This is a genomic window from Nocardia albiluteola, from assembly GCF_018860155.1.
Classification (GTDB): Bacteria; Actinomycetota; Actinomycetes; order Mycobacteriales; family Mycobacteriaceae; genus Nocardia; species Nocardia albiluteola.
The window spans coordinates 223,339-279,543 of sequence record NZ_JAHKNI010000008.1; the positions used below are offsets into that span (position 1 = coordinate 223,339).

General features: G+C 67.9%; 54 protein-coding genes and 3 pseudogenes (2 of these 57 cut by a window edge). 26 read left to right on the forward strand and 31 right to left on the reverse strand.

What is annotated here, in order from left to right:
* The 4 genes in view from KO481_RS24420 to KO481_RS24435 are tightly spaced (at most 14 nt apart) and all read right to left on the reverse strand, a layout consistent with a single transcriptional unit that may run on beyond the window.
* Positions 1-544: the 5' portion of a GTP-binding protein gene (locus KO481_RS24420; protein ID WP_215920010.1), read on the reverse strand. It extends 29 nt beyond the left edge of the window; only the first 544 of its 573 coding nucleotides appear in the window; it begins with the start codon at positions 542-544; its stop codon lies beyond the left edge, outside the window.
* A gap of 14 nt (positions 545-558) precedes the next feature.
* Positions 559-933: a DUF742 domain-containing protein gene (locus KO481_RS24425; RefSeq protein ID WP_215920011.1), complete on the reverse strand. Its 375-nt coding sequence runs from the start codon at positions 931-933 to the stop codon at positions 559-561.
* On the reverse strand, positions 930-1,355 hold the full coding sequence (locus KO481_RS24430; protein ID WP_215920012.1) for a roadblock/LC7 domain-containing protein: 426 nt from the start codon (positions 1,353-1,355) through the stop codon (positions 930-932). Before KO481_RS24430 ends, KO481_RS24425 begins: the two co-directional genes overlap by 4 nt.
* Positions 1,333-3,894, reverse strand: coding sequence for a sensor histidine kinase (locus KO481_RS24435; RefSeq protein WP_215920013.1), 2,562 nt, complete (start codon positions 3,892-3,894; stop codon positions 1,333-1,335). The genes KO481_RS24430 and KO481_RS24435 overlap by 23 nt, the downstream gene beginning before the upstream one ends.
* 416 nt (positions 3,895-4,310) lie before the next feature.
* Here KO481_RS24435 and KO481_RS24440 point away from each other — a divergent pair, with 416 nt between their 5' ends.
* Positions 4,311-5,864, forward strand: coding sequence for a succinic semialdehyde dehydrogenase (locus tag KO481_RS24440; RefSeq protein WP_215920014.1), 1,554 nt, complete (start codon positions 4,311-4,313; stop codon positions 5,862-5,864).
* Between the two features lie 63 nt (positions 5,865-5,927).
* On the opposite strand, the gene KO481_RS24445 is transcribed toward KO481_RS24440, so the two are convergent.
* The 4 genes from KO481_RS24445 to KO481_RS24460 form a co-directional block, all read right to left on the reverse strand.
* Positions 5,928-6,125: a hypothetical protein gene (locus KO481_RS24445; RefSeq protein ID WP_215920015.1), complete on the reverse strand. Its 198-nt coding sequence runs from the start codon at positions 6,123-6,125 to the stop codon at positions 5,928-5,930.
* A gap of 4 nt (positions 6,126-6,129) precedes the next feature.
* The gene (locus KO481_RS24450; protein WP_215920016.1) at positions 6,130-6,558 is read right to left on the reverse strand and encodes a DUF779 domain-containing protein; all 429 of its coding nucleotides are present in this window, start codon (positions 6,556-6,558) and stop codon (positions 6,130-6,132) included.
* Positions 6,558-8,078 carry an acetaldehyde dehydrogenase ExaC gene (exaC, locus tag KO481_RS24455; protein WP_308166782.1) on the reverse strand — a complete coding sequence of 507 codons (1,521 nt, stop codon included), beginning with the start codon at positions 8,076-8,078 and terminating at the stop codon, positions 6,558-6,560. The genes KO481_RS24450 and exaC overlap by 1 nt, the downstream gene beginning before the upstream one ends.
* Before the next feature lie 143 nt (positions 8,079-8,221).
* Positions 8,222-9,481 carry a transcriptional regulator gene (locus KO481_RS24460; protein ID WP_245401427.1) on the reverse strand — a complete coding sequence of 420 codons (1,260 nt, stop codon included), beginning with the start codon at positions 9,479-9,481 and terminating at the stop codon, positions 8,222-8,224.
* A gap of 62 nt (positions 9,482-9,543) precedes the next feature.
* Here KO481_RS24460 and KO481_RS24465 point away from each other — a divergent pair, with 62 nt between their 5' ends.
* Positions 9,544-10,419, forward strand: a complete 876-nt coding sequence (locus KO481_RS24465; protein WP_215920018.1) for a TIGR03621 family F420-dependent LLM class oxidoreductase — start codon at positions 9,544-9,546, stop codon at positions 10,417-10,419.
* A 24-nt stretch (positions 10,420-10,443) separates the two neighbouring features.
* Here the strand turns inward: KO481_RS24465 and KO481_RS24470 are convergent, their stop codons facing one another.
* Positions 10,444-10,764 carry a hypothetical protein gene (locus KO481_RS24470; RefSeq protein ID WP_215920020.1) on the reverse strand — a complete coding sequence of 107 codons (321 nt, stop codon included), beginning with the start codon at positions 10,762-10,764 and terminating at the stop codon, positions 10,444-10,446.
* Positions 10,765-10,899: 135 nt separating this feature from the next.
* Here KO481_RS24470 and KO481_RS24475 point away from each other — a divergent pair, with 135 nt between their 5' ends.
* Positions 10,900-11,040 (forward strand): hypothetical protein, encoded by a 141-nt coding sequence (locus KO481_RS24475; protein WP_245401428.1) that lies wholly within the window; start codon positions 10,900-10,902, stop codon positions 11,038-11,040.
* Positions 11,041-11,127: 87 nt separating this feature from the next.
* Here the strand turns inward: KO481_RS24475 and KO481_RS24480 are convergent, their stop codons facing one another.
* From KO481_RS24480 to KO481_RS24490, 3 genes are all read right to left on the reverse strand, one after another.
* Positions 11,128-12,021 (reverse strand): helix-turn-helix transcriptional regulator, encoded by an 894-nt coding sequence (locus KO481_RS24480; RefSeq protein WP_215920022.1) that lies wholly within the window; start codon positions 12,019-12,021, stop codon positions 11,128-11,130.
* Positions 12,022-12,149: 128 nt separating this feature from the next.
* Positions 12,150-12,953 (reverse strand): SDR family oxidoreductase, encoded by an 804-nt coding sequence (locus KO481_RS24485; protein ID WP_215920024.1) that lies wholly within the window; start codon positions 12,951-12,953, stop codon positions 12,150-12,152.
* Between the two features lie 343 nt (positions 12,954-13,296).
* Positions 13,297-13,827, reverse strand: coding sequence for a Tn3 family transposase (locus KO481_RS24490; RefSeq protein WP_308166765.1), 531 nt, complete (start codon positions 13,825-13,827; stop codon positions 13,297-13,299).
* On the opposite strand from KO481_RS24490, the gene KO481_RS24495 reads away from it, so the two are divergent.
* Positions 13,826-14,857 (forward strand): aldo/keto reductase, encoded by a 1,032-nt coding sequence (locus tag KO481_RS24495; RefSeq protein ID WP_215920026.1) that lies wholly within the window; start codon positions 13,826-13,828, stop codon positions 14,855-14,857. The genes KO481_RS24490 and KO481_RS24495 overlap by 2 nt on opposite strands.
* 477 nt (positions 14,858-15,334) lie before the next feature.
* Positions 15,335-16,078: a M50 family metallopeptidase gene (locus tag KO481_RS24500; protein WP_308166766.1), complete on the forward strand. Its 744-nt coding sequence runs from the start codon at positions 15,335-15,337 to the stop codon at positions 16,076-16,078.
* Positions 16,079-16,163: 85 nt separating this feature from the next.
* On the opposite strand, the gene KO481_RS24505 is transcribed toward KO481_RS24500, so the two are convergent.
* Positions 16,164-16,973, reverse strand: coding sequence for a tetratricopeptide repeat protein (locus tag KO481_RS24505; RefSeq protein ID WP_215920027.1), 810 nt, complete (start codon positions 16,971-16,973; stop codon positions 16,164-16,166).
* A 426-nt stretch (positions 16,974-17,399) separates the two neighbouring features.
* Here KO481_RS24505 and KO481_RS24510 point away from each other — a divergent pair, with 426 nt between their 5' ends.
* Positions 17,400-18,914, forward strand: a complete 1,515-nt coding sequence (locus KO481_RS24510) for an FAD-dependent monooxygenase (protein ID WP_215920028.1) — start codon at positions 17,400-17,402, stop codon at positions 18,912-18,914.
* Positions 18,915-18,932: 18 nt separating this feature from the next.
* Here the strand turns inward: KO481_RS24510 and KO481_RS24515 are convergent, their stop codons facing one another.
* Together KO481_RS24515 and KO481_RS24520 are read right to left on the reverse strand one after the other, a co-directional pair.
* Positions 18,933-19,268, reverse strand: coding sequence for a hypothetical protein (locus tag KO481_RS24515; RefSeq protein ID WP_215920030.1), 336 nt, complete (start codon positions 19,266-19,268; stop codon positions 18,933-18,935).
* Positions 19,261-19,473 (reverse strand): hypothetical protein, encoded by a 213-nt coding sequence (locus KO481_RS24520; protein ID WP_215920032.1) that lies wholly within the window; start codon positions 19,471-19,473, stop codon positions 19,261-19,263. The genes KO481_RS24515 and KO481_RS24520 overlap by 8 nt, the downstream gene beginning before the upstream one ends.
* 204 nt (positions 19,474-19,677) lie before the next feature.
* Between KO481_RS24520 and KO481_RS24525 the strand changes: the two genes are divergently transcribed.
* Complete coding sequence (locus KO481_RS24525; protein WP_215920034.1) at positions 19,678-20,229, forward strand: carboxymuconolactone decarboxylase family protein; 552 nt, start codon at positions 19,678-19,680, stop codon at positions 20,227-20,229.
* Between the two features lie 48 nt (positions 20,230-20,277).
* A complete protein-coding gene (locus tag KO481_RS24530; RefSeq protein ID WP_215920036.1) occupies positions 20,278-20,799 on the forward strand; it encodes a hypothetical protein in 522 nt (173 codons plus the stop codon).
* A gap of 177 nt (positions 20,800-20,976) precedes the next feature.
* Here KO481_RS24530 and KO481_RS24535 read toward each other — a convergent pair whose 3' ends face one another.
* Together KO481_RS24535 and KO481_RS24540 are read right to left on the reverse strand one after the other, a co-directional pair.
* Positions 20,977-21,363 carry a hypothetical protein gene (locus KO481_RS24535; RefSeq protein ID WP_215920038.1) on the reverse strand — a complete coding sequence of 129 codons (387 nt, stop codon included), beginning with the start codon at positions 21,361-21,363 and terminating at the stop codon, positions 20,977-20,979.
* Between the two features lie 41 nt (positions 21,364-21,404).
* Positions 21,405-22,379: a helix-turn-helix transcriptional regulator gene (locus KO481_RS24540; RefSeq protein ID WP_215920040.1), complete on the reverse strand. Its 975-nt coding sequence runs from the start codon at positions 22,377-22,379 to the stop codon at positions 21,405-21,407.
* A gap of 73 nt (positions 22,380-22,452) precedes the next feature.
* Between KO481_RS24540 and KO481_RS24545 the strand changes: the two genes are divergently transcribed.
* Positions 22,453-23,016 carry a DinB family protein gene (locus tag KO481_RS24545; RefSeq protein ID WP_215920393.1) on the forward strand — a complete coding sequence of 188 codons (564 nt, stop codon included), beginning with the start codon at positions 22,453-22,455 and terminating at the stop codon, positions 23,014-23,016.
* Complete coding sequence (locus tag KO481_RS24550) at positions 23,013-23,474, forward strand: VOC family protein (RefSeq protein WP_215920042.1); 462 nt, start codon at positions 23,013-23,015, stop codon at positions 23,472-23,474. The genes KO481_RS24545 and KO481_RS24550 overlap by 4 nt, the downstream gene beginning before the upstream one ends.
* 126 nt (positions 23,475-23,600) lie before the next feature.
* Here the strand turns inward: KO481_RS24550 and katG are convergent, their stop codons facing one another.
* The 3 genes from katG to KO481_RS24565 all read right to left on the reverse strand — a co-directional run bounded on the left by katG (position 23,601) and on the right by KO481_RS24565 (position 27,042).
* Positions 23,601-25,811, reverse strand: a complete 2,211-nt coding sequence (gene katG, locus KO481_RS24555; RefSeq protein ID WP_215920044.1) for a catalase/peroxidase HPI — start codon at positions 25,809-25,811, stop codon at positions 23,601-23,603.
* A gap of 36 nt (positions 25,812-25,847) precedes the next feature.
* Positions 25,848-26,294, reverse strand: coding sequence for a Fur family transcriptional regulator (locus KO481_RS24560; RefSeq protein WP_215920046.1), 447 nt, complete (start codon positions 26,292-26,294; stop codon positions 25,848-25,850).
* Between the two features lie 148 nt (positions 26,295-26,442).
* Positions 26,443-27,042 carry a TetR/AcrR family transcriptional regulator gene (locus tag KO481_RS24565; protein ID WP_215920048.1) on the reverse strand — a complete coding sequence of 200 codons (600 nt, stop codon included), beginning with the start codon at positions 27,040-27,042 and terminating at the stop codon, positions 26,443-26,445.
* Between the two features lie 112 nt (positions 27,043-27,154).
* On the opposite strand from KO481_RS24565, the gene KO481_RS24570 reads away from it, so the two are divergent.
* Together KO481_RS24570 and KO481_RS24575 are read left to right on the forward strand one after the other, a co-directional pair.
* Positions 27,155-27,967, forward strand: a complete 813-nt coding sequence (locus tag KO481_RS24570) for an SDR family oxidoreductase (protein WP_215920050.1) — start codon at positions 27,155-27,157, stop codon at positions 27,965-27,967.
* Positions 27,964-29,046, forward strand: a complete 1,083-nt coding sequence (locus tag KO481_RS24575) for an NAD(P)H-dependent amine dehydrogenase family protein (protein ID WP_215920052.1) — start codon at positions 27,964-27,966, stop codon at positions 29,044-29,046. The genes KO481_RS24570 and KO481_RS24575 overlap by 4 nt, the downstream gene beginning before the upstream one ends.
* Before the next feature lie 139 nt (positions 29,047-29,185).
* Here KO481_RS24575 and KO481_RS24580 read toward each other — a convergent pair whose 3' ends face one another.
* On the reverse strand, positions 29,186-29,638 hold the full coding sequence (locus KO481_RS24580) for an Ig-like domain-containing protein (protein ID WP_215920054.1): 453 nt from the start codon (positions 29,636-29,638) through the stop codon (positions 29,186-29,188).
* Positions 29,639-29,909: 271 nt separating this feature from the next.
* Between KO481_RS24580 and KO481_RS24585 the strand changes: the two are divergent.
* Positions 29,910-30,173 (forward strand): annotated as a pseudogene (locus KO481_RS24585) (Tn3 family transposase); the annotation flags it as partial.
* Between the two features lie 176 nt (positions 30,174-30,349).
* Here the strand turns inward: KO481_RS24585 and KO481_RS24590 are convergent.
* Both KO481_RS24590 and KO481_RS24595 read right to left on the reverse strand, forming a co-directional pair.
* The gene (locus KO481_RS24590) at positions 30,350-30,964 is read right to left on the reverse strand and encodes a TetR/AcrR family transcriptional regulator (RefSeq protein WP_215920056.1); all 615 of its coding nucleotides are present in this window, start codon (positions 30,962-30,964) and stop codon (positions 30,350-30,352) included.
* On the reverse strand, positions 30,961-31,851 hold the full coding sequence (locus tag KO481_RS24595) for an SDR family NAD(P)-dependent oxidoreductase (RefSeq protein WP_308166767.1): 891 nt from the start codon (positions 31,849-31,851) through the stop codon (positions 30,961-30,963). The genes KO481_RS24590 and KO481_RS24595 overlap by 4 nt, the downstream gene beginning before the upstream one ends.
* A gap of 463 nt (positions 31,852-32,314) precedes the next feature.
* Between KO481_RS24595 and KO481_RS43280 the strand changes: the two genes are divergently transcribed.
* Together KO481_RS43280 and KO481_RS43285 are read left to right on the forward strand one after the other, a co-directional pair.
* Positions 32,315-32,479, forward strand: a complete 165-nt coding sequence (locus KO481_RS43280; RefSeq protein WP_245401431.1) for a site-specific integrase — start codon at positions 32,315-32,317, stop codon at positions 32,477-32,479.
* Between the two features lie 63 nt (positions 32,480-32,542).
* The gene (locus KO481_RS43285) at positions 32,543-32,833 is read left to right on the forward strand and encodes a site-specific integrase (protein ID WP_245401432.1); all 291 of its coding nucleotides are present in this window, start codon (positions 32,543-32,545) and stop codon (positions 32,831-32,833) included.
* A gap of 6 nt (positions 32,834-32,839) precedes the next feature.
* On the opposite strand, the gene KO481_RS24605 is transcribed toward KO481_RS43285, so the two are convergent.
* Positions 32,840-33,787 (reverse strand): DMT family transporter, encoded by a 948-nt coding sequence (locus KO481_RS24605; protein WP_215920060.1) that lies wholly within the window; start codon positions 33,785-33,787, stop codon positions 32,840-32,842.
* Between the two features lie 165 nt (positions 33,788-33,952).
* Between KO481_RS24605 and KO481_RS24610 the strand changes: the two genes are divergently transcribed.
* Together KO481_RS24610 and KO481_RS44415 are read left to right on the forward strand one after the other, a co-directional pair.
* Positions 33,953-34,888, forward strand: coding sequence for a LysR family transcriptional regulator (locus KO481_RS24610; RefSeq protein ID WP_215920061.1), 936 nt, complete (start codon positions 33,953-33,955; stop codon positions 34,886-34,888).
* Positions 34,813-35,007: pseudogene (locus tag KO481_RS44415) on the forward strand (Tn3 family transposase); the annotation flags it as partial. The gene KO481_RS24610 and the pseudogene KO481_RS44415, both read left to right, overlap by 76 nt.
* A 16-nt stretch (positions 35,008-35,023) precedes the next feature.
* On the opposite strand, the gene KO481_RS24615 reads toward KO481_RS44415, so the two are convergent.
* Positions 35,024-35,473, reverse strand: a complete 450-nt coding sequence (locus tag KO481_RS24615; protein WP_245401433.1) for a MarR family winged helix-turn-helix transcriptional regulator — start codon at positions 35,471-35,473, stop codon at positions 35,024-35,026.
* Between the two features lie 64 nt (positions 35,474-35,537).
* Here KO481_RS24615 and KO481_RS24620 point away from each other — a divergent pair, with 64 nt between their 5' ends.
* From KO481_RS24620 to KO481_RS24650, 7 genes are all read left to right on the forward strand, one after another.
* Positions 35,538-36,206: an FMN-dependent NADH-azoreductase gene (locus KO481_RS24620; protein ID WP_215920063.1), complete on the forward strand. Its 669-nt coding sequence runs from the start codon at positions 35,538-35,540 to the stop codon at positions 36,204-36,206.
* A gap of 68 nt (positions 36,207-36,274) precedes the next feature.
* Complete coding sequence (locus KO481_RS24625; protein WP_215920064.1) at positions 36,275-37,063, forward strand: SDR family NAD(P)-dependent oxidoreductase; 789 nt, start codon at positions 36,275-36,277, stop codon at positions 37,061-37,063.
* An 814-nt stretch (positions 37,064-37,877) separates the two neighbouring features.
* The gene (locus KO481_RS24630) at positions 37,878-38,984 is read left to right on the forward strand and encodes a hypothetical protein (RefSeq protein WP_215920065.1); all 1,107 of its coding nucleotides are present in this window, start codon (positions 37,878-37,880) and stop codon (positions 38,982-38,984) included.
* 584 nt (positions 38,985-39,568) lie between these two features.
* Positions 39,569-41,062 carry an NAD(P)/FAD-dependent oxidoreductase gene (locus KO481_RS24635; protein ID WP_215920066.1) on the forward strand — a complete coding sequence of 498 codons (1,494 nt, stop codon included), beginning with the start codon at positions 39,569-39,571 and terminating at the stop codon, positions 41,060-41,062.
* A 50-nt stretch (positions 41,063-41,112) separates the two neighbouring features.
* Positions 41,113-41,802 (forward strand): hypothetical protein, encoded by a 690-nt coding sequence (locus tag KO481_RS24640; RefSeq protein ID WP_215920067.1) that lies wholly within the window; start codon positions 41,113-41,115, stop codon positions 41,800-41,802.
* The gene (locus tag KO481_RS24645) at positions 41,799-43,091 is read left to right on the forward strand and encodes a cation:proton antiporter (protein ID WP_215920069.1); all 1,293 of its coding nucleotides are present in this window, start codon (positions 41,799-41,801) and stop codon (positions 43,089-43,091) included. The genes KO481_RS24640 and KO481_RS24645 overlap by 4 nt, the downstream gene beginning before the upstream one ends.
* A 578-nt stretch (positions 43,092-43,669) precedes the next feature.
* Positions 43,670-44,881, forward strand: a complete 1,212-nt coding sequence (locus KO481_RS24650; protein ID WP_245401434.1) for a cytochrome P450 family protein — start codon at positions 43,670-43,672, stop codon at positions 44,879-44,881.
* 645 nt (positions 44,882-45,526) lie between these two features.
* On the opposite strand, the pseudogene KO481_RS43290 reads toward KO481_RS24650, so the two are convergent.
* From KO481_RS43290 to KO481_RS24670, 5 genes and pseudogenes are all read right to left on the reverse strand, one after another.
* A pseudogene (locus KO481_RS43290) lies at positions 45,527-45,712 on the reverse strand (hypothetical protein); the annotation flags it as partial.
* 231 nt (positions 45,713-45,943) lie between these two features.
* A complete protein-coding gene (locus KO481_RS24655) occupies positions 45,944-47,821 on the reverse strand; it encodes an acyl-CoA dehydrogenase family protein (RefSeq protein ID WP_215920073.1) in 1,878 nt (625 codons plus the stop codon).
* A 142-nt stretch (positions 47,822-47,963) separates the two neighbouring features.
* Positions 47,964-49,244: a cytochrome P450 family protein gene (locus KO481_RS24660; protein ID WP_308166768.1), complete on the reverse strand. Its 1,281-nt coding sequence runs from the start codon at positions 49,242-49,244 to the stop codon at positions 47,964-47,966.
* A 15-nt stretch (positions 49,245-49,259) separates the two neighbouring features.
* Positions 49,260-50,441 carry a cytochrome P450 family protein gene (locus tag KO481_RS24665; protein WP_215920074.1) on the reverse strand — a complete coding sequence of 394 codons (1,182 nt, stop codon included), beginning with the start codon at positions 50,439-50,441 and terminating at the stop codon, positions 49,260-49,262.
* Positions 50,442-51,365: 924 nt separating this feature from the next.
* A complete protein-coding gene (locus KO481_RS24670) occupies positions 51,366-52,751 on the reverse strand; it encodes an MFS transporter (RefSeq protein WP_372452115.1) in 1,386 nt (461 codons plus the stop codon).
* A gap of 450 nt (positions 52,752-53,201) precedes the next feature.
* On the opposite strand from KO481_RS24670, the gene KO481_RS24675 reads away from it, so the two are divergent.
* A complete protein-coding gene (locus tag KO481_RS24675) occupies positions 53,202-55,070 on the forward strand; it encodes an APC family permease (protein WP_245401500.1) in 1,869 nt (622 codons plus the stop codon).
* 54 nt (positions 55,071-55,124) lie between these two features.
* Here the strand turns inward: KO481_RS24675 and KO481_RS24680 are convergent, their stop codons facing one another.
* Positions 55,125-55,964 carry a patatin-like phospholipase family protein gene (locus KO481_RS24680; RefSeq protein ID WP_215920076.1) on the reverse strand — a complete coding sequence of 280 codons (840 nt, stop codon included), beginning with the start codon at positions 55,962-55,964 and terminating at the stop codon, positions 55,125-55,127.
* A gap of 100 nt (positions 55,965-56,064) precedes the next feature.
* On the opposite strand from KO481_RS24680, the gene KO481_RS24685 reads away from it, so the two are divergent.
* A protein-coding gene (locus tag KO481_RS24685; RefSeq protein ID WP_215920077.1) for an SRPBCC family protein crosses the window boundary here: on the forward strand, positions 56,065-56,205 show its beginning. 294 nt of this gene lie beyond the right edge of the window; the window shows 141 of its 435 coding nt (coding positions 1-141); it begins with the start codon at positions 56,065-56,067; its stop codon lies beyond the right edge, outside the window.

The window sequence follows — 56,205 nt, forward strand, 5'->3', positions numbered from 1 at the left end:
TCAGGTGTTCCACCAGGGTCATCAGTACCGTCTTGCACGAGCCGCGGTCGCGGGCGTCGCACAGCACTACCGGTTGGCGCCCGTCCAGGTCGAGGGCCTCGCGGACCTCGTCGGGGGTGTAGACGGGGGCGCCGTCGAAGCAGTTGACCGCGACGGCGAAGGACAGCCCGCGCCGCTCGAAGTAGTCGATGGCGGCGAAGGAGTTCTCGAGCCGCCGGGTGTCGGCGATGACGACCGCGCCGAGGGCGCCGCGCGCCAATTCGTCCCACAGGAACCAGAATCGGTCCTGGCCGGGGGTGCCGAACAGGTACAGCACCAGGCTCGGGTCGATGGTGATGCGCCCGAAATCCAGTGCGACGGTGGTGGTTTTCTTGTCCTCCACGCCCGACAGATCGTCGACGCCGGTGGACAGTTCGGTGATGAGTTCCTCGGTGCGCAGGGGCGCGACCTCGCTGATGGAGGCGACCATGGTGGTCTTGCCGACGCCGAAGCCACCGGCGACGAGGATCTTGACCGACGCGGCGAGCCCCGCCGCGGACGACATTTCAGGCACGTTGCTCAGAGCTTTCGGATTCCGGCCAGGACGGCGCGCAGGACGGTCAGGTCGCCGGGCCCGGCGTCTGTTGGGGCGGGCGCCCGGAAAATCAAGTGCCCCTCGCTGATTAGATCACCGACGAGGATTTTCGCTACGGCCAGAGGCAGTTTCAGCAGGGCCGAGACCTCGGCCACCGACATCGGCTTGCGGCACAGCTCGATGATTTCCGCGTATTCCGGCTCCGCCCGCCGCATGGCCGGCGCCCGGTCGGCGGTCACCACCAGGGTGAGCATGTCCAGTTCGTGTCCCGCCCCGATGGTGCGGCCACGCGTGACGGCGTAGGGGCGGACCAGCGGGCCCGCCGCGTCGTCGTACCACGACTGACCGTTTTGCGTCATGACGATCGATACTCCATGTGTTCGGCCATGCCCTGTCGCGCGGTGGTGGACAGGTAACTGCCCACGCGCTGCACGGTCAGGTTCATCTCGTACGCGACCATACCCAAATTCGCGTTCTCGTTGGCCTGCAGGGCGATGCACGCGTTGCTGCCGGCGGCGGTGACGAACAGGATCGCGCGGTCCAGTTCGATCACCGCCTGGCGGACGCCGCCGCCGTCGAACCGGCTGCCAGCGCTGCGGGCCAGGCCGTACAGGGTGGAGGACATGGCCGCGAAGTGTTCGGAGTCTTCGCGGTTCATTGTGGTGGACCGGCCCAGCACCAGGCCGTCGGTGGAGTGCACGACGGCGTAGCGCACTCCGGCCAGGCGTTCGACGAGGTCGTCGAGCAGCCAGTTCAGGTCACCTGCGTGGGAAGTAGTCACCTTCGCCTTCCTGTTCGTCCCATGGGTTGCCGCCGGGCCGGGCGTTGCCGGTGTCCGGTGGGGCCTGACGCCCCTGACGGGTTCCGTTCTCGATGGCGGAGAAGAGATCTCGCGCCTGCTCCGCGGACCGGGTGGTGGGTGTGGCAGCGGGAGTCGAGGGCCGCTCGGGCGAGGTGCTCAGCTCCGGGGCCAGGCTGGCCTGGCGGCGCCGGCGCGGTAGCGGCGGGCGGGCGTCGCCGGGGGTGTGCGTGGTCTCCGGGCGCGGGGTGTCGGCGCGCCGCGGGGTCACCCCGCGGCGCAGCTCGGCGAGGTGAGCCGAATCGGTTGCGCGCGCGGAGGTGTCGGCGCGAGGGGTCTCGTCGGAGCGCTGGTACTCCTCGCGGTGCGGCGGCGCGTCGAAGCGGGTGGCCTCGTCGAGGTAGGAGCGTTCGTCGCGAGGCGACGGTGTATCGAACGCCGCGAAGTCGTCCTCGGGCCGCTCGTCGACCGCGGGCCGGGACGCGATGGCGACCGCGGACGATGCGGCGAGTTCGCCTGCGACCGACGGCATCTCGCCGGTCACCGATGCCGTGGGGATGCGCCGCACGGGCATCCGGTCGGAGAGGTGGTCCGCGACCGAGGCGTCGGTGGTGATCAGCGCGGTGGGGATCAGCACGATCGCGCGGATGCCGCCGTAGTCGGAGTCGGCCAGCCGCACGGTGATTGCGTGCCGGCGGCCCAGCTGCGCGACCACGAACAGGCCCAGCCGGGAGTCCGCGGTCAGTGCGGCGAGGCCGAAATCCGGTGGGTTGCGCAGCATCTCGTTGTGCCGCTCGAGGTCCTCGGGGGACAGGCCCATGCCCTGGTCGGAGATCTCCACGACCACGCCCTTGCCCACTCGGTTGGCGGTGACGTCCACCCGCGACTGCGGAGGGGAGAAGGAGGTGGCGTTGTCGACCAGTTCGGCGAGCAGGTGGATGACGTCGGCGACCGCGTCGCCGGAGACGAATATCTGCGGTATGCGGGCGGTGTGAACGCGGGCGTAGTCCAGGGTCTCACCGACCGCGCTGCGCACCAGCTCCACCAGCGGCACCGGGCGCCGCCACTGCCGTCCGGGGCGGCCACCGCCCAGGATGATCAGGTTCTCGGCATTGCGGCGCTCGCGGGTGGCCAGGTGGTCCAGCCGGAAGAAGGTGTCCAGCAGCGCGGGATCCTCCTGTTTGGACTCGACCTCGTCGAGCAGTTCGAGCTGGCGGTGGACGACCAGCTGGCTGCGGTGCGCGATGTTCAGGAACACCGCGCGCACGCCCTCGCGGGTCTTGGCCTCGGTGATGGCCGCGGTGACCGCGGCGGTGTGCGCCCGGTTGAACGCGTTGGCGACCGAGCCGATCTCGTCGCGCCCGAAATCCAGTCGGGCGGCCTCGGTTTCGGGGTCGACCGGTTCGCCCTCGCGCAGCCGGCGCATCGTTTCGGGCAGCCTGACCTCGGCCAGGGCGAGGGTTTCGGTCCGCAGTCGTTGCAGGCGCCCGATCATCCGGTTGGCCAGCCACAGCGCGACCAGGAAGGCCAGGATCGCGATGACCAGGGCGCTGCCGCCGGCGACCAGGGCGTTGTGGATGGTGGCCGCGGCGGTGTCGGTGGCCATGCGCTCGTTGACCCCACTCTGGGCGATCCATTGTTCGAGCAGGGCCTGGGAGACCTGCTCGGTCGCGGCGAGCCAGTCCTGCTTGCTCATCGGAAACTGTGGGGGACCGAGGGTTTCGGCGGTCTTCTTGGTCGGCGGGGTGGTCAGCACGGCCTGCTGCATGGCCGCGGTCTGCTGCCAGGCCGAGGTGGAGATCAGCGCGGTGAGCTGGGTGCCGACATTGCCGCCCAGGGCTTCGGCCAGCGGCAGGATCGCGGCCTGGTAGTAGCCGGAGTAGTTGCGCAGTTCGGTGGCGAGCGCGGGCGAGAGCGGGGTGCCGTCGAGCGTCGAGGCGGTCAGGGCGCTGGCGCGGGAGTACGCCTCGAGCGCGGACAGCAGCTGGTTGGCGTAGGCCAGTCCGGTGGCGACCTGGGCGTCGGGGGCGTTGCGCTGGACGATGGCGGTGCCCTGGGAGGCGCCGTCGAGGATCCGGTTATAGATCGCGTAGACCGCGTCGACCGGCAGGATGCCGGCGTCGATGCCATCGCGCAGGGCGGGCAGTTGCTGCTTGAGGGTGTCGATTCCGGCGGTGACGCCGGCCATCTTGCCCGAGCTGGCCTTGTCGAGCTGGGCGTCGACGGTGACCAGGCTGTCGATGGAGGTGTTGAAGTTGGTGCGGGCGGTGGCCAGGGCCTGCGATTGTGACCGGTCCCCGCCCAGGCGCCATAGCGACAGCAGCCGTTCCTGCTGGACGGCGTCCACCAGGCCCTTGGCGGGGCCGAGGCTGCTCTGCAGCGTGTTGGCCCACTGCTGTTGCTGTCGTCCCTGGTTTACCAGATATCCCGCCACGCCCACACCGATCACGAGCAACGTCAGGCTCGGAATGAGTGCAACTGCCAGAATGCGGGCTCGGACACCCAGCCTCGCGCTCAACATCGGCATAACGTAACCAATTCTAGTCGATTTAGCGATTCGGGACGGCCAGCGGAACCGGAATTTGACAACCGAACGCCGAATATGCTTGCACCCCTTGCAAGTTTGCCACCTCACCGCATTTCGGCGGGCAATGCGCACTGCCCAGGTAATAGTGTTTACCGAGCCGAGTTGCTAGGTAGCGGGCGCGGTTTCGTTTTCGTGATCGGCGCCGCAGAATTCGATGATGCCGATGCGCGGCGTCGCGGATGCGCACGCGTGGATCGTCCTGCGATCCAACCGGACCGCCGCACGCGGCGGTCACGATACCGGCTCCCGTGGCGGAGCTGATGTGCCCTCTTGCGACGAACGAGGTCGCCGCGGCCCCCGCGCGGTAGATTGTGTGTATCGCGCGGTTACTCACAAGTAGGAGGTCTGCTATGCCTGTACCGGAACCCGCCCTATTCGAGCGTCTGCGGGGATTCGCCGCGGTCGATTCCGCATCCGAGGGTACGTCGCGCACGATCACCGAGGTATTCACCGGGAATCCGCTGGGCGAGGTGCCGGTGGGCGCTGCCGAGGACGTCACCGCGGCGTTCGCCCGGGCGCGGGAGGCGCAGCGGGGGTGGGCGGGCCGGTCCGCGGGTGAGCGCGCGGCGGTGCTGGAGCGCTTCCGCGCGCTGGTGGTGCGCCACCGTAAGCAGCTGATGGACGTGATCCAGGCCGAGACCGGAAAGGCTCGCTGGGCCGCGCAGGAAGAGATCATGGGCCTGATGTTCGCGGCCCGGTACTTCTCCCGGGTCGCGCCGAAACTATTGGCCCCGCATGCGGTTCCGGGTGCGTTCCCGCTGCTGAACAAGGCGCAGGTACGTGCGGTGCCCAAGGGTGTGGTCGGGGTGATCGCGCCGTGGAACTATCCGATGCTGCTCTCGATCGGGGATGCGTTGCCGGCCTTGGCCGCCGGGAACGCGGTGGTGATCAAGCCCGACAGCCAGACGCCGTATTCGTCGCTGGCATGTGCGGAGCTGCTGCTGCGCGCGGGCGTGCCGCGCAATGTGCTGCAGGTGGTGCCCGGGCCCGGCGCGGTGGTGGGCACCGAGATCGTGCGCGAGTGCGACTATCTGATGTTCACCGGCTCCTCGGCGACCGGGCGCACCCTGGCCCGGCAGTGCGGGGACCGGCTGATCGGGTTCTCCGCGGAGCTGGGCGGGAAGAATCCGATGATCGTGGCGCGCGGGGCGAATCTGGAGCGGGCCGCGCGGGCGGCGGTGCGGGCGTGTTTCTCCAACGCCGGGCAGCTGTGCATCTCGATCGAGCGGCTGTATGTGGAACGGGCGGTGGCACAGGAGTTCACCGAGAAGTTCACCGCGGCGGCGCGCGCGGCGAAACTCGGTGCGGCCTACGACTTCTCGGCCGATATCGGCAGCCTGATCTCCGCCGCGCAGCTCGAGACGGTGTCCAAGCATGTGGCCGATGCGGTGTCCAAGGGTGCCACGGTGCTCGCGGGCGGCAGTGCGCGACCGGATCTGGGCCCGCTGTTCTTCGAGCCGACGGTGCTGTCGGGGGTCACCGACGAGATGGAGTGCGGCCGCGAGGAAACCTTCGGCCCGCTGGTGTCGATCTACCCGGTGGACACCGTCGAGGAGGCGATCGCGCGCGCCAACGACACCGAATACGGCCTCAATGCCAGTGTGTGGGCCCAGAGCCCGGCCGAGGGGCAGCGCATCGCCGAACAGCTGCACGCGGGCACCGTGTGCATCGATGAGGGCTACGCCCCGGCGTGGGGGACCACCGCGGCCCCGATGGGCGGCATGGGCATCTCGGGCGTGGGCCGCCGCCACGGTCCGGACGGGCTGCTGAAGTTCACCGAGCCGCAGTCGGTGGTACTGACCAGGTGGATGAATCTTGATGCGCCCCTGGGGCTTTCGCAGTCGCGCTGGCAGCCGATGCTGATGACGCTGGCGCGCGCGATCCGGTTCCTGCCCGGCCGCTGAGCCCGCGGAGCAGGGTGCCGCGACAAATGCCCTGCCGCTGTCGCGGCGTCCTTGCTACCGCACCTACGGCCAGGGCGTCCTGGAGGTCGCCGAGACGCTGCGCTCGGCGCTGGCCTGCGCCGCGGGCCACGCCAACGGCCGCATGCTCGGGCGCGGGTGATCTCGCGGGGACGGGACCGTCGCTGCCGCGCCGCCGAATCCGGCGGCGGCGCGGCAGCGCGGGGCGGTGTCCGGCTCGGAGTGGACGGCCGCGCCGGGCACTGCCTCAATCTGGTTCCGTGGCAATCGGTTCGGCGCCGGTGCGCGGCGGGCTGGCTGCGAGCGAGTCGACCTCGCTGTCGGTGAGCAGCCGGGAGCGGATCAGGAAACGCACGCCCTCGGGCGCCTCCAGGGAGAATCCGCTGCCCCGGCCCGGCACCACGTCCACGGTGAGGTGGGTGTGGCGCCAATACTCGAACTGGTCCGCGCTCATCCAGAACGGGGTACGCCCGGGCAGCTCGCCCAGCAGCACGTCCGCGGCGCCGACCCGGAATTCCCCGCGCGGGTAGCACATCGGGGAGCTGCCGTCGCAGCAGCCGCCGGACTGATGGAACATCACCGGACCGTGCCGGCGGACCAGGCCGCTCAGCATCGCGGCCGCCGCGTCGGTGATGCCGACGCGGCTGACCGGTTCCGGCGAATCGTCCCGGGGCATCAGAAGAATCCGAGCTTGTCCGGTGAGTAGCTGACCAGCAGGTTCTTGGTCTGCTGATAGTGGTCCAGCATCATCTTGTGGTTTTCCCGGCCGATGCCGGATTTCTTGTATCCGCCGAACGCGGCGTGCGCGGGATAGGCGTGGTAGCAGTTGGTCCACACCCGCCCGGCCTGCAACGCCCGCCCGATCCGGTACGCGGTGTTCATATCGCGTGACCACACGCCCGCGCCGAGCCCGTACAGGGTGTCGTTGGCGATGCCGATCGCCTCGTCCACGGTGTCGAATCGGGTCACCGATACCACCGGCCCGAAGATCTCCTCCTGGAAGATCCGCATGTCGTTGGTGCCCTCGAAGATGGTGGGCTCGATGTAGTACCCGCCGGGGTAGCCCTCGACCTTGCGTGTCTCACCGCCGGTGAGCACCGTGGCACCCTCGCGGCGGCCGATGTCGATGTAGGACAGGATCTTCTCGTACTGGTCGTTGCTGGCCTGCGCGCCGATCATGGTGCTGCTGTCCAGGGGGTTGCCGCCGGTGATGTTGCGGGTGCGTTCGATGCAGCGCTCGAGGAACCGGTCGTAGATCGAGGCGTGGACCAGCGCCCGCGACGGGCAGGTGCACACCTCGCCCTGGTTCAGGGCGAACATCACGAAGCCCTCGATCGCCTTGTCCAGGAACGCATCGTCGTTTGCCATCACGTCGGGCAGGAAGATGTTGGGGCTCTTGCCGCCCAGTTCCAGGGTGACCGGGATGATGTTCTCGCTCGCATACTGCATGATCAGCCGGCCGGTGGTGGTCTCCCCGGTGAAGGCGACCTTGGCCACGCGCGAGCTGGCGGCCAGGGGCTTGCCGGCCTCGACGCCGAATCCGTTGACCACGTTGACCACTCCCGGCGGCAGCAGGTCCGCGATCAGCTCGATCACCAGCAGCAGCGAGGCGGGGGTCTGCTCGGCGGGCTTGATGATCACGCAGTTGCCCGCGGCCAGGGCGGGTGCGAGTTTCCAGGCGGCCATGAGGATGGGGAAGTTCCAGGGAATGATCTGCCCGACCACCCCGAGCGGCTCGTGGAAGTGGTAGGCGACGGTATCGGCGTCGACCTCGGAGATCCCACCCTCCTGCGCGCGCACCGCGCCGGCGAAATACCGGAAGTGATCGACCGTCAGCGGCAGGTCCGCGGCCAGGGTCTCGCGGACGGGTTTGCCGTTCTCCCAGGTTTCCGCGACGGCCAGGCGTTCCAGGTCGCCCTCGATGCGGTCGGCGATCCGGTTGAGCAGCGCGGCGCGCTGCGCGACCGGGGTGGCGCCCCAGGCGGGGGCCGCGGCGTGGGCGGCGTCCAGGGCCAGCTCGATGTCGGCGGCGGTGGATCGGGCGACCTCGCAGAAGGTTTCGCCGTCGATGGGGGAGGGATTCTCGAAATAGCGTCCCTCGACCGGCGCGGTCCAGTCGCCGCCGATGAAGTTGTCGTAGCGGCGGGCGAATTCGACGATGCTGCCGTTGGTTCCGGGCTTGGCGTAGATCATGATGCTCGCTTCTGGTGCGACGGCGGCGCGGGCGGGCCCTCACTGTTGTGTTGCGCACGCAACCCGGCGCCCGTGCCGCGGAGTGATCCGGACGGGCGTCAGTGTGGATCGGCGGGGTTGGCGCAAGGTTGGCGCGGACCGCGCGCTCAGCTGTGCAGTGCGGCGTGCAGGCGCGCGGCCACGGCGGGTCTGCGCTGATCGCCCGGCGCGAGCAGGCGCAACGCGTGTTCGTGTACCGCGACGTCGTCGGCGCAGCGGGTGCCGTATTGCACTGCGTGCGTGGGCGATCCGCTGGCCAGCACCGCGGTGCGCAGGCTCACCGCCAGGTATTCGCGCCACTGCACGATGCCGGGGGTGTCCGAGCCGGGCAGCAGCGGGCCGCTATACAGCCGCAGCGCGGTGCTCAGGTCCCCGGCGGCGATGGCGTCGAGCAGTTCCAGCGCGTCGCAGTCGATGGGGCGCGAGAGCATGTAGCGGCGGCTGGTGATCTCCCCGCCGGTGGCGTGGCGCAGGTGGGAGACATCGGATTTGAGAGTGCCCGGCGCGACCGGGCGGTCGCCGTAGACCGCGGCGTGCAGGGCCTGGGGGGTGTATCCGGCGGGCTCGAGGGCCAGCAGGGTCAGGATCTCGAGCTGGCGGGGCTTGAGCCGCACCGTCGTGCCCGCCCGGTGCAGGGTCGCGGCGCCCAGGCATTCCAGGCGGATGTCCGCCGCACCGGTGGGCAGGTCGGCGGGCAGCTGGGACTGTATCGCCGCGGCCAGTGCCCGCACGGTGGACATGGCCAGCGGATGCGAGCGCTCCCAGCTGCTGGACAGGTCGATGACCCCGAGGCGGCGGCCGTCGGGGGCGTTGATCGGCGCGCTGTAGCACACCCAGCTGTGCAGGGCGGCGATGAGATGCTCGGCGGAGAACACGGTGCTGGGCTGTCCGGTGCACAGCGCCAGGGACATCGCGTTGGTGCCCATGTGCTGCTCGTCCCAGCGGCCGCCGGGGGCGAAGTTGAGTTGTTCGGCGCGCCGGCGCAGTACCCGTCCGCCGGAGACCCACAGGATGGTGCCGCGCTCGTCGGTGACGCAGGCGGCGAATCCGGAATCATCGGTGATGCTGTGCAATTCGTCGGCCAGCGCGGTGACCGGGCCGCGCAGCGGGGAGCGCGCCCAGCGCGAGCCGATCTCCTCGTCGTCGGCGGGCGCGGCGCGGCGTGCCGGGTCGACGGTGTTCAGGGAGCGCTGCCAGGATTCGATGACCTCCTCGCGCAGCCGCGAGCTCTCGGGCGGGGTGGCCCGGGCATGCGGGCTCGCCCAGCGGGCCCACTCCTGTTCCAGTGCGGCGCGCTGCTGGGAAAGCGTGTGTGCGAGTGGCATGGCACCAGCCTCGTCGTCCGGGAAGTCCCTGCGCTCTCTCATGATTGCGCACCCGGCCCGGCGGCGGAGGAATTCGCCGGGCATCGGACCGGTTGTCTGGAGTTATGTCCCTTCCCTTTCGTTTCGGCGTCAACATGCTCACCGTCGAGTCCAAGGCGGCCTGGATAGAAAAGTGCCGCAAGGCAGAGGATCTGGGCTTCGATGTGATCAGCGTGCCCGACCATCTGGGCCTGCCGGCGCCGTTCCCGGCGATGATGCTCGCGGCCCAGGTCACCGAGCGCGCCCACGTCAACTCGTTCGTGCTCAACGTGCCCTTCTACAACCCGGTGTTGCTCGCGCGTGAGGCGATCACGCTCGATGCGCTCACCGACGGACGGGTCGAGCTGGGCCTGGGCGCGGGATATGTGAAGGCCGAATTCGACAGCGCGGGTATCGCATTCCCCGGTGCGGGCCGGCGCGTGGATCAGGTCGCGGAATTCGCGGCCACGCTGCGCAGTGCGAGCGCCGATCCGCAGTACCAGCCGCAACCGGCCCGCCCGGGTGGCCCACGCCTGCTCATCGCGGGCTGGGGCGACCGGCTCCTGCGGGTGGCTGCCGAACACGCGGATATCGTGGCGTTCACCGGCGGCAGCGCTGCGGACAGTGGCCTGCTCACCGCGGCCACGCCGCAGGAACTCGACAAGCGGGTCGCGTACGTGCGTGGGCTGCTCGGGGACCGGGCCGCGAGCACCGAATTCAACATTCTGCTGCAGGCGGTCGCGGGGCCGGGCGAACGGGATGTGCTGCGGGCGCGGCTCATCACGACCGTGCCCGAGGGCGGGCAGCAGGACATCGAGGAGCTGCCGACGGTGCTGGCGGGTACGCCCGAGCAGATGGCCGATCAGCTGCGCGAGCGCCGTGAACGGTTCGGAATCAGCTACTTCACGACCCTCGAGCCGAGCATGGACGCGCTGGCGAAGGCGATCGAGCTGGTGCGCTGAGCAGGTCCGGTATCCGGGCGGCCCCTACTGGTTCAGGAAGATGCCGGCGATGTTGGCGTTCTTGATGGTCGTGGCGGAGTTGCGCTGATTGCTGCACAGGAAGTTCACCGCGATGATGGTGGCGTCGACCTGAGTGCCGGCGGGGTCGTGGTTGTTGCCGGTCTGCTGTTGGATGAATTTGGTGATCGTCAGGCGCTGGGTGTCCTGGTCCTGCTTGACGTAGTCGCTGCAGGCGGTTTCCCCGCCCTTGTTCAGGTAGGTCTTGACCTCGGTGCATCCGGTCAGCAGCGGTGCGGCGGCGGCCAGGACGGCGAGACCGGCGGCGGCCCATCGCAGGCGCTTCATCGGATCTTCCTCTCCTCGGCTCCCCGGATGTTCCGGGAAGGTTCGCCCGTCAGCCTAGAGGTTCGCCCGGCGCTGGGGACTGCTCGTCGGTGGTTCGGCAGGATCGGGCAGAGTGCTTCGCGCGCAGGACGGTTCGTGACAGCGGGCTCGACCGCGGGTGTCCTGTCGGGGCATACCTCGGTGCGCAGCCTGGTGAAGTACGCACGGGTGTCCGACGACGGGTTGCGGCGGTATCAGGCCGACAGCGACCCGGCCGCGAGGCGGCGGGGTCGCTGATCGAGAGCCGGTTTTCGGTGGGAGCGTTCAGCGGCAGATTGTTGCCCCACGTCATGGTCCGCTGACTAGTACGGCTGAAGGGGTGGACTATCCGTTGTGTGCTTCGAGCTCGGTCGCCAGCGTCTGTTGGGTGGCCGCCCACGACGCCAGGAGCGCTAAATTGTCAGCGGTCGGCGTGCCCGCGGGTGCGGTGTAGACGGTGAGGTGCAGGCCGGGTTCGGCGGGCAGTTCCAGGGACTCGACGTCCAAGTCGAGCTGGCCCACGATCGGATGGTGCACCCGCTTGCGTCCGGACCGGTGCAGCCGCACGTCCCGAGATGCCCACCGCTGCCGGAATAACTCACTGCACGTTGACAGTTCGCCGACTAGGGCGATCAGCTCCTCGTCGTGCGGATTGCGGCCGGCTTCCATGCGTAGCTTCGCGGCCACATCGCAGGCGATTTGGTCGTAGTCGACGAAGAAATCTTTGGCCGCCTCGGGAGCTAGATAGACGAACCGCGCTGTGTTCGCGGGCCGTCGCGGGTCGGCCAGCACCGGTGAAAACAGCGCGCGGGCGAGTTGATTCATGGCGAGCACGTCATAACGTCCGTTACAGATCCAGGCCGGCGCATCGGAGATGGCATCGAGCACCTGCTGCAGCGTCGAGCGCACCGTCACGGCAGGCCTGCGCCGGCGTGGACCGCTGGGCGCCTCGGATCGGCGCGCGAGGTGGAACAGGTGGTCGCGCTCGGCCTCGTCGAGTTGCAAGGCAGAGGCCAACGCGTCGAGCACACCATCGGAGGCACCGGCGAGGCTGCCGCGCTCCATACGCACGTAGTAGTCGACCGATACCCCCGCCAGCAGCGCCACCTCCTCGCGACGCAGACCTTTGACCCGACGATTGCCGCCGTAAGCGGGCAGGCCCGCTTGCTCGGGTGCGATGCGGGCGCGACGCGAGCTGAGAAACTCCCGGATATCGGTGCGTAGATCCATCGTGGCCATCCCCTCACCGTAAGCCCGTCCCGCAGTCCGAGGGAGGCACTGCGGGTACCCCGGCGACTGCGTTGAGACCCGATTCGGAGGTGTTTCACGGGGGCTCGTCGGCCGCTGGCAAAGCCTCGCGCCGACGCCTAGGTACCTGATGCGGTCGTGGCGGTGCCGCCGTCGACCGGGATGATGGCGCCCGTCAGGTAAGACCCGGCCCGGCTAGCGAGGAACACGGCGACACCTGCCATGTCGTCGTCGCGGCCGAGCCGGCGCAGAGGGGCCTTCGCCGCGATCGTGTCACCGATGGCATCGAGCGTGGACGCCATCATCTGCGACGGGAACACTCCTGGGGCTACCGCGTTTACCGTGACGTGCTGTGGGCCCAGTTCCCTGGCAAGCACCCTGGTGAGTTGATGGAGTGCCGCTTTGCTGCTGGCGTACGAGTAGTTGGGCGACTCGGCGACGTGGATGGCGGCGATACTGCCGATGTTGATGATCCGCGCGGGAGCATCGGCGGTGCCCGCCCTGCGAAGTGCGGGCAGCAGCGCCTGCACCAGCCAGAACGGCGACTTGAGGTTGAGGTCGATCACTGCGTCCCAGGCCTCGTCCGGGAACGTCTCCAGCGGCTCGCGCCACATCGCTCCCGCGTTGTTGACGAGGATGTCCAGGCGTTCCGAGTCGACCTTGACAAGATCAGCGAGCCGCTGACACTCGTCGTGCCTGGACAGGTCGGCGGGGAATGCTTGAACGTCGCCGAATTCGGACAGCAGATGCTGTGCCTCCGCGCACGTGTCCGCATTGCGTGAGCTGATAATGACGCGGGCGCCCGCCTGCAGAAGGCCGCGCGCGATCATCATCCCAATGCCCCTGGTGCCGCCAGTGACAAGTGCGTATTTCCCACTCAGATCGAAAAGGTCTGCGTGAGTGGTGAACTGGTTGTCCGCCATTGGTCTTCGTCCGTTCTATCGTGGAAGCATGTGCTGACACGGTCGCGCGTCCGGTGCAGCTGAATTGAACTGATGGGGGTAAAGCTGCAATGCGTGTCCATGAAGTGTTGCCGGCGCTTTCGTTGGTGTAGCTGGGAGCCGACTCAACCAGGTTGACAGGCGTTTTGGACGTCTGGGAGACCCTGGTGAAACAGGTACTGTGAGAGCCACCCTTGCCTGGTGCGCTGACTCACGCTGCCACAATCATTCCTGCACAGTCACTTTCGTGATTGCTTTGATCTGTGTTGCGACCCGGCATCGTCCGGGCATCCGCAAGGGTTTGATCGCGTGGTCCGGTGCCCGGTCACCAGCGGCATTGCCCTGGGCACCGGCAGCCGGGGCTCACTCGTCGGCGGGGGGTGTCGGGATCAAGCAGCGGCCGGTGTGTTCCGCCGAGGTCGGGTAGGTAGAAGCTGTAGTGTCCGTCGATGCCGATATGGCTCCGCACGAACGGCGAGAGCCGGGCTACGTCCGCGTCGTCGACCGGGTAGCCCTGGGCGCGCAGTTCGGTCAGGGCCCGGTCCATGTAGACGGTGTTCCACAGCACCACGCAGTTCAAGGTGCGGGTCATCTCGCCCTTGCGGCCGTGGAAGATTCGCCGCGCGAGGTTGTGACGCCCCTCGGTGAGGTTGGCCTGGGCCTTGATCTCACGACGGTAGGGTTCGTCGTCGGCCAGGCGTAGCACGTGCAGCGATTTGAAGATCCGCCCGAAGTGGGCGACCGCGTGCCCCAGCGAGGTCGGTTGCCCGTCCCGGGAGATCATGCGGGTGACCTCGTGGGCGCTCCGTGACTTTTCTCCCGGATGCTCCTCAACCCCCACTAAGTTCATCATCATGGAGTACACGAAGCTGGGTTCCACCGGTTTGATCGTTTCGCGGATGGCATTCGGCGCGATGACATTCACCTCCGGCAATGCCGATATGGCCGCGGTCGCGAAGGTCGGCGCGGAGGTGGCCGATCAGCTGGTGGGCCGCTCGCTGGACGCGGGCATCAATTTCTTCGACACCGCCGACGGGTACGCCGGGGGTGAGTCGGAGGTGCTGCTGGGGCGGGCGCTGGGTGCGCGCCGCGACGAGGTCGTGCTGGCGACGAAGGTCGGGTTCCGCACCGGGGCGCCGCTGGTGCGCTCGGGTCTGTCGCGGCGGCACATCCTGTGGTCGATCGAGCAGAGCCTGAAGCGGCTGGGCACGGATTGGATCGATGCGTACATCGTGCACCGGGAGGATCCGCTGACCCCGCTGGAGGAGACGCTGGCGGCGCTGGACGAGGTGGTGCGCGCGGGCAAGGTGCGGTATCTGGGATTCTCGAACTGGTCGGCGTGGAAGGTAGCCGCGGCGCTGGAGATCCAGCGCGCCAACGGGTTCGCGCCGTTCACCCACGGTCAGATGTACTACTCGCTGGTCGGGCGCGACGTCGAGCGCGATGTGATTCCGATGATGCGCCGGTACGGTCTGGGCATGACCGTGTGGAGCCCGCTGGCCAGCGGATTCCTCTCGGGTAAGTACACCCGCGAGAATCTCACCGACCCGGACAATCGCCTGTCGGGTTTCGATCTGCTGCCGCACGACAAGGAGCAGGGTTTCGCGCTGATCGAGCGGATGCGCGTGATCGCGGACAAGCATTCGGCCACCGTTGCCCAGGTCGCGCTGGCGTGGCTGCTGGCCCAGCCCGCGGTGACCAGTGTGCTGCTGGGCGCGAGCAAGCTGCATCAGCTCGAGGACAATCTCGGTGCGGCGCAGGTGAAGCTGACCGCGGAGGAGATCGCGGAACTGGCCGAGGGGATGCCGCCCGCGCCGGTCTACCCGAACTGGTTCATCGATAATCTGCGCGACGAGCCGACCTCGGGGGTCGCCCGCCGCGACTGAGCCACCGCGCTCACCCGTGCCCCGGAATCGGCTGGTATCGCCGGTGTGGGGGCCGCGGAACCGGCCGCGGCCTCCACACGCGCGGTGTCGGCTCGGGATGCCTTGCGATGCCGTCGTTCTCGTACCCCGCGATCAGGGCGAGGAGTGTGCGCACTGATACCCGGCGTCGCTCACCGGCTCCTGCGATAGCACGATCACCCTCGATCGGTGGGCGAAGGCGGGCCGGCGGCGATCTGCCGCCGGAACCCCTCACCGGCGCTCGAATTCGGATGACCGTGAGCCCACGCCCGGCGAGAACACTCTGCATTTTCACCACTGTGGAGTCCTGCGACCACGACCGCCGCCTGCAGCACCGGACCACGAGACGTGCGGCGAACATGCCCGTCTTCCCGAGTGTGGTTCCCGGGTGGGGTGTCGTCTGCGACCGGGGCGATGGTGTGGTCTGCGCGAGGGCGGTGGTGCGGATACCCTACGGCGGTGAGTTCGTCGTGGTTCGCAGGTGCCGGGTCGTTGTCGTCGGTGGGTGATCGGCTGGGGCTGGTGTCGGCGCATCCGCCGCTGTGGGTGGTGCTGGCCACCGCGGCGGCGGCGCTGGCGGTGGTGTTGTATACGCCGGTGTGGCGGGTGTTGCGCACGGGGGTGACGATCGCGCACGAGGGCGGGCACGCGCTGGTGGCGGTGCTGACCGGGCGCAGCCTGCGGGGGGTGCGGTTGCACTCGGATACCTCGGGAGTCACCGTCTCGCGCGGGAAACCGTATGGGCCGGGCATGATTTTGACGACGATGGCCGGGTATCCGGCCCCGTCGCTGCTGGGGCTGGGGTGTGCGGCGCTGCTGGGGGTGGGGCGGCTGACGTTGATGCTGTGGTTGTTCGTTGCGGCGCTGGTGGTGCTGCTGTTGTTGATCCGGAATCTGTTCGGGCTACTGGCCGTGGTGGTCGCGGGTGGGCTGGTGTTCGCGGTCTCGTGGTACGGAAATGTGGTGGTGCAGGGCGTGTTCGGGTACGCGGTGGCGTGGTTTCTGCTGTTCGGTGGGTTGCGGGCGGTGGTCGAGTTGCAGCGGGTGCATGTGCGTGGGGACGGGTCGGATGCCGATCAGCTCTCGCGGCTGACGCATCTGCCCGCGCTGCTGTGGGTGCTGGTGTTCGGGGGCGCGTCGCTGGCCTCGACGGTGGTCGGTGGCGGACTGCTGGTGGGGCACTGGACCTTCGCGGCGCCCTGAGTCGCTCGGCTTCCGAGTGGTCGGGCCGCGCACCCCACGTCGGCCCCGCGCATGCGGCGCCTGTCCGTATTCGGCCCGGGTGCGTTCAGGTTGGCGTCATGCCGCTCGCGACTGCGCGCCATCGCCTGGCCTCGCTCGCATTCCCCGTGCGGTCCAGCACTTCTGCCAGCCCGGCCATCGCGCGGATGTCGCCGTGGTCGGCCGCGGCGCGCCACCAGTGTTCGGCCTCGGTCAGTTCGCCGCGCCGGAAGCGCACCACCCCGAGGTCGTAGGCGGCGCCCAGGTGCCCGAAGTCCGCGGCCTGGGTCCACAGCGCGCAGGCCTGATCGGTGTCGCCGCGGCCGTGCATGGCCACGCCGAGGTCGTAGAGCGCGCCGCGGTAGCGGGATCGGTCGTCCTCGAGGGTGCGTACGCCGATCCGGACGACGAGTTCGGTGAAATCGGGGGCGCCGATGCCCGTGCTGCACCGCAGTGTCGGCCGTGCGGGGCCGGGGGCGCGGTCGATGAGGACGCCGTAGTTTCCGATCCAGGACACGGTCAGGCCGTCGGCGGGCATCCAGACCGGGGTGAGGGTGAATGCGGCCTCGGGTCCGGCCCCGCGCAGTTCGATGTCGACCCCGCCGGTCATCGCGTCGGTCCACACGTCGACCCCGCGGAGGCGCCGCCCGTTCAGGGCGACGTGGCCGCTGAGCACCGAGACGCCGATGCCGAGCCCGATGACTCCGGCCGGCGGCGCGGACCGTTGCAGCGTCAGGGTCAGCACGACCGGGTCGGCGCCGAGTGGTTCGCAGTACATGGGATGTACTCGCTGGCCGTGCCATTCGATCGAGTCCGCGCTGCCGTACCGCTCGGCCAGCGTGGTGTCCTGCTCGTCATACGGGTACGGCCCGGTCATCGTGCCGCCGCCTTTCGCCGGAGCTTGCTGCGGGGTGGTGTGCCGATACCGTAGTCCTCGGGCGTGCGCGAAAGTCCGTGAGCCCCGGCAAGTTTGCTGGATCGCGGTGTCCAGCAAACATCGGATCCCGTTGCGGGGCTATGTTTTGCGTTAATTGCACGTTTACATCGATAGCCGACGGGATGCCCGGCACCGTTTCGTGTGGTCGGTGAAAATTGTTCGGGCCGAACAGTTCTCGATGTATGCGGTATGCGCCTGATCGAGGTCCGGGTGCCGTCGCGGGCGCCGCTCGCCCGGAATGCCCCGGTTGCCGGACGAATTCCGTTGGGGTCTCGCAATAGCCGGCAGAGGGGCCATGCCGCCGGACCGCGGCCGCGTAAGCCGGATGCAAGGCCTATGCAATCGCGGCCGGGCAGCCTGGGATCCATGACCGAGACATTCGATGTGGTGGTGGTCGGCGCCGGGCCGGTCGGGCTGATGCTGGCGTGCGAGCTGAGGCTGGCCGGGGTGGAGGTGCTGGTGGTCGAGCGGCTGACCGAGCCGGACCCGACCATCAAAGCTGGAGCGATCAATGTGCCCACCGCGCAGGCGTTCTACCGTCGTGGCCTGCTGCCGCAGCTGGTGCAGCGGCACCGGGCCGCGGTGGCCGGGTTGGCCGGGCCGGTGCCCCCGAATCTGTCCCCGCGCGAGCGGGGTCCGGTTCCGGGCGGGCATTTCGCCGGGATCTGGCTGGATCTGGCCGATATCGACCTGACCGATCCCGCGTTCGCGGAGCTGGGCCCGCTCGAGGAGGCCATGCTGATCCCACAGCAGGGGATCGAGGAGATCCTGACCGCGCGGGCCGCGGAGCTGGGTGTGCGGATCCGGCGCGGCGCGGAGCTGACCGGGTTCACCGACGACGCGGACTGCGTGACGATCTGGCTGGGGGACACCGTGATTCGCGCGGGCTGGCTAGTGGGCTGCGACGGCGGCCGCAGCACGGTGCGCAAGCTGGCCGGATTCGAATTCCCGGGCGTGGATCCCCTGATCACCGGGCATCAGGCGCTGGTGGAGATGTCGGGTGCGCAGGACCTGCCGCGCGGCTGGCACAGCACCGAGACCGGCGTCTTCGCCCACGGTCCCCATCCCGGGCGGATCCTGACCGTGCAGCTCGACGGTCCGCCCGCGGACCGCGACGCCCCGGTCACCGCCGCGGAACTGCAGCGGGCGGTGCGCGCGGTGTCGGGTGTGCCGGTGCGGATCACCGCGGTGCGTTCGGCGACCCGGTTCACCGACAACACCCGGCAGGCGCGCGAGTATCGCCGGGGGCGGGTGCTGCTGGCCGGGGACGCCGCGCACGTGCATTCGCCGTTCGGCGGTCAGGGCCTGAATCTGGGGATCGGGGATGCGGTGAATCTGGGCTGGAAGCTGGCGGCGGTGGTGGCGGGCCGCGCGGGCGCGGAGCTGCTCGATACCTATACCGCCGAACGGCATCCGATCGGGGCGTGGGTGCTGGAATGGACTCGCGCCCAGGTGGCGATCATGCGCCTGGATACGCACAGCCGCGCCATGCGGGCGGTCACCGAGGAACTGCTGGCCACTCGCGACGGTGCGACCACGGTGTTCAAGCGGATCTCGGGCGTGCTGCACCGCTACGACCTGGGCCCGGGCCACCGGCTGGTGGGCGGGTCGGCCCCGGACATCGTCCTGGCCGACGGCACCTGCCTGGGCGAGCACGGACGCGACGGGCGTGGGTTGCTGCTGGATCTGACCGATTCACCGGACCTGCGCGCCATCGCTGAGCCGTGGGCCGACCGGGTGTGCGTGGTGACCGCGAAATCCGCCGAGCCCCGCGCGCTTTCGTCGATGTTGGTCCGCCCGGACGGCATCGTCGCCTGGGCCGCGGACGAGGGCATCGACGGTCTCGGGGACGCCATGGCCCGGTGGTTCGGCGGTTTGTGACCGGGGCCGAGGCGACGCTCAGGATGCCTTGCGCTGCCCGTCGTTCTCGTGTTGCGCGATCACGGCGAGCAGTTCGCGCACCCATGCCGGTCTCTGCGCACTGGTCCCGGCGGTCGCGATGTCGCGTTCGATCAGCGAGCGGATATAGGCCGACTGCGACATGCCGAGATTGGCGGCGCGGTGTTTACACGCCTGATCGAGGTCACGGGTCAGCTTCACCGACCGGGGGATGAGAACCGGCTCGGCGGTCGGGCCTGTCTCGATCGGTGGCTCGATCGGCTCATCGGTGAACTCGAGGCGTTCGGTCATCGCCGCCACCTCGGCAGGGCTCATGTTCAAGAACGGATCAGTCATTGCGGGTCGCCTCCCACTTCTCGAAATCTGTGGCCTGATCGGCGGTGAGATAGGCGGCGGTGAATACCTCGATGTCGTGGCCGACGCGTCGAGCGAAGACGGACAGCGGGAGACCGTCCTCGGCGCGGCCCCAGACCACCAGGGACGTGAGCCCGGTCGCCGGGTCGACGGCGGTCCGTACCCACACCGACCGTTTTCCCTTCATCCATGCATCCACCAAGTCGAATACGTCGTCCGCGTCAACTCCTGTTCGCGCCAGCATCTGCGCAAGCGCCCAATACCACTCGATCCCCACCTCCTCAGACTACCGCGGAGACTACCCGATGCGGGAACTACGACAGAATGTAGTCGTTGCGCGGTAGGGTGATCTTGCACTTCGCATCGCCGAATTCAGTGGGGAGCAAGAGTTATGCGCGCAGTCACGCGGATCTGGCATTACATTCGGGCGTTCGCGCGGGCCCGGCGCAACCGGACCGATCTGGCCGGTTGGCTGGTGCGCAGGCCGTGGATCCTGGCCGCGGTGGGGTTCTACGAGACCGCGCTGCTGCTGAGCAATCGCCTGGATCCCCGGCTCAAGGAGCTGGCCGAGCTGAAGGCCGCGAGCCTGGTGGGGTGCGAGTTCTGTCTCGATATCGGTTCGGCGCTGGCGCATTCGAGCGGCCTGAACGAGCGCCAGCTCACCGATCTGCCGCGGTTTCGGACCAGCGACGCCTATACCGAGCAGGAGCGGCTGGTGCTGGCCCTGACCGAGGCGATGACGGTGACCCCGGCGTCGCTGGACCTCGAGGAGCTGCGCACCCAGCTGCTGGCCACCCTGTCCAAGGCCCAGTTCGCCGAGCTGGCGGCCGCGATCGCCTGGGAGAATCAGCGCGCCCGGGTCAATCAGGCGCTGGGCGTGCGCCCGGCGGGGATGGCCGAGGGCATGACCTGCGCGCTGCCGCAGCGATCGGCCGAGCAGTGAGCCGGCGCTGGTAGCGTCGGGCGGGATGGTTCACGGAAGGGGCGTGGAATGGCAGTCGGTGCATCATTGCGGATCATGCGCCTGCGCAACCTGATCGAGCATCCCGCCACCGGCCCGGGCGAGCGCGCCGCGGCCCAGCGCATGCTCGAGCGCATCCTGGACAAGAGCGACCGGGCGCGGCACGAGCATCCCGGCCGCAGCTACGGCGCCCGCCACGGCCGCGCCGGTCGGCACGCGAGCCTCGAGCAGATCGCCGAGATGATCGGCCAGGACATCGCCCTCGAGCGCATCCTGCTCGACCCGGGCGCCCCGGACGAGCTGGCCGTGCACAGCCCGCTGCGCCAGGCGCCCGCGGACCTGACCTACACCGTCGAGGCCGCCGCGGGCAGCATCGTGGTCACGATCGGGAACATCCCGGCGGACTGGGAACCGGACACCGTCGATCCCGCCCTGCAATCACTCGCCGAGGCCCTGGCCCGAATCATGAACGCCTACAACCACGACGGCGCCGACACCGGCCGCCGCTTCTTCGGCAAGGTCCGCGCGGGGGGCACGACCCTGATCTGGTAGCGGCCAGCACGGTCCGCGTCGAGTTTCCCCGGAATCGGATGCCCCCGCGCTACATTCGCGGAGCGATGTCCAATTGTTCCCAGGCGATGACGTCGGCGGATCCCTCGGTGGCCGTGAGGCACTGGGACAGTTCGCATGCGCCGGCGGCGGACTCGGACGGGTCTGCGCTGGCGACGGTCACGAGGACCGGGCGGTGGCCAGCCACCGCCAGCGCGGGATCTCGGCGACGGTGGTGATCACCACCAGGACGCACACCGCCGCGAGGGCCCAGCGGGGCAGCACCAGGTACACACCCCATACCGCGCCTGCCAGTTGCAGGATCATGAACGCGATGGTCACGAATCCGGGCACGGGGCGGGACACCTGCTTCTTGTCGCCCGGGGTGGCGAACAGGGCGGGCAGCCCGATCAGGACCAGCAGCGCCACCACCGACCAGATCGGGGAGTAGGACGCCAGGCCCCAGGGCAGGGTCACCCAGGCGATCAGTTCGGTGATTACCCGCAGTACGGCCGGAATGCGGCCCCGGTCGGTGAGATTCGGCGAGGTCGCCGCGCGTTCGGACATGCGCCGAGCTTCCCATGTGGTGTACGCCTGCGCATGCGCTGCTACTTCTCATGGGCAGGAGCGCCACCGGCTGCCAGCAGGCGTTGTGCCAGGATGTGGGCGCGCGCGGCCAGTTCGGGCGGGTCCAGGACCTCGAATTCGTGGCCCAGTAGTGCCACGTGCATCAGCACGTAGTCGAGATTGTCTGCGCCGCTGCGTATTTCGCATCGGTCGTGCGCGCGTGGCAGGACTACCGCGGCGGCCGCGGGTATCCGGGTGCGCACGGTGTCGGCCGGGGCGTGCACCAGGAATCGCGCCCGGTGCGGGTAGACGCGGCTGGCGACGCCTTCCTGGACGTATTGGGCCGCGTCGGGGGCGGGGCGGGCGCGGAAGTGCCAGGTGCGGGCGGCGACCCGGGTCATGCGGTCGACGCGGAAGGTGCGCCAGTCGTCGCGGTCGAGGTCGAAGGCCAGCAGGTACCAGCGCCGGTCGGAGGCCACGAGGCGGTAGGGCTCGACCCGGCGCCGCCCGAGCGAGCCCGCCGACGGGTAGTCGAATCCGGTCTCGACCTCGTCGCGGCAGGCTCGGGCCAGGGTCATCAGTGCCTCGGGGTCCACCGGTTCGCGGTCGGTGCCGAAGGATTCCACCGATCCGGCCAGTGCTCGCACCTCGTGCCGAAGTCGTTGTGGCAGTACGCGATCGAGTTTGGTCAGCGCGCGCAGCGCGGCGTCGTCGGGGACCGCGCGCCCGGCGCCGACCAGCAGCGCGACCGCGGTGGCGATCGCTTCCCGGTCGTCCAGCAGCAGGGGCGGCAGCTCCTGTCCGGCGCCGAGCCGGTAGCCGCCGCCGGTGCCCTGGCAGGCGTGTACCGGATAGCCCAGCGCGCGCAGCCGCTCGACGTCGCGCCGCACCGTGCGCGTGGTGACCGCGAGCCGGTCGGCGAGCTCGGGGCCGGTCCACATCGGACGCTGCTGCAACAGCCCCAGCAGGGTCAGCACCCGCTCGGTGGTGTCCCGTTCCCGTCGGCCCGCGTCCATGGGTTCAGCGTGCCAGAGATAGCGGACCGATCCTGTCCGCATGGCGTGCGAGAGTGGCGCCATGGATACCGAACTGGACTGGAACCGGGAGCTGTGCGAGCAGTGGGAGCTCCACTGGAACGATCAGGTGCGCGACCGGCTGGCGGGGCTGACCGACGAGGAGTACTTCTGGTCTCCGGTGCCGCAACCGTGGACTGTGAGCCCGCGCGGGGCCTCGACCGCGCCCATTCAGGCCGGAAGCGGCGAGTTCACCATCGATTTCGCTTTCCCGCAGCCGGATCCGGCGCCCTTCACCACGATCGCCTGGCGTCTGGGGCACGTCATCGTCGGCGTGCTGGCCATGCGTAACGCGACGCATTTCGGCGCGCCCGCCGCGTCGTACGAGACCTGGAATTACGCGGGTACCGCGGCGCAGGCGCTCGAGCAGCTCGACACCCAGCTCGAGCTGTGGTTGCGCGGGGTGCGGGCCCTGGGCCGGGAGGGGCTGGCGGTCCCGCTCGGTGCGACGGAGCCGGCCTTTGCCGACGCACCGATGGCGAGTCTTGTGCTGAACATTCATCGCGAGCTGATCCACCATCTGTCCGAGGTCGCCCTGCTGCGCGATCTGTACCTGCACACCCACGGGGCAGCCCGATGACCCGCCACATCCAGATCACCTTCGACGCCCACGACCCGCGCGCATTGTCGATTTTCTGGCGCGAGGCGCTGGGCTACGTCCACCCCGGCCCACCCGGGGTGGACCTGCCCGCCGGCGCGGACCCGCTGGCGGCCTGGGACGAGTTCCTGGCGGGTCTGGGTGTTCCGCCCGAGGCCCGCAACACCCGCTCGGCGATCGAGGATCCCGGCGGGGCGGGCCTGCGCGTGTTCTTCCAGCAGGTTCCCGAGGACAAGGTCGCCAAGAACCGCGTCCACCTCGACGTCCGTGCGGCACCGGGCCTACGGGGCGCCGAACGGATGGCCGCGCTCGAGGCCGAATGCGACCGCCTGGTCGCGCTCGGCGCAACACGGGTCCGCCGCGAGGATCCCCAACCGCCGATGAGCGCGGGTCACATCGTGATGACCGACCCCGAGGGCAACGAGTTCTGCCTGGACTGACAACTCCGCCCGGCCCGGCGACATGAAATCGGTTGCAGCGGCATCGAACTCGGTTGCAGTGCCGGTCGGCCGAAACGACGGTGCCCCCGAACCTGTGCGGTTCGGGGCACCGCTCTACTGCAGCGCTCAGACCAGGTCGAAGCGGTCCAGATCCATCACCTTGACCCACGCGGCGACGAAGTCCTTGACGAACTTCTGCTTCGAGTCGTCCTCGGCGTAGACCTCGGCCAGGGCACGCAGCTGGGAGTTCGAGCCGAACACCAGATCCACGCGGGTGCCGGTCCACTTCAGCTCGCCGGTGGCGCGGTCCTTGCCCAGGTAGGTGCCGTCATCGGCGGGCGCGGGCTCCCACTGGGTGCCCATGTCGAGCAGGTTCACGAAGAAGTCCGTGCTCAGGGTGCCCGGGTTCGCGGTGAACACGCCGTGCGCGGTCTGCTTGTGGTTCGCGCCCAGCACCCGCAGGCCACCGACCAGCACGGTCAGCTCGGGCGCGGACAGGGTCAGCAGGTTCGCCCGGTCGACCAGCTGGTACTCCGCCGGCAGGCGCGAGCCCTTGCCCTGGTAGTTGCGGAACCCGTCCGCGGCGGGCTCAAGCGCGGAGAAGGACTCCACGTCGGTCTGCTCCTGGGTGGCATCGCCACGGCCCGCGTGGAAGGGCACCTCGACCGCGAAACCCGCATCCTGGGCGGCCTTTTCGACCGCCGCGGAACCCGCGAGCACCACCAGGTCGGCGAAGGAGATCTGCTTGCCGCCGGCCGCCGAGGCGTTGAACGCGTCGCGGATGCCCTCGAGCACCCGGACCACCTGCGCGAGCTCGTCGGGCTCGTTGACCTCCCAGCCGGCCTGCGGCTGCAGCCGGATCCGGCCGCCGTTCGCGCCGCCGCGCTTGTCGCTGCCGCGGAACGAGGAGGCTGCGGCCCATGCGGTCGACACCAGCTGCGCCACGGTCAGACCCGACTCGAGCACCTTGGCCTTGAGCGCGGCCACATCCGCGGCGTCGACCAGCGCGTGGTCCACGGCCGCGATCGGGTCCTGCCACAGCAGCGTCTCGGCGGGCACCTCGGCGCCCAGGTACCGGACCTTCGGGCCCATGTCACGGTGGGTGAGCTTGTACCAGGCCTTGGCGAACTCGTCCGCGAGTTCCTGCGGGTTGTTCAGCCAGCGGCTGGTGATCTCCTTGTAGATCGGATCCTCGCGCAGCGACAGGTCGGTGGTCAGCATCGTCGGCGCGTGGGTCACGCCCGCGACGTGCGCGTCCGCGACGGTGCCCGCGCCGGCGCCGTCCTTGGGCTTCCACTGCCAGGCGCCGGCGGGGGACTTCTCGAGCTCCCACTCGTAGCCGTACAGGATCTCGAGGAACGTGTTGTCCCACTTGGTGGGTGTGGTGGTCCAGATGCCCTCGAGGCCCGAGGTGATCGCGTCCTTGCCGACGCCGGTGCCCTGGGGGTTCTTCCAGCCCAGGCCCTGCTCCTCGAGCGGGGCGGCCTCGGGCTCGGGGCCGACCAGCTCGGCATTGCCGTTGCCGTGGGTCTTGCCGAAGGTGTGCCCGCCCACGATCAGCGCGGCGGTCTCGACATCGTTCATCGCCATCCGGCGGAAGGTCTCACGGATGTCGACCGCGGCCTTCATCGGATCCGGGTTGCCGTTGGGGCCCTCGGGGTTGACGTAGATCAGACCCATCTGCACCGCCGCGAGGGGGTTCTCGAGGTCGCGCTGGCCGCTGTACCGCTCGTCGCCGAGCCAGGTCTGCTCGGGACCCCAGTACACGTCCTCCTCGGGCTCCCACTGGTCCACGCGCCCGCCGCCGAAACCGAACGTCTCGAAGCCCATGTCCTCGAGCGCGACGTTACCGGCGTACACGATCAGGTCCGCCCAGGACAGGTTCTTGCCGTACTTCTTCTTCACCGGCCACAGCAGCCGGCGCGCCTTGTCCAGGCTGGCGTTGTCGGGCCAGCTGTTCAGCGGGGCGAAACGCTGCATGCCCGCACCGGCTCCACCGCGGCCGTCGTTGATGCGGTAGGTGCCCGCCGCGTGCCAGGCCATCCGGATGAAGAACGGGCCGTAGTGGCCGAAGTCGGCGGGCCACCAGTCCTGCGAGGTGGTCATGACCTCGACGATGTCCTGCTTCACCGCGGCCAGATCCAGGGTCTTGAACGCGGCGGCGTAGTCGAACCCCTCGTCCATGGGGTTGGCCACGGCCGGGTTCTTCTGCAGGATCCGCAGGTTGATCTGGTTGGGCCACCAGTCTTGATTGCTGCCGCCCTGCACGGGGTACTTCAGGCGACCGTGCGCCACGGGGCAACCGCCTACGGCCGCGTTGGACTCTGCATCAGACACGGTGTTTCCTTTCGGGAGTGGGGGTTTGGGGCTGAACTAGAGGGGAGAGGAGGCGTTGCGCTGCGCCGCGGCGCAGTCGGGGCACAGGCCCCAGTACACGACCTCGGCCTCGTCGAGGACGAAGCCGTTGTCGTCCGAGGCGGTCAGGCAGGGTGCGTCGCCGACGGCGCAGTCGACATCGGCGATGACGCCGCAGGAGCGGCACACCACGTGGTGGTGGTTGTCGCCCACGCGGGTCTCGTAGCGGGCGACCGAGCCCATGGGCTGGATGCGCCGGAGCAGCCCCGCGCTGGTCAGTGCCCGCAGCACGTCGTACACGGCCTGATGGGAGACCGTGCCGAGGGTTTCGCGGACCCGGCCCAGGATGGAGTCGGTATCGGAGTGGGGGCGTTCGTGTACCGCGGTCAGGACCGCGATCCGCGGCGCTGTGACACGCAGCGACGCACCGCGCAGCATGCGCTCGAACTCCGCAGTGGTGGACACGCTCAAGATTATGACTCATTCAAGTCTTGACCGGAACCCCGCGGCGGGAATTTCGTGCGTTCCTACGACACCCCTGATCACACGCCCCCCGCGGACAAGATCAGCATGCCCGCTCCCGGCCGAACCCGCGGTGGATTCGGTCAACTCTTCACTCCCCGGACACCGGCTCCGCCTCGGGAGGTCGCCGCCCGGCAATCCCGTACAGCAGCAGATCTTCCAGCGCCGCGGCGAAACCGTCCACGTCCTGCACATCGCGAATGCACATCGCGAACAGGGCCGCACCGGCGATGGTGTCCAGCACGACATTGGCGTCCATACCCGGACGCTCGCCGTCGCCACCCAGATATCCGGCCAGCTCCCGGCGGGTGGGGGAGTCCAGGCGCGCGGACAGCTTGTCGTAGAGCGTGGCGTCCCCGCGCATCTCGGTCATCAGTCCCGGCATCGCCTCGCGCGCCGGCGCCGACCCGAACAGCTGGATGGTGCCGCGGATGATCTGTCCGATCTCGGCCAGCAGATCCGGCGCGATCCGGTCCGAGCCCACGTCCGGGAACACGGCCTTGGCGATCAGATGCGCCTTGGAGGGCCAGCGGCGGTAGATCGCCGGACGGCTGACCCCCGCCCGCGCGGCGATCGCATCGATCGACGTGGCGGCATACCCCTTCTCCACCAGCAGATCTCGCGCGGCCTCGAGCACCGCGCGATCCACCGCCGGATCGCGATGCGGGCCCAGCCGATGGCGTTCGGTCACGGTACTTCCGTCCTTCTCGGCGCATCCTTGTCAGCACACTGCAGAGTCGTTACAGTCTGTCACAACAGAAAGTCGTTACATAATGTAACTGCTGGGGATTCGAGGAGACACCGTGCCAACCCCACCCGCGCACACCTACCAGCCCGTCCCACTGCTACAGAACAAGGTCCTGGTCATCTCCGGCGTCGGCCCCGGACTCGGACACTCCCTGAGCATCGAAGCCGCCCGCATGGGCGCCGACCTCGTCCTGGCCAGCCGTACCGAGAAGAAACTCGAAAAACTCGCCGACGAAGTGCGCGCCCTGGGCCGCAAGGCCCTGGTCGCACCCACCGACATCACCGAGGAAACCCAGCGCCGCAGCCTGCTCGACCGCACCCTGGCCGAGTACGGGCGCGTCGACTGCCTGATCAACAACGCCTTCGCCATCCCCCCGATGAACCCCATCACCCAGATCGAACTCGACCACCTGCGCACGGCCAACGAAACCAATGTCTTTGCGCCCCTGCGCCTTTCGGCCCTGTTCGCCGACGCCCTCGAGGCCACGCGCGGATCGATCATCATGCTCAACTCGTGCGTGTCCTACAGCTCCCAACCCGAATACTCCGGCTACAAACTCTCCAAGGGCGCCCTGCAACACCTGGCCCAATCCCTGGCCACCGAACTCGGCCCCCGCGGCATCCGCGTCAACAGCATCGCCCCCTCCTACGTCTACGAAGACATCAACAAGGCCTACTTCGACTGGCTCGCCTCCCAGGCCGGAGTAACCCACGAGGACATCTACCGCCAAAAAGCCGCACCCACAGACCTGCAACGCCTCGCCGGCCCCGAGGAAGTCGCCCGCGCCACCCTGTTCCTGGCCAGCGACCTCGCCACGGCCGTGACCGGCCAGATGCTCACCGTCGACTGCGGAGAATTCCACCGATGACCCCGATCACGAAGAAACGAATCGTCCTGTGGGGCACCGGAGTCGTCGGCTCCATGGTCCTGGCCGAAATCCTCGACCACCCCCGCTTCGAACTCGCCGGAGTCGGCGTCAGCAACACCGCCAAGGTCGGCACCGACGCCGGAGACCTCTGCGGAAGACCGAAAACCGGTGTCCTGGCCACGAATTCGATCGACGAGCTGATCGCACTACGCCCTGACGCGGTGGTGCACTACGGACCCACCGCCCAATTCGCCGACGAGAACATCCGCGTCATCGGCACATTCCTGCGTGCGGGCATCGACGTGTGCTCCACCGCCATGACCCCCTGGGTCTACCCGGCCATGGACAAACTCCCCGCCCCCTGGCGCGACCCCATCACCGAGGCCTGCGCCGCCGGCGGTGCCTCCTGCTTCACCACCGGCATCGACCCCGGATTCGCCAACGACCTGTTCCCCCTGACCCTCATGGGCCTGTGCGGCCGAGTCGACACCGTCCGCGCCTCGGAACTGCTCGACTACACCGACTACGAAGGCGACTACGAATTCGAGATGGGCATCGGCCACCCACCCGAATTCCAGGCCCTCCTCGAACACCCCGACCTGCTCATCATGGCCTGGGGCCCAACGGTTCCCATGATCGCCGCCGCGGCCGGCATCGACCTGGACGACATCACCACCACCTGGGACAAATGGGTCACCCCCGAGGACCGGCCCTCGGCCAAGGGCACCGTCGCCGCCGGCACCGTCGCCGCCATCCGCTTCACCATCAACGGCGTCCACCACGGCCGCGAAGTCATCACCCTCGAACACGTCAACCGCATCGGCCTCGACGCCGCACCCGACTGGCCCGCGGGCACCCGCGACGACGTCTACCGCGTCGACATCACCGGCTCACCCTCGATCTCCCAGGAAACATCCTTCCGATTCACCGACGGCTCCGGCCGCACCCCCGCCGTCGCGGGCTGCCTGGCCACCGGCATGCGCGCCCTCAACGCCGTCCCCGCCGTCAACGACCTGCCGCCGGGCTGGGTCACCGCCCTGGACCTGCCGTTGATCCCGGGAGCGGGCACCATTCGCTGAGGCATCATCCTTCGGAGAGCCGCGTTTCGCGGTGCCCACAATCGCGCCCATCGCTCATCACTGTTGCTGTGGCACAACGACTCTCGCTGCCGCCGTCGGCGCCATCGGGCCGCGGCACCGCGACCGGGGAGAGGCAGGACTAGATACAGAATCCACCGATATTGATGCCCGGAGTCACCTGCACCGGCGAGACGCCCGCATTCGGCAGGAACTGCAGCTGCGGATCCACATAGGCGGCGGTAATCGCGTTCTGGCCGGACTTGGCCGGCGTCCACGACAAGCTCGCGACCCCGTTCGACACCGGAGCCGAACCCAGGATCAGATGACTCGCGGTCGGATCGACATCCAGGAACTCCACCATGCCCTCCGGCACCGCCGCACCATTGGACTTGACCGTCGCGGTAATCGTGACCGGGCAGCCCGTGCCGAGGATATCCGCCGAACCCGTCGCCGAACCCGTCAGCGCCACCGCCACCGTCGTGGGCGCCAAGGCCGAGGCGTCCGGCGCCACCACCATCGGGACCGCCAACCCCGCAGCCAGCGCGGACGCGGCAACAAGGCCCCGAGTAGACGTGCGTCCGGATTCGATCATTGGTTCCGCCTTCGATGGTCTTCGAGTCTTGTCAGCGGCCATTCTGTACGAAAACCCCGAGATGCGCACAGGGACGCCGCATTTCATACCTGCACCGAACTATCGGTAATGCGAGTTCAACACCGTCCGCGTCTGCTCGTACGCACCGGACCGCTCCGCGAAACGCAGAAACTCCACACCCTTCACGATCACCTCGTCCGCATCCGGATCGTCCCCAGCAGATTCGTCGCGACCGTCGCCTCGGCCGTCGCCACATGCCCGGGGTCCAACACGCGAAGCGCACTATGTGCTCGATGAGATCCTCGGCAACGCAACGGATCTGCCGATCTCGGAGCATGCGACCGATACGCACGGCGTGACGCTGGTCAATTTTGGCCTGTTCGATCTGCTGGGGCTGCAGCTCTCACCGCGGATCCGGGACCTGGGCCGGATCACGCTGTACCAGCCGGGCCCGCGCGCCGATATCGAGTCCCGGTTCCCGTGCGCGGGGCCGTTGTTCACGCGGAAGGTGAACCTGGAGCTGATCGCCGAGAACATCAACTTCAGCGGCGCCATCGAGGTCGACATCGACGCCGAGCTGGCCGCGCTCGGGCCGACCGGCTACCGACCGCTGCGCATGCGCGACACCCTGTTCTGAGATGGATGGCAAGGTCACCCGAGACTGCTCGGTATCCCGACGCGGGTGTGGGTCGCTCGCGCCGGGTGTTGTCGTCACGGCGCCGCGCGGGTGAGTTCCTTTCGTCCTGCGATGAGTGCGCGCACCGTGGCGGCGGCCTGGTCCGCAGCACGGTCGCAGGCGTGTTCGTCTGTTCCGAAGGCGTTGTCGAGCAACAATAATGCGTGACCGTGTGCGGTGGCCGCGATCGCCGAGGCAATGCGGTCGGCGTGCTCGGGGTCGAGTTCGGTGGCGGGGGCGGTGAACGCCGCATGGATCGGTTGTGCGGCGATGTCGATCTCACCGTGCCGGGTTTTGTCCAGCCCGGACCCGGTCAGAGCGGAGAACAGCGGCCGGTGTTCCGACGCGAAACGCACATAGACGTGTGCGGCGGTGGCCAGGCGATCGGTCGCGGACTGGTGGGACGCGATGTCGGCAAGACGGCGGGACAGCAGCCCGGCGGCGTGGACCGCCACCGCGGCGAGCAATGCGTCCCGGTCGTGGAAGTGTCGGTAGGGTGCCGAAGCCGCGACGCCGAGACGGCGACTCGCCTCAGCCATCGTGAAAGCCTGCGTGCCCTGTTCGGCCAGCAGCTCGACAGCGGTGTCGATCAGGGCAGTGCGGAGATCCCCGTGATGGTATCGGCCTCCGCGCGTGGCTCGGCCGTTCACGCCGGTTCCGGGAAGGGGACAAGCCTGCGCATGACCGCGTCCCAGCCGCGGTCGCCGAGTATCCGACGGGCCAGGGGCGCGATCCGAGCCTGCGCGCCGATCCGGTACCGCGCCTTCGGGTGTCGTGCAGTGACGGCTTTCACGATGACTTCGGCCACATCGCCGGCGGCGAGCACGCCACGGGCGCGATCATGGTGTGCCCGCGCGGTCATCGCGGCGACGCTGTTCTTGTAGGCCTCGTAGATACCGGTCCCGGTTTCGGCAGGGGAGTGACGAGCGCTGTTGGCCAGGAATTCGGTGCGTACCGAGCCCGGCTCGATCAGCACTACCCGCACGCCGAAGGGCGTGACCTCCGGTCGCATGGCATCGCAGAGCGCTTCGAGCGCGTATTTGGTCATCGCATACGGACACCCGGTCGGCGGAGTCACCAGACCCGCTGCCGAACCGATGTTCACGATCGTGCCCGCACGCTGGGCGCGCATGCCCGGCAGCACCAGCTGGCACATCCCTATCAGCCCGAAGACGTTGGTTTCGAAGGTTTCCCGGACCATCGCCAGGCGCACCTCTTCGACCGGCCCGCCGCCCCCGTGACCGGCATTGTTGACCAGCACACCCACCGCGCCGTGCTCGGCTTCGACCTGCCGCACCGCGTCACGACGCGACTGCTCGTCGGTCACATCCAGTTCCAGCACTCGACATCCCGCCTGTTCCAGCTCTCGCACATCAGCCAGCCGGCGCGCCGAAGCCCACGTCGGAAACCCGGCTCCGGCGAACGCCAGCGCCGTGGCCCGCCCGAGCCCGGACGAACAGCCTGTCACCAATACAGCGCGTGAGGGCGTCTGCACCGCCCCAATGTGATGAGTATTCACAATGTGAAGACTAATCACATTTATTGGTGTCGGCAACCGCCGATCGGCTTCTGCTCGGGCCGGCGCCAGACCGCACCGTAGACGCCGTCGGCCTAGCCGGTGACTCCGTTCATGTAGCGGCGCAGATCATCCAGCGTCATCGTGTCGGGTTCGCGGTTGTTCGCATGCAGCCAGTTCAGGTGGTCGACCAGGCTGTAGGCGTAGGTCTCCTGCGTCGAGGTCCCATACCTGGTCAGCTCCGCAATCTGGGCCCTAAGGTCGACATCGACGCCGAACTCGCCCAGCTCGGAACGCGCGCCGGGCCGCGGTCAGCAAGTGGCTGTCCTGGTGCCGCGAACAAGGCTGGGACGCACCGGCGGTCCCGGCATCCGCGGGCCGGTCCACCCCGCCGGACTCCGACACCCCGGTCCGGTCGCGGACCGCGATCGACCGGCCGATCTCCCGCTGCGACATCCACGTGCGGGAAAAGACGCTGTGGCGGATGCTGTACGAAACCTGCGCCCAGGCAGAGGAACTGCTGCAGGTCAACATCGAAGATCTCGACCTGGCCGGGCGGTCCTGCTCGGTGAAGTCGAAGGGCGCCAAGCCGCGCACCCGCCGCCGCGGCGCCGGCCACCACGAATACGTCCTCGAAACCGTGTACTGAGACGCCGGCACCGCCCGGCTGCTGCCCCGGCTGATCCGCGACCGCACCGCGGGCCCGCTGTTCGTGACCCACCGGCGGCCCGGGCCCGGGAAGTACCTGTCCGACTGGGACGTGTGCCCCGACACCGGCCTGGCCAGGCTGTCCTACGACCAGGCCCGCGACCTGCTCGACGCCGCCACCGCAATCGACGGTCCCGGAACCGGATGGGACCTGTACGAACTCCGGCACTCCGGGCTCACCCATCTCGGGGAGGCCGGCGCGAGCCTGCTGGAGCTGATGGCCAAGTCCCGGCACCGCAAGGCGGAGAACCTGCGCCGTTACTACAGGTACCCCACGCAGGACGCCACGCCCTGACCCGCGCTACGCCGCGGTCCGAACCTCCGACTGTGAAACCGCCACCCGCGCACGCGGTTTGCGCCGCGAGATCCCGACCCCGACCAGGCAGGCCACGCCCCCCACAAAGGCCCACATCGAGGGGACCTCACCCAGCAACAGCCACGACATCAGCGTCGAGACCGCCGGAACCGCATACGTACTCGCGGTCAGGCGCCCCGCATCGGTGCGCCGCAACGCGAACGACCACGTAGTGAAACCCACTGCGGTGGGGAACAGTCCGAGATACACACCATCGATCACCGTGCGCGCCGGCGCGACGGCCACCTCGTGCAGCAACTGCGGGGCCCAGGGGAGTAGCACCACCGTGCCGATCACGCAGCCCAGCCAGATCGCCGTCAGCGGATCCACGTACCGCATCGCGGGCTTCTGCACCAACACACCCGCCGCATACAACACTGCGGCGGCCAGACACAACCCCACACCCAGGTAATCGCGGTGACCGCCACCGCCACCCAGACCGATCACCGCCACACCGGCCAGCGAAACCAGCGCGCCGATCACCAGCCAGCGAGTCAGCTTCTCCCCGAACAGCACCGCCGCTCCGAACGCCACCAGCAGTGGCGCCAGATTCACCAGCAACGCCGCGGTCCCGGCATCCATATGACGCTCGGCGGTATTGAGCGCCACCGTGTACCCCGCCAGCCACAGCACCGCATACGCCGCGACCAGAAGCAACGGCTTCGGCGCTCGCGGCACGTGGCCGAACCGACCCTTGCGAGCCAGCATCGGCACGGTCAGCGCCGCCGCGGCAACCACCAACCGCAGCAACGCCATCGGCGTGGGGGACAAGCGCGGCCCCGCGTCACGGATGGCAACGAATGCCGACGCCCACAGCACGACCGTCACGGCGGCCGCCGCGGCACTGGGGTAATCGACACCGGCGGGCAGCAGGCGAGGGCGGGTCGGACTCACCTCAGAGATGATCGCGGTGTCGGCCGGTAGGCCGCAAGCGAGATTCGGACCTGGCGTTTCGGCGGTGGGGGATTCGTACGTCACCCGACCATCGTCGCCGCCCGAACCGAACAGGACAAGCGAACAATTCTATATAACCATTAAGCAATTCTGTATGATCGAGGCATGCTCGACCTCGCCCACCTTCGATTGCTGCGCACCGTCATCGCGACCGGATCCCTGCGAGCCAGCGCCGAGACACTCGGCTACACCTCCTCGGCGGCCAGCCAGCAGCTCGCGGCCCTGCAACGGCAGACCGGCCTGCAACTGGTCGAACGGGTAGGCCGCGGGCTCGAACCCACCGCCGCCGGCCGCGCACTGGCCACCGAGTCCGCCAACCTCCTCGACGAGATGGGCCGGGTCGAAGGCGTTATCAAGGACCTGCGGGCCGGGCGGATCGGCAGCCTGTCGATCGGCTACGTCGCCTCCGTCAGCGCCACCTGGCTGCCACCCCTCATCGAGACCCTCCGCACGGAATTCCCGGCCCTACGCCTGGACCTGCGCCTCATCGAAGTCGCCGACGGTCAGCACGACCTCGAGATCTACATCGAAAACCCCGCCGAACCACCACCACCGAGCGCGCACCTGCGCCGCCTGGCCGCCGACCCGTACGTCGTGGCACTCCGACACGACGACCCCCTCGCCGCGGCCCCCGCGGTACCACTGGCCGACCTGGGGGAGCACGCCTGGATCGACAACGAACCCGGCGACGGCCCCTGCCGCCGCATCCTCCTGGACGCCTGCGCCCAGGCCGACATCACCCCCAACTTCCAAGTCCAAACCCCCGACTACCGCACCGCACTATCCCTGGTAGCAACCGGAATCGGCATCACAGCGATCCCACGCCTCGCCGCAGTCGACCCACCCACCGGAGTCCGCATCCTCCCACTGACCGACCCCACGCCAACCCGCCACGTCGGACTAGCCATCCGCGCCACCGCCGCCACCAACCCAGCCGTCCGCCGCGCCGCGGAACTCCTGACCGCGGTGGCGTCCGCGCCCGGCACCTCGAGGGACGGACAGAACAAGCCTGGTGCCTCACCCTGGCCACGAACGCGGTAATCGCCTGGACCACAGAGTATTACGGGCTCGCCGTCGAGCAGATGCGCCGAACCGCTCAACTCGCCCGGCTCGGCCCCACCGGCTACCGGCCACTCCGCGTCCGCGACACCCTCTTCTGATCACGGTTTCCCGGAATCACGGTTCATCGATCCCTTGCAGCAGATTCATGAGTTGCCGGCGTTCGGCCGCGCTGAGCCGACCCGTGATCACGGTTTCGGCGTCGCGCCATGCGGCTTGCACCGGCTCGACGGCCTGTTCTCCTCGCGCGGAAAGACGCAGTCGAATGACTCGCCGGTCGGAGTCGTCGCGGGTGCGCTCCACGAAGCCGGAACGCTCCATGCGGCTGATGGCCTTGGCGATAGTGGGCTGCTCGATTCCCATGCGCTCTACCAGTTCGGCCTGCGTCGACCCGGGGTTCTCGTGGAGGTCGACCACGATGAGCTCTTGGCCGGGATGCAGCCCGAGCCGGGCGAGCCGACGCGTCAGATCGGCCCGATGTGCACGGGCGGCGAGTGCGAGGGCGTAGCCGATGGGGCCAGCGCCGCGAGCGATGTCGCGGCCTGATCCTGGTCGAGGCTGTTCCATAGCCGACTATTATACGGTCGGCTATTATATGGTCGGCTATGTAATCTGAAGGATCGGAGACACCGTGGCAAATCTGCTGCACATCGACTCCAGCGCCAGGAGAGCGTCCTTCTCCCGCGAAGTCGCCGGAGTGTTCGCCACCGAGTGGCGCACCGGACACCCCGGTGGCGACTACACCTACCGGGATCTGGGTGCCGATCCCGTGCCGCCGGTCGACGAGGCTCGCACCGAGATCGCGATCCAGGCATCCGCCGCAGGGATCCGGAAGCTGGCCGACATGTCCAGTGCGGTGCGAACCCCAGCACAGGAGAGGAGCTGGGCGGTGAGCCGGCCGCTGATCGAGGAACTGCTGGCGGCCGATGTGCTGCTGATCGCGAGCCCGATGTACAACTTCTCGCTCCCGTCGACACTCAAGGCGTGGATCGACCAGGTCTCTTTTCCCTGGCTGCCGCTGGCCGGGCGGACCGCGGTCGTGGTCACCGCCCGGGGCGGCTCGTACATGCCGGGAACACCACGTGCAGCGCACGACTACCAGGAGCCCTACCTGCGGGCCTACTTCGAGACACTCGGGCTCACGGATCTGCATTTCATCCATACGGAACTGACCAATGCACTGCACGTCCCGTTCCTGGCCGAGTTCGAACACGCTCATCAGGCGTCACGAGCTGCCGCATCGGAAGCCGCTGCCGCGCTCGCGGCCTCGATCGGCCAACGGGTCCCACTGTCGAGCTGAGCCAACTCCTGCAACAACTTTCGAGCGGTCGCTCACGAGCCCGGGAAAACACTGGAAATCGGAGAAACATGGATACAGGAATGAAGGGCCGCGTGGTTTTGGTGACCGGAGCCTCCAAAGGCATCGGCGCTGCCACGGCTCGCGCGTTCGGGGCCGAGCAGGCTCGGGTGGTGATCACCTATCACACCGACCAGGCGGGCGCGGAGACGGTGGCCGCGTCGGTCGAGGCGGCTGGCGGGGAGGCGATGGTCGTGCCGTTGCGGCTCGCCGATGCTGCCACCGCTACCGCGGCGGTGGGAGCAGTCACCGAGCGCTGGGGCGATATCGACGTCCTCGTTGCCAATGCGGTCGACTGGGGTGGGGACGCCCCGCCCGACCCCAGCGTGCGGTTCGAGGATGTGCCGCTCGACCACTGGCACAGGATGATCGGTGCCAACCTGATCGGCACCGTGGCGGTAATCCGGTCCGTGCTTCCCGGCATGCGCAGGAACGGCTGGGGGCGCATCGTGCTGATCTCCTCCAGCGTGGCCGAGGAAGGGATCCCTGGACCCGGCCCGTACGGCACGGCCAAATCAGGCCTGTACGGCCTGTCGCGCAGTCTCGCTTGGGAAGGCGGCCGGGACGGCATTCTGGTCAACGTCGTCGCCCCCGGGTTCACCCTCACCGAAACCAGCGCGGTGTTTCCCCAAGCCGTGATCGCCAAGCTGGCCGCGGGCACCCCGACCCGGCGACTGTCCGATCCTGACGATGTCGCCCGCCTGATCGTGTTCCTGGGATCTGACGCCAACCGGAACCTCACCGGAGAGGTCCTCCGAGAAGGATCCTCCGCTGCACGCGCCCCACACGCAGGCGGATAGCGCGTCGGGATCGCGAAGATTGTGCTGGTCAACTCCGGCGGAGAGAGCCAGCTCAAAGTCGCCACGACATCCTGGGCTGTTCCGTAAGCCGATCGACTTACGGAACAGCACGGCCGGAGGATTCCGGCCCTGGTCACGGCGTCCCGTAGAGGAATGGGCTCGGTCCGTCCGCGGCGCATCGGCGTTAACCGCACTCGCGCGTAACTCCAGGGGAGCGCGGCGATCCTGATCAGCTGCGGCACTCGACTGCCCCCATCCTCGTAGCTTTACATAATGTCAATTATCGGCGTAACAACGGGATCGCCTGAGCGGGCGGAATGCGTTGGTGTGCAACAGTGTGCGCGATTCGGAAAAAGCCGAGACTGGTCCGATCGCAGTTGACGGCATCCGAGTGTGAAGCTTGATCCGGGAAGAACCTGTGAGCGCCAAGGCCTTATTCGGCGTTTTATACATAAGTTTATGCACCCTTCGTTTCGTCACAGTGACGTAAGTGGGCGTTGTTGGCTTGACGTGACGCTCTGCGGCGCGTGAGGTTTTTATGGACCCGAGCTACCGATTGTCAGGCGGCCGTGCGCGTCCCGGGGTTGGTGGCTCTCACGCAGTACCCGGCGATGCTGCTGACTCCGGGCCTGTTCGACGTCGCGACGGTCAATGATGCTCCCGTTGTGAGGGCAAATACGATGCCTGGTGCACGTTTCCGCTACATTGTCAGCCGCACGGTAGCCACGTCTACCTCCTGGTTCGCGGAATCCTTTCACAGGCAAGCGATTCGGCTGAGAATGTTAGCGGGCAACGGAACAACTGAGGAGTGTCGATGACCAGGTATGCGCATTTTGTGGGAAGTGTTCCGGAGGAGTTGATGACCGGGGACGATGCGGTGCTGCGGTGGTTCGCCGACAGCACTGGTGGTCGGCTGACCGGGTTGCCCTGTGACCTGGATCCGGACTGGATCCTGCAGTATCTCCATGAGCGCAGCGAACACGACGATGTTCTCGAGATCGTCCGCGCAGGCGAGTATGCGGACTACAGCGACTTCCCCAGCTACGGGCTGCGCCCCGGGGCGAAGCTGGAGCCGCGGCACGTGTCGATGGACCGGCTCGAACGTATCGGTTCCGTGGTAGCTGCCTTCGATAGGCTGCGCGCCGAGCGACCGGAGCTGGCGCAGACGAAACTGCAGCTGAGCCAACCCAATCCGCTGGATCTGGCGATGTTCGTATTCGCTGGTGCGGCGGTGTCGGCTGGATTCCCGCTCGGGCCGGCGCTGCGGCGATCGAATCTGATCGTGGCCGCCTTGCGGGCGCTGCCGGTGTTCACCGAGGCCGTGCTCGAGGAGATCGCCGCGGTGAACGACCGCTACGGCGACCGGGTGGTGTGGCAGGTGGAATCACCGTTCGCGCTGCTGGGCATGGTCAAGGCTGATCAGCTGGGGGCTAAGTGGGCCGCGGCGCCGCTGCTGGCTCGCCAACTCGCCGCACTGCTCACCGGGATCCACGAGATCGGGGCTCACAGTGTCCTGCACCTGTGCTATGGCGATTACCAGCACAAGTCGCTGCTGAGTCCGCGCTCGCTGGCGCCGGCGGTGACTCTGCTGAACCACACGGCGCGGCACCTGCGCGATCACGGCACTCCCCTTCCCGCCGTGCATATTCCGTGTGCGTTCGGTGCCGAACCGGCTCCTGCGGCCCCCACGTTCTACGCACCTCTGCGGCGGCTCGACCCGGAGTGGAACATCATCGCCGGTGTGGTGTCGCCGAGATCCGGCGATGACAGCGCCCATGCGCTGAGTATGTTCGAAGAAGCGGCCGGCCGTACCGCCTACGGGGTCGCGACCGCGTGCGGTCTGGGCCGGTGCAATGTTGCCGATGCGCAACGGGCCGCGACCACGATGGCGAAGCTGACCGCCGAGGCGACTGCCGGATAGCTCTGTGCGCGGTGGGGCGCGGCGAAGCATGTCAGGGCCTCTGACCGATTTTCGCCGCGGCCCGTCCGCGTGTATGGGCGGCAATCGTGTTCGGCCGCAAGAGCTCTGCGTACACCCCGCTCGACCAGCGCACACGAGGCGTATCTGCCCGGTTGCCGGTCTACGCACCCCGGAAATCGAACAAACGTCATACTATGGACGCGCCGGGAAATGAGGTGATGCATGACGAACCAGCTCTGACCACGGCCCTTCTGTCTATTGCCGACGCCTCCCCCTTCTTGGCGATTCGCCGAAATCGGCACCACCGCAACATAATACAGCCCCACTGTCGTGACACCTTGCCTGCGTGTCATTGCCAGCGATACCCCACTGGGTCAGTGGCTAACTTTTAGCTATCGAATGCAACCAGTGTGATTGCATTTGAACTTACTGTTCCGCTTGATGTTTCAAGATCACCTGTTAATCTGAATCCCGTGCGCCGTCAGCGAGTTAACCAACGGCTACGGAAGTTGGGATTCTGTCATCTGACGCGTGACCAGGCACGATGCGGTGCACGATCTGTTCGCACTTTCCAGGGAGTTGCTATGGGGACCAGGGAAAATCCACATGTTCTGGTGGTAGGCGGAGGTCCGTCGGGTTCGACCGCCGCTGCGCTGCTTGCACGGTCCGGAGTGCAGGTGACCCTCCTGGAGCGGGATACGTTCCCGCGGTACCACATCGGAGAGTCGCTGCTGGCCTCGTGCCTGTCCACCCTGCAGATATCCGGCGCCTACGACAAGGTTGCCGCGCACGGCTTCCAGATCAAGCGGGGCGGCTACTTCCAGTGGCAGCACGACACCTGGCTGCTGGACTGGAGCAAGCTGGTCGACGCCGAGGCGTGGTCGTGGCAGGTAGACCGGGCGACGTTCGACGACCTGCTGCTGCGCAACGCCACCGAGCAGGGCGCGAAGGTGATCGAGCAGGCGAAGGTCACCGGGATCGTGTTCGACGGTGAGCGCCCGATCGCCGCGGAATGGGTCCAGGCCGGTGACGACACCGTCCATACGCTCGAGTTCGACTTCCTCGTCGACGCGACGGGCCGAGACGGACTGCTGGCCAAGCACTTCGGCATGCGCCGCCAGCACCCGGCCTTCCGCAACGTCGCGGTCTGGTCGTACTGGAAGGGTGCGCACCTGCACCCCGACAGCCCCGAGGGCGCGATCAACGTCGCGTCCACCGAGGAGGGTGGCTGGTTCTGGAACATCCCCCTGGCGGACGGTCGCAACAGCGTCGGTTACGTGGTGTCCGCGCGGTTGGCATCGGAGAAGTTACGGGGCTATGACTCGCGGGAGTCCTACTACCTGGACACCATCGCAGCCAGCAAGCCGATGAGCGCAATGCTCGAAGGCGCGCAGCAGGTCGCCGAGGTGAAGGCCGAGCAGGACTATTCGTATGTCGCGGACCGGTTTTGCGGGCCCGGCTACGTCCTGGTCGGTGACGCTGCCTGCTTCCTGGATCCGCTGCTGTCCACCGGCGTGCACCTGGCGACCTATTCGGGGCTGGTGTCCGCGGCCGCGATCGCGACCACGCTGCGCGGTGAGATGAGCGAAGCCGACGCCCTGGCCTATTACGAATACACTTTCCGCCGCGGCTACACCCGGTTCCTATCGCTGGTCTCACGCATGTACGAGCACTACATCGGATCCGAGGAGTATTTCGCACACGCTCACCGGCTCACCGACGTCTACGACGGCGACTCGCCGGAGCAGTCGTTCACGCGCATCATGGCCGGGCTGACCGATGTCGGAGAGACCACCGGCACGCAGGAGCGGACCGGCACCGAGGTCATCGCCTCCGAGGCCGAGCGTCTGCATACCGCCCCGGACACCGACGGGGTGAACATCAAATACATGGGCGGACTGGACATGTCACCGGTCTGGGATCACTGGCGCGACCCGCTGGTGGACACCGACATGGGCGAGATCCGGATCACGACCGAACCGGTGTTCGGCTTGACCACCCGCGCACGCACGGACGCCGAACGGGATGCGGTGGCCCGCCCGGTCCTGCCGCCGCGCCACGGCGCCGCCGCGCACTAGCGGCGCGGTCACCAGGACTCCCCGGTGCGAACCGATAGATGGAGTCGGCCGTGACGATCACCCACTCCCCCGGCCCGTTGGGCGAACCATCGCCCAACGGGCCGGGGTTCCGGACGAACACGGCCGCACAGATCCAGCGCTTCCACCACCCCACGACCCGAGCCTTGCTGGCGAGTGAGAATCTGACGACCACGGCACTCGAGCACCTGCTCGCGGATGGTCTGAGCGTGCGGGTCATACGTCAGGACGAGGTTCCCGCCCGTGTGGTGCCCGCGTTCATTGCCGGTGTTCTCCAGCTGCGGGTAGCCGACCGTGCCTTGATCCGGCGCTCGTGCCTGGCCACTCCCGAGCAGACTGTGTCGATCAATTACGTTGCGGCCGTGGCACAACCGGCTCACACGAGCGGGCTGGCCGATCTGGGTACCTCGATCGGGCACGGATTGATCGCCCGCGGCCTGAGCCAGCGCCGCCGGATCCTGTGGGCGGGCGCCAGGACGTGGCCGGACGGGCGTGCCTGCGCTGCCCGGGCGTACGTGATGTCATTGGGTGACCGCCCCGTGTGCTGGATTCGCGAGGCATTCAACCCGGACATCGTCCCGGCACAGCAGGCCATGGTGTGGCTGCCCGAACCCGAGCTGCGCGACGAACCCGACCCTGCGGAGCGCGACCTCACCTGGAACCCTGCTACCGCACCGTCCAGTACTCCCGCAGCGGGCCCGAGTAGGAGATGCCAGAGTTGAACCTTCCCACCGTCACGGTCCTGCTGGACCTGGTCCTGATCATGGCGGCGGCCCACATCCTGGGATGGTTGGCCGAGAAGCTCGGCCAACCACCGGTGATCGGCGAGATCGCGGCCGGAATCCTGGCCGGCCCCGCCATCATCGGGCATCACCTGTCCTCGATACTGTTCCCGCAAGACGCCCGCTCTTCCCTCAATCTGCTGGCCAATATCGGCGTGACCGTGTTCATGTTCGCCGCCGGCCTGGAACTCGATCGCGGCATCTTCACCGGTGCTCGCCGCTCGATCCCCACAGTGTCGGCGGTGGCCTATATAGCGCCATTCGTGTTGGGCAGCGGCCTCGCGGTCACCGTCCTGACGCGCTACCAGACCGGCCACCGGCTACACTTCGCCCTCTACATCGGCTGCGCGCTGGCCGTGACCGCCTTCCCGGTGCTGGCCCGGATCCTGCACGACCGCAACCTGATACACACCGAGATCGGCCAGATCAGCCTGGCATGCGCGGCGCTGGTAGACATCGCGGCGTGGACGGTACTGGCCGTGGTCCTGGCACTGGCACATCCGGGTAGCACCCCGTGGCGGCTGACCCTGCTCATCCCTCTTGTCGGGCTGCTGTGGTGGGTTCTGCGGCCGATGCTGGAGCGGATCTCCCAGGTCGGCACCGCCCACACGATGATCGTGCTCGGCATCAGTGGCGCGCTGGCCGTCGCGGCGATCACCGAATGGATCGGATTGCACCTGATCTTCGGCGCTTTCGCGTTCGGGGTCATCTTCCCCCGCGAACGCCGCCGAACCGTGGAATCCGGCGTACACGTCCTGAGCGCGATCCTGCTACCCGGGTTCTTCGTCGTCGCGGGCCTGGCCGTCGATCTCAGCTCGATCGACTCGACCGCGATCGGTGAACTCGTGATCATCATCGCCGCCGCGGTGCTGGGCAAAATCGGCAGCGTCTACCTCGCCGCCCGCCTTACCGGGATGCAGGCAAGACCAGCAGCCGCGGTGGCAGCGTTGCTCAACACGCGGGGGCTGACCGAGCTGGTGATCCTGTCCGTGGGCTTGACCACCGGGCTGATCGGAGCCCAGCTGTATTCGCTGCTGGTGGTCATGGCACTGGTGACAACTGCATCGACCGCGCCGATACTCCGCGTGCTCGGCATGGCTCACAGCCCCCGCGAGACCCCGCCCGCGGCACATGCCGCCGGGACGATCGCCCCCGTTACTACACAACCGCACGGCGTGGGCGATGCTGCCTTGCTGACCGACGCTGAGCCGGACAGCGCTACTCGATAACCACGGATGGCGTCCGGCATCCGGTTGTCGGAAGTCATCCCCTTTCGCCGAGTAGGCCTACCAGAACGTAACATGTTGTACAGCAGCGTTTTACGATCAGTATCCGCGCGGACCGTCACGCACCTCAACGGGTGCGTGGGCACTGACCGTTCACCCTCCGCGCGACTCATGCGAGGCACCGGAAATGCAACGCGGAATACACTGCGGCGCAGTAGTATTCGCGTGAGTCGTGCCCGGCGTCGAAGACCTTGGGCGGCAGCACCCAGCGGTGGGGGTGTGAACGTAGCACCCATGTTTGCGAGCCTATCGTCGTCGTCGCTGCTATGTTGCTTGCGTGGGCGAAGCGCCAAGTACCGCACAACAGTTGAGCACATGCTATCGATCGGTCCCCGCGACTATCCGGCACAAGGCCGTCCTCGTGCTACCCATGTGAGCGCGCCAGCCTGCCGTGATCGCATCAGTTTCCCGTCGTATTCCTGTTCCAGTCCGGAGTCACGTCTTTGACCACATCACAGTCACCTGTCCCCGAGTCCCACACCACGGCCACCGGAACCTGCCCCGTCCAGCACGGCGCATCGTTGGAGGTCGATCCGGACCGGTTCCCGATGTATACACCCGAGTTCGTCGCCGACCCCAACAAGACCTACGACCAGATGCGCAAGCAAGAACGCACGTTGGTTCCTGTCGAATTGGCTCCGGGCGTTCCGGCCTACCTGTGTATCGGCTACAAGGCCGCGGTCCGCATCCTCAACGACCCGGAACATTTCCCGGCTGATCCGCGCACCTGGCAGAAGAGTGTTCCCGCTGATTCACCGATCCTGCCGATGATGGGGTGGCTGCCAGCGGCCCGCAACAACACTGGCGCCACCCATCTGCGCTACCGCGAGCCATCGGTGGTGGCGATCGATAACATCCACCAGACCGCCATCCGAGCCATGGTCGACAAGGCTGCTGTCCCGGTGATCGCATCATTCTGCGAAAACGGCAGCGCGGACCTGGTGATGCAGTACGCGTTCCCTCTGATACTCGACGTGCTCAATCAGATGTGCGGTTGCCCCGGCGAGATCGGCGAGCGGGTCGCAGTCGGTATGGCCGATCGCTTCGACTCCGACCGCGTCAAGGCCAAGCAAGGCATGGTGATGCTCAAGCAGGCGCTGATGGAGCTGATCGCGCTCAAGCGCGAGCACCCCGGCGACGACGTCACCTCACACCTGGCTCATCACCCCAACGGCCTCGACGATGACGAGGTATTCGCGCAGCTGATGAGCTTCTACGGTGCGGGATTCGAGGCTCAGCGCACCTTTCTGGCCAATGCGCTGCTGCTCATCTTCACCGATCCGCGATTCCAGACCACCGAGGAAGGCCGCAACCTGTCGACCGCCCATGCGCTCGATGAGGTCTTGTTCAACAACCCGCCGATGTCGAACTTCTGCACCACCTATCCGCGGCAACCCATCCAGATCGACGGCGTGTGGTTACCGGCCGACCAGCCTGTACTGATCAGCCTCGCCGCATGCAACAACGACCCTCGTGAGCGCGGCGAAGGCACCAAGAGCATCGGCAACCGCTCACACCTCGCCTGGAGCACCGGCCCGCACGCCTGCCCCGCCAAAGACGTGGCCTACCAGACCGTCCAGAACGCCATCGACCAACTCTTCGACCGTGTGGGTGAAATCCAGCTGGCAATCGAGCCCGAGCAGTTGAAGTGGCGGCCGGGCCCCTTCCACCGTGCACTGGTCGAGATGCCCGTGAACTTCACGCCGATCGAGACGAAACTGATGATGATGTAGCCGCAGCTCCGGGCCGGAGGGCCGGACAACCCAGTGCCCGGAGACGATGGGCAGGCTTACTGAAACGCCCTTGGCGTGCCGAACGTTCCAGGGCGGACATGGGCCACCCAAACAGCATGTCCGACAGATGCCCCGCGCCAGCGATGCACGTCACCCTCGGGTCCTGCGCCGAGACGCGCTCCACCCCAAAGCCACTGGCCAATCACTTATGACACATCAAGGAGCTGGATGGGGCGTGATCACGCCCCGTAAGTGCCGTCGGGCGCTGTACCGCGCCCATTGGCCATCAGGCCGTTGCCCGCCCGAGGTCATCCGCCACCGTGCTACTACCCACATTGCCAATTCCATTACCGGACTTGATGTTACAGGTACTGAATGCGAATTGGCCGATGCTCGGTAGCTGCGATCGGTATGGTTATCAATCCTTTGGATATCCGAGCCGATGTGCCTCGATCACCCGCGACGACATTTGTGACGCACTCGACCAGCAGCACCCGTCACCGCTCGAAATCTGTTGTTGGCGTTGCATAGTCTGTTCCGCGCGCTCAGACAGCCCGTCTCGGGCCCGAGTAGAGACTCCGGGAGGGTGCCTGAGGGGCGCCCTCCCGGAGTGTCACCGTTTCGGTGTTGCCGGCGCGTGCGACCTCACCACGGCCGCGCCGCCACTACGGGATCGGTGTCCGGCAAGTAGTTCAGCGGTGGCGATGGGGGGAAGGTGACCCGCAGCGCCGTCAGCGCGCGATGGAATGGCCCTGGGCGCCAGGCCAATTCGCTGGCAGGGTGGGCCAGCTCGAGGTCGGGGAGGGCGTCCAGGAGCTGATCGAGGGCCTCGCCGACGCCGTATCAACTGCCGCCGACCACGACATGAGTGCGGAGGCCATGGATTTTCTAGCGATGCCGCTCCCCCGGATGTCCGCACCTGGGGTGAGACCGGGTAGCACCCGACCCGAAAAGTCACACTGTGGCATTGGTGATGAATTGGGAGGCCCGCTCCAGTCCGGTTGTGCTGTGCCGTCGTCCCGGGTGTACAGGCCGGGACGACGGCACAGCGGTGGTGCGGGTCTACTGCGAGGACGGTCCGAAGACGGACCGCATGGCCCGCCGGAAGGCGGATCCGCTTTGCTGGTGGATCGGGTCCGCGGGTGGGATGGTGGTGAGTTCGGCGTCGTCCCAACCGATCTCCTGCTGCCAGGCACGCACGTAATCGCGCCGGAAGATCGGTCCTGGCAGAGCCGGTATGTCGAACGCGGCGACCATTATGGGTAGGTTGGCGATGAGCCCGGCGCGGTGGCGGCGTAGTTCCGCGGTGACTCGGGGCATGTCTGGGTGCGCGGTGTACCAGGCACCGCGGGCGTGGATGCGTTCCAGGGCGTACGCGGCCGCGGCGGAGGTGGCCAGGCTTGCGGCGGCGGGGTCGGCTGTCGAGGCGGCGGTGATGAAAAGGGCCGTGGCGGCGAGGCGTTCACCGGTCGCGGTGGACAGTTCGATCGCCGCCGAGTCCGGGCCCAGGGCGGTGGCGGCGGGGTCGTGATAGCCGGTGCGATTGCCGTGGGCGATGCGGCGTTCGCGGTCGGCGAGCATGTCGATGTACCAGGGTAGGGTGTCCGGTGTACCGGGGAGCCGGAGCGCGGTGAGGTCGATGCGGGCCTTGCCAGCGGTGACCTGCATGATCTGGTTCTCGCCCTCGGCGACTCGTAAGCCCTCGATGACCGCCATCCAGTCGGTGAGGTGGTTGGCTCGCAGTGCGCCCTGTGCGCCCGCGCGCTGGATGCAGGTGCGCACGATGTCGTGTGCGGTGTCGCACAGCAGTGGTTTGGCGAGCATCGAGAGGATGACCTGGAGTGGGTCGCTGCCATTGGTTGCGCGGAGGGTGCGTAGATGTCGTCCGAGCACGCTGGTGGCGTAGGAGCTGGCCAGGCCGGTGGCTAGGTCGGCTTGGACGGCGTCGCGGTCGGACATGCGGGTGCCGCCGCCGGGTTGGCGTTGCCGGGAGTAGTTGACCAGGCCTGCCAGAGCGGCGCGGGCGGTAGCGGCGGCGGAGGTGGCCAGGTCGAGGCGGCCGTTGTCGAGGCCGCCCATGGCGCGGTGGAATCGTTTGCGGGTGGGCAGGGCGCATTCGAATCGACCGTCGGGGTGCATGCGGGCCCAGTCGCCGCCGAGGAGTGCCTCGCGCGGCACCCGGACCTGGTGGAACCGGATGACGGCGTGGTCCATGGGTCCGTTTGCCTTCTCGGGCAGGCGAACTACCTCGACGCCGGGGGCCAGTCCGTGGATGGTGCGCAGTTGCAGCAGGAACGGAAGGACGCCTTCGTCCTGGCCGTCGACGATGAGGCGCGCGGTGACTACGACGTTTTTGGGGACGTCGGGGTCGGCGACGTTGGGCATGAATTTGGCGGCCTCGGCGCGCGGCGTATGGAGCAGGAATTGGCCGTTCGCGGGGTCCCAGGTCGCAGTGGTCTGTTGGTCGGCTCCGTTGGTGCCGCCGAGTTCGGTGAGTGCGAGGACGCCGACCGCGGCGCCGGTGTCGAGTTCGGTGAGGCAGTGTTGCTGGTAGGGCGATCCGTCGCCGAGGGTGAGGATGGCGCCGATCGCGAGGTCGAAGTGTCCGGTGAGGATCGGGATGAGTCGTGGGGCTGCGACAGTGGCCCAGTCGGCGAGCGCGCCGCGCAGGTGGGTGTCTGCGGCGATCTCGCGTGCGGGTCGTCCGAGGCCGGCGATCGCGGCTCGCAGAATGGGGGGTGAGAGAGCGGCTTGCTGGGCGAAGGTGAGGCCGTACTGTGGGGTGTCGGCGAGTCCGATGAGGACGTCGCGGACGTGTCGGTAGAGCTCGCCGTGTTCGCCGAAGATCACCTCCCGCAGCGCTTCGACGGTCACCGTGGTATCGGGTGCTGTGCCGGCGGTGCCGGCGGTTGTACCGAAGTCCAGGTCTGTGGTTGTCATTGTGCTTACCCCGTGATCCTGCCGGTCTCCGCGCGCAGTGGTCCCTGTCGCCGGTGGCGGGTTGTTGTCGCGCAGAGCGTGTTTCGTGCCCGGGCAGGCCTGTAGGCGCTGCCGGGCGGTGATTGCGATCAGCGTGTGGGAGCTATCTCATGGGTGCGATCCTTTCTCCGATCTGCAGCGGCGGGGTCGGCGGGAAGACGACCGGTAGCGCTGCCAGGGCGCGGTGGAAGGGGCCGGGGCGCCAAATGAGTTCGTTGGCGGGCATCGCCAGGGCGATTTCGGGCAGCAGGTCCAGTAGTTGGTCGATGGCGTTCTGCGCGATTGCGTAGGCGGCTGAGCGGGCGTGTGCGGGGCAGGCGTGGGGGCCCGCACCCCAGGCGAGGTTCCAGCCGTTGCGGTTGAAGTCGCCGGTGTTGATCTCGGGGCTGCTGCTGCAGGCGGCCATGCTGGTGAAGACGGGTTGGTTGGCGGGTAGCCAGACGTTGTCGACCAGGATGGGATGGCGAGGGTATGTGATGCAGTAGTTGGCCATCGGCGGGTCGGTGGTGAGTGTTTCGTCGAGAGCGGCGCTGGTGGCGGGCACGAAGCCGAGGTCGTCGCTGCGGAAGCGGGAGTCGCTGAGGATCAGCAGCAGGGAGTTGGCGATGAGGTTCTGGGGGCCTTCGCTGCTGGCGGAGTAGATCGTGACGAGTTGGTGGACCATTTCCTCGTCGGTGAGCTCGGCGGGGTGCTGGACGAGGCGGGTGGTGATGTCGTCGGCGGGTTGGGCGCGTTTGCTCTGGGTGAGTTCGATGAGGGCTGAGCCGAACATGGCGTTGACCGTCGCGGTGTCCACACCCTCGAACAGGGCTGCGGAGGCCTCGGCAACGCGCTGTCCGATGTGGGGTGGGCAGCCGATCATTTCGTTGAAGACGGTGAAGGTCAGGGGTTGGATGTATTGGGTCAGCAGGTCGGCGGTGCCCTTGGTGCAGAAGGAGTTGACCAGGGGGATCGCCGCGCGTTCGACAATGCTGTGCAGGCTGTGCAGGTTCACTCCGCCCAGGGCGTCGTTGGTGGCGGCGCGGTAGCGGGCGTGTTCGGAGCCGTTGCTGCGCAGGGCGTTCGGGCGCCATTCGATCATCGGCATGATCGGCAGGTTCGCGGGCATGGTCTTTTCCCATGGGCGCGGGTCGGCGGAGAAGTGTTCGGGGTCGTTGAGGATTCGCACCGCTGTGGAGTATCCGATGACCAGGGTGGCGGGGACGCCGGGCCAGATCTCCACGGGTACGAGAGTTCCGTATCGGTCGCGCATCTCGCGGTAGGTGCCGTGCGGGTCGGCCGCGAACTGTTCGGTGTAGATGGGCACCCGTGGACCGAGGTCTTCGATCGGGCGGGGTGGGGCGGCATCTGCACGCGGTTCTTGCGGCTGCTGCAGTGACGGCACGGGGGGTACTCCTTGTTAGAGATAGTTGAGAGGTAGGGACGGGGGAAAGGTGACCGGTAGTGCGGTCAGTGCCCGATGGAACGGGCCTGGGCGCCAGGTCAATTCGGTGGCGGGCTGGGCCAGTTCGAGGTCGGGCAGAGCGTCCAGGAGCTGGTCGAGGGCTTCGTTGGCGATGAGCATGGCCACCGATTGGGCGGGGCAGGCGTGGGGGCCCGCGCCCCAGGCGAGGTGGGAGCGGTTTCCGGTGCGTTCGCCGTGGACGGTGGGGTCGTCGTGGCAGCCGGCCAGGCTGATGACGACGGGTTGGTGTTCGGGTAGCCAGACGTCGCCGAGGAGCTGGGGTTGGCGCGGGTAGGTGATGCAGGAGTTGGCCAGGGGTGGGTCGGCGAACAGGGCTTCGTCGATGGCGTCGCGCGCGGAGAGGGCGCCGCCGAGGAGTTCGCTGCCGAACCGGTTGTCGGTGACCATCAGCAGCAGCGTGTTGGCGATCAGGTTCCAGGTCGGTTCGGTGCCGGCGGTGTAGAGCATGGCGATGGCGTGCGCCGTTTCCGCGTCGTCGAGAGCTGCGGGGTCGGCCAGGAGCCAGGAGGTGATGTCGTGTCCGGGTGTGGCGCGCTTGAGGGTGATCAGATCGCGCATGGAGTCGGTGATGACGGCGTCGGCCTGGGCGGTGAGGGCCGGGGCGGAGTTGTCGCGCAGGGTCATCATGGCGTCGAACATGGCGTCGCCGGTTTCAGGTGTGAATCCGAGGAGCTCGTCGACGATTTCGATGGTGAGTGGGACCGCGTACTGGTTGAGCAGGTCGGCCGCACCGTTCCGGCAGAAATCGTTGATGAGGGTGATCGCGGTCCGTTCGACCATGCTGCGTACCGCATGCAGATCGACGCGGTCGAGGGCGGTGGTGACCGCGTGGCGGTAGTGGGTGTGTTCGTCGCCCGCTGTGCGGGCGGCGGTGGGTTGCCAGCCCATGGCGGTGGTGTAGGGGCAGCCGTTGTCCTGGCGGGACTCCCACAGACGTGGGTCGGCCGGGAATCGGGCGGGATCGCCGAAGATGTGTAGTGCTTCGCGGTAGCCCAGGACGAGGGTGGCGGGGACGCCGGGTGCGATGTCGATCGGAACCAGCGGGCCGTGGTCGCGGCGCATGTTCCGATATGCGCCGTGGGGGTCTGCCGCGAACTCGGGTGAGTACAGTCTCACCCGAGTTCGCCCTCTGTGCGGGCGAGCGGGGTGGTGGAGCGTTGAGCGTGGTCGGGCAACTCCGGCAGCATCATGCAAGGCTCCTTGACACGGGGGGGAACAGGGACGGAATCCGTGGCGCGGCAGGGTGGTACGCGGGCCGGGCCGGATCGGTGCAGCGGCTCAGTCGGGTGGTCGTGCGACCGTCATCGCGGGCAGCTGGGGGAATACTCCGACGGAGTGGAGGAAATGCGAGCGCATGATGGTGTTCGAGTCGACCACGTCCAACCTCCCATGCGCGCGAGGCTGCGGCCTGCGTGCGGCCGGCCGAGCAACGCGATTTCATTTGACATATCAAATGTGTTCGACGGCAGCACATTTGAGTTTGCACGCTTGCGTTTGCGAGGTTTGATGATACCGATCACCGCGAGCGATCGCAGTACAACCACCCGGTAGCAACTCGGCCGTAGACGTGGTGTGAGCCCGCGCCTGAAGGGCCCATGTGGATCGTTCCAGGTAGAATGGTTTTCAGTGGCCGCGGCAATTGTTGTGCGCCTTACCAGGTTTCGATGTCGGACGTCGCGCGGGCCGTGTCGCAATGACGGCTGCGCCTCACGCCCGTCAGGTGACGCGCGTGGGTCGGTAGCGGTCGACACGATGATGGACGACTCCCCTCTCGGGCCAGGCTCGCCATTCACCAAATCGTCACAGTGACGTTTAATCGTCGAGTCGAGAGATGTAATCGCCACCGCCGCACAACAATTCACCTCGGGCGGCCGCGGCGCATGAACACCCTCGACCCGGGCCGCTCCTGTCTCGAGCCCACAACGACGGAGGGCCTCACGGACCGCACGTCCGGTGAATATCGAATCGCCTTGCGGCACGACGAATCCGCGCATCGGAGGCACAGTCGCACCCGATGCGCGGATTCGGTGATGGTCGCCGTCAGGGTGCGGGCTGCACCGCGAGCTCCCCCGTCGCGGGGGTGTCGGTGCCGCGCAGCGAGACGCCCTTGGTCTCGCGCAGGAACACCCACGACACCAGGCCGACCAGGCAGCCGGCGACCATGAAGAAGGCCGGGAACAGCTTCCAGCCGGTGGCGTCGATGACGGCCTGGTCGATGTACGGGGCCGTGCCGCCGAAGATCGCGGTCGACAGGTTGTAGGACAGCGCGAATCCGGCATACCGCACCTGGGTGGGGAAGATCGCCGGGAAGGTCGCCGAGATGGTGGACAGCTGCGGCACGAACAGCAGGCCCAGCACGACGAAACCGAAGATGGCCCAGCCGATTCCCTGGCCCATCAGCCAGTACATGGGCACGGCCAGCACGGCGAGCCCGACCAGGGACACCAGCCACATCGGGCGCCGGCCCACCCGGTCCGACAGCGCCCCCGAGGCCGGCAGCACCAGCATCATCACCAGCTGACCGACCAGCACCATGGCGGTGGTGGTGGAGTCGCTGATGTGGATGGTCTGCTCGAGGTAGGTGGGCTGATAGGACAGCAGCGTGTAGTCGGCGATGTTCAGCGCGATGACCAGTCCGGCGAGGGTGAACAGCTCGCGCGGATAGTGGGTGATCAGGTTCCCCAGCGTCGAGACGAGCGATCGCGTCACCGCCGCCAGCCCGCGCGGCCGGGGCTGCTCGGTGCTCTCGGCGACCTCGATGAACACCGGGCTCTCGTCGAGCTTGCTGCGCAGATACCAGCCGACCAGGCCCAGGGGCAGGGCCACCAGGAACGGGATGCGCCAGCCCCAGTTCTGCATGGCGCTGTCGCCCAGGAGCACCTGCAGCGCCAGGACCAGCGCGGTGCCGCCGACGATGCCGGTCAGGGTGCCGAATTCCAGGAAGCTGCCCAGGAACCCACGCCGGCGGTCCTCGACGCTCTCGGCCATGAACGTGGCCGCGCCGCCGTACTCGCCGCCGGTGGAGAAGCCCTGCACGATGCGTAGCGCGAACAGCAGGATCGGGGCCAGCACGCCCACCTGATGGTGGGTGGGCAGGATGCCGATGCACGCCGTGGCCCCGGCCATCAGCAGGATCGTGGTCGCCAGCACGGCCTTGCGCCCGATGCGGTCGCCCAGCGGGCCCCACACCATGCCGCCGAAGGGGCGCAGCACGAACGACACGGCGAAGCCCAGCATGGTGAATGCGGTGCCGAGTCCGGGAAAGAACGCGTGGGTGAGGTAGGTCGCAGTGGCCGCGTAGACGCCGTAGTCGAACCATTCGGTGGCATTGCCCATCGCGGCCGCGGCCACGGAACGTCGTTGTTGTGGTTGCGGGTCGCGGGATGTCACGCGAACTCCTCTCCCCGTGGTTTCGGCACACCGCATCGCCGCGGTGCATAGTGTCTTTCGTCACCTCTCTGATAACAGAATGGCAACGAATGCCACGTTTACCCGGTTTTCATCCTCAGCAAACGGCGACCAGTGCCGCGAGACGGGTGAGGCGCACCGTCCGACCAGTGGCGATACCCACTTTTGTGATGCTCGTCACACTTGCCAGATTTGTCAGTCTCCGCTATGGAGTGCCAGCCGCCGGCGTAGGGGATTCGTCAGCAAACCCGACGATCCTGCGCCGGACGTGTCAACAGTCCGTTAACGCCGAAAGGCCGAGTCCGCGTAGATTGGCCCCGACGATGACCAGATTCCGGGTCCACCGGACAGGGAGCCCTCGAGGGGGACGACGACGTGACCGCCACCGCGCAACGGCCACGCACCGGGATCAAATCCTGGCTGCTACAGGGGGCAGACGAGGAGCAGTACTCCCAGCACCCGGGCCCCATGGTCAAACAGGCCGAGGAATCCCATCAGCGCTCCTGGTGGAAGGTGATGTGCCTGACCGGCGTGGACTACTTCTCCACGCTGGGCTACCAGCCGGGCATCGCCGCGGTAGCCGCGGGTGTGCTGTCGCCGCTTGCGACGCTGGTGCTGGTGGCGTTGACGCTGCTGGGCGCGCTGCCGGTCTACCGCCGCGTCGCCCGCGAATCCCCGCACGGCGGCGGCTCGCTGGCCATGTTCGGCATCCTGCCGCGCTGGACCGGCAAGATCTTCATCCTGGTGCTGCTGGGCTTCGCCGCGACGGACTTCGTGATCACGATGACCCTGTCCGCGGCCGACGGCGCCGCGCACATCGTGGAGAATCCGCTTGTGCCGCACTGGCTCACCGGCCACGCGATGCTGATCACGATGGTGCTGCTGGCGCTGCTGGCCGCGATCTTCCTCAAGGGTTTCGGTGAGGCCATCAGCACCGCGGTCGTGCTGGTGGGGGCGTATCTGGCGCTGAACGTGGTCGTCGCCGCGGTCGGGCTGTACCACGTGTTCACCGCCTCGGGACTGATCGTGGACTGGACCCACGCCATGACCGCCCAGCACGGCAGCATCTTCGCCATGATCGGGGTCTCGCTGCTGGTGTTCCCCAAACTCGCACTGGGCCTTTCGGGCTTCGAGACCGGCGTGGCGGTGATGCCGCAGATCAAGAGCACCCCCGGCGAACCGGAGGACAATCCCACCACCCGGATCGCGGGCGCCAAGAAGTTGCTGACCACCGCCGCGATCATCATGAGCGTGTTCCTGATCATCACCAGTTTCATCACCGTGGTGCTGATCCCCGAACGCGAATTCCAGAACGGTGGCAAGGCCAACGGGCGCGCGCTGGCGTATCTGGCGCACGAGTACCTGGGCAACGGATTCGGCACCGTCTACGACGTCTCCACCATCGCGATCCTGTGGTTCGCCGGCGCCTCGGCCATGGCGGGCCTGCTGAACCTGGTGCCGCGGTACCTGCCGCGCTACGGCATGGCCCCGGAGTGGGCGCGCACCACCCGCCCACTGGTGCTGGTGTTCGCGGTCATCTCCCTCGGCATCACCTGGTACTTCAAGGCCGACGTCGACGCCCAGGGCGGCGCCTACGCCACCGGAGTGCTGGTGCTGATCACCTCCGCCGCAGTCGCGGTGACCCTGTCCGCGGCGCGTAAACGCGAGCGCAACAAGATGATCGGCTTCGGCATCGTCTCGGCGGTCTTCGTGTACACCACGATCCTGAACATCGTCGAGAAGCCTGAGGGTGTGCAGCTGGCCTCGCTGTTCATCCTGGCGATCATCGTGGTGTCGTTCATCTCCCGCGCCCGGCGCGCTTTCGAGCTGCGCGCGATCGAGGTCGACTTCGACGACAAGGCCGGCTGGCTGATCGACAAGATCGCCGCCAGCGGCACCATCCGCATCGTCACCCACGATCTGGACAGCCTCGAGGACCGCCAGCCCGCCGAATACCGCGAGAAGGAGGCCGTGCAACGCATCGAGAGCCACATCCCCGCCTCCGAGCCGATCCTGTTCCTCGAGGTGATCATCCGCGACGCCTCGGAATTCTCCACCGACCTGCACGTGAGCGCGGTCGAGCTGGACTGCTACAAGATCCTCACCGTCGAGGCCACCGCCATCCCGAACTCGATCGCGGCGATCCTGCTGGCCATCCGCGACCGCACGGGACTGAACCCGCACGTGTATTTCGAATGGACCGAGGGCAATCCGCTGACGAACCTGCTCAAGTTCCTGTTCGTCGGCGAGGGCGAGGTGGCGCCGGTGACCCGCGAGATCCTGCGCCGCGCCGTCCCCGACCCCGCTCAGCGCCCGCACGTGCACGTCGACAGCTGAGCCGGTGGCCGGGGACGCCCGGCACCACGCGCAGGGGCCTACCGGCCCGGCCGATCACCGGCCGGGCCAGTGGGCCTTCAGGCGCAATGCGGCATCCTGGGCCTGGCGCAGGCCCGCCTCGTGCGCCGGTGCCACGGCCGCGGGGCTGAATACGTCCAGGCCGAACAGGGCGATCGTTTCCGGGTCGGGAACCACCGAAATCTCCGTGGCACCATCCAATTCGCGGTCCGCGGGGGTGCGCGGGAACATGTGGGCCAGCGGCTCGAGGATCGCCACCAGCTCCGCGCCCGCGGCGAGGTCGGCATTCACCGACGAGCGCAGGCCGCCGTCCACATAATGGTGCCCCTGCACCGGAATCGGCGGGAACACGCCCGGTACACAGGTGCTCGCGGCCAGCGCCTCGGGCAGGGTGGCCGCATCCGCGGCGGTCCACACCCGGAACTCGCCGGTGGTGATGTCGATCGAGGTCATCCGCAGATCCCGGTCCGGCCACTCGTCCATGCCCACCAGATTCCGCATGCGCGCCACATGCACCGCCGGATCGCCCACCGGTGCGGTCAGCGCCCGCTCCCCCGCCCGGCGCCACGCCGCGCCCCGATCGACCCCGGGCGCGGCCAGCTCCGCGAAGATCCCCATCATCAGTTCCTGGTCCACCTCGAACCGTTCCCCGTCCGAGGGCAACGGCGCGGCCAGGATCGCCGGATCCCCGCCGGCGGCCAGCACGGCGCCCACCACGGCCCCGGCCGAGGTGCCCACGAATCGGTCCGCCAGCGACAGATCGATTCCGGCGTCGCGTAACCCCGTCACCAGACCCGCCATCCAGGCGATCCCCACCGGTCCACCCCCGCCCAGCACGAGAGCGGTATCGATCCGGGCGGGCTGTGCATCAGACATGCCCTCCACAGTAACCATCACACCCCGATCTGTGGCCTGCCCGGCCCCTCTCGTCCCGAAACGCCCCCGGGGCCGAATCCGTTGTGCCACGCTCGTATTCGTGCACCTCGACACCACCACCGAGATCGCCGCCCCGATCGCCACGGTGTGGTCGGTACTGGCCGAGGTCGAATCCTGGCCGCGCTGGACCGCGTCGATCACCCGGCTCGACCTGCTCGACAACGGCCCGCTGCGCCTCGGC

What these genes read in the sequence shown, in the direction of transcription:
- KO481_RS24520 (WP_215920032.1), bottom strand. Translation starts at nt 19,473, where the DNA reads ATGAAGGGAAAACGGTCGGTGTGGGTACGGACCGCCGTCGACCCGGCG.
- KO481_RS24580 (WP_215920054.1), bottom strand. Translation starts at nt 29,638, where the DNA reads ATGATCGAATCCGGACGCACGTCTACTCGGGGCCTTGTTGCCGCGTCC.
- KO481_RS24515 (WP_215920030.1), bottom strand. Translation starts at nt 19,268, where the DNA reads ATGACTGATCCGTTCTTGAACATGAGCCCTGCCGAGGTGGCGGCGATG.
- KO481_RS24525 (WP_215920034.1), top strand. Translation starts at nt 19,678, where the DNA reads ATGCGCGCAGTCACGCGGATCTGGCATTACATTCGGGCGTTCGCGCGG.
- KO481_RS24625 (WP_215920064.1), top strand. Translation starts at nt 36,275, where the DNA reads ATGGATACAGGAATGAAGGGCCGCGTGGTTTTGGTGACCGGAGCCTCC.
- KO481_RS24440 (WP_215920014.1), top strand. Translation starts at nt 4,311, where the DNA reads ATGCCTGTACCGGAACCCGCCCTATTCGAGCGTCTGCGGGGATTCGCC.
- KO481_RS24655 (WP_215920073.1), bottom strand. Translation starts at nt 47,821, where the DNA reads ATGACAACCACAGACCTGGACTTCGGTACAACCGCCGGCACCGCCGGC.
- KO481_RS24505 (WP_215920027.1), bottom strand. Translation starts at nt 16,973, where the DNA reads ATGACCGGGCCGTACCCGTATGACGAGCAGGACACCACGCTGGCCGAG.
- KO481_RS24510 (WP_215920028.1), top strand. Translation starts at nt 17,400, where the DNA reads ATGACCGAGACATTCGATGTGGTGGTGGTCGGCGCCGGGCCGGTCGGG.
- KO481_RS24460 (WP_245401427.1), bottom strand. Translation starts at nt 9,481, where the DNA reads ATGAGAGAGCGCAGGGACTTCCCGGACGACGAGGCTGGTGCCATGCCA.
- KO481_RS24485 (WP_215920024.1), bottom strand. Translation starts at nt 12,953, where the DNA reads ATGGCGGACAACCAGTTCACCACTCACGCAGACCTTTTCGATCTGAGT.
- KO481_RS24540 (WP_215920040.1), bottom strand. Translation starts at nt 22,379, where the DNA reads ATGGACGCGGGCCGACGGGAACGGGACACCACCGAGCGGGTGCTGACC.
- KO481_RS24575 (WP_215920052.1), top strand. Translation starts at nt 27,964, where the DNA reads ATGACCCCGATCACGAAGAAACGAATCGTCCTGTGGGGCACCGGAGTC.
- KO481_RS43280 (WP_245401431.1), top strand. Translation starts at nt 32,315, where the DNA reads ATGCTGTACGAAACCTGCGCCCAGGCAGAGGAACTGCTGCAGGTCAAC.
- KO481_RS24610 (WP_215920061.1), top strand. Translation starts at nt 33,953, where the DNA reads ATGCTCGACCTCGCCCACCTTCGATTGCTGCGCACCGTCATCGCGACC.
- KO481_RS24635 (WP_215920066.1), top strand. Translation starts at nt 39,569, where the DNA reads ATGGGGACCAGGGAAAATCCACATGTTCTGGTGGTAGGCGGAGGTCCG.
- KO481_RS24550 (WP_215920042.1), top strand. Translation starts at nt 23,013, where the DNA reads ATGACCCGCCACATCCAGATCACCTTCGACGCCCACGACCCGCGCGCA.
- KO481_RS24615 (WP_245401433.1), bottom strand. Translation starts at nt 35,473, where the DNA reads ATGGAACAGCCTCGACCAGGATCAGGCCGCGACATCGCTCGCGGCGCT.
- KO481_RS24435 (WP_215920013.1), bottom strand. Translation starts at nt 3,894, where the DNA reads ATGTTGAGCGCGAGGCTGGGTGTCCGAGCCCGCATTCTGGCAGTTGCA.
- KO481_RS24675 (WP_245401500.1), top strand. Translation starts at nt 53,202, where the DNA reads ATGGTCAAACAGGCCGAGGAATCCCATCAGCGCTCCTGGTGGAAGGTG.
- KO481_RS24680 (WP_215920076.1), bottom strand. Translation starts at nt 55,964, where the DNA reads ATGTCTGATGCACAGCCCGCCCGGATCGATACCGCTCTCGTGCTGGGC.
- KO481_RS24450 (WP_215920016.1), bottom strand. Translation starts at nt 6,558, where the DNA reads ATGCCCCGGGACGATTCGCCGGAACCGGTCAGCCGCGTCGGCATCACC.
- KO481_RS24535 (WP_215920038.1), bottom strand. Translation starts at nt 21,363, where the DNA reads ATGTCCGAACGCGCGGCGACCTCGCCGAATCTCACCGACCGGGGCCGC.
- KO481_RS24630 (WP_215920065.1), top strand. Translation starts at nt 37,878, where the DNA reads ATGACCAGGTATGCGCATTTTGTGGGAAGTGTTCCGGAGGAGTTGATG.
- KO481_RS24670 (WP_372452115.1), bottom strand. Translation starts at nt 52,751, where the DNA reads ATGCGGTGTGCCGAAACCACGGGGAGAGGAGTTCGCGTGACATCCCGC.
- KO481_RS24470 (WP_215920020.1), bottom strand. Translation starts at nt 10,764, where the DNA reads ATGAAGCGCCTGCGATGGGCCGCCGCCGGTCTCGCCGTCCTGGCCGCC.
- KO481_RS24425 (WP_215920011.1), bottom strand. Translation starts at nt 933, where the DNA reads ATGACGCAAAACGGTCAGTCGTGGTACGACGACGCGGCGGGCCCGCTG.
- KO481_RS24480 (WP_215920022.1), bottom strand. Translation starts at nt 12,021, where the DNA reads ATGGCCACGATGGATCTACGCACCGATATCCGGGAGTTTCTCAGCTCG.
- KO481_RS24490 (WP_308166765.1), bottom strand. Translation starts at nt 13,827, where the DNA reads ATGATGATGAACTTAGTGGGGGTTGAGGAGCATCCGGGAGAAAAGTCA.
- KO481_RS24495 (WP_215920026.1), top strand. Translation starts at nt 13,826, where the DNA reads ATGGAGTACACGAAGCTGGGTTCCACCGGTTTGATCGTTTCGCGGATG.
- KO481_RS24465 (WP_215920018.1), top strand. Translation starts at nt 9,544, where the DNA reads ATGTCCCTTCCCTTTCGTTTCGGCGTCAACATGCTCACCGTCGAGTCC.
- KO481_RS24530 (WP_215920036.1), top strand. Translation starts at nt 20,278, where the DNA reads ATGGCAGTCGGTGCATCATTGCGGATCATGCGCCTGCGCAACCTGATC.